This window comes from Bacillus bruguierae (assembly GCF_037104725.1).
GTDB lineage: Bacteria > Bacillota > Bacilli > Bacillales > Bacillaceae_G > Bacillus_A > Bacillus_A bruguierae.
Window position 1 is genome coordinate 55,074 of sequence record NZ_JBAWSX010000002.1, and the last position, 57,671, is coordinate 112,744.

Sequence of the window (57,671 nt, forward strand, 5' to 3'; positions counted from 1 at the left end):
TTTTTCAAAAACATTACAAATTAAGACAATATATTGTGAATTTATAGAATTTTTATTATTATCAAAACATTGGTACATATTTGAGTTTGGGGAGGAATAGGGATGAAGAAAAAACCTTTTAAAGTGCTGTCTACGCTTGCGGCGACAGCTGTGCTTAGCTGCACATTTGGGTTTGGAGGCCAATCTGTTTATGCGGCAACACCGTCTAATGTAGTACCTTCAAGTCCAGTCGACGATCATTTAATTCCTGAGGAGCGTTTAGCAGAAGCGTTGAAAAAGCGCGGTGTAATTAGTGATTCTGCGTCGAAAGAAGACACATTAAAAGCAGTTGAAAAATACGTAGAGAAGAAAAAAGGCGAAAATGCTGGAAAAGAACCAGCAGCGGGGGATAATGTTACGCAAGAAGCTTCTAACTTTTTGAAAAAAGTTAAAGATACAAAAGCGGATGCAAAAGAAAAGGCAAATCAGCCTGCTGGTGGTCCGGTAGCTGGACAAGAGCCGGTTAAAGGGGGATTAAACGGCAAAGTACCAACTAGTTCAGCGAAGCAAAAACAATATAATGGTGATGTTCGTAAAGATAAAGTACTTGTATTACTAGTAGAATATGCTGATTTTAAACATAACAATATTGATCAAGAACCTGGTTATATGTATACAAATGATTTTAATCAAGAACATTATCAGAAAATGTTGTTTGGTGATGAGCCGTTTACATTATTTGATGGATCAAAAATTGAGACATTTAAGAAGTATTATGAAGAGCAATCCGGTGGTAGTTATACGGTAGATGGAACAGTAACAAAGTGGTTAACAGTTCCAGGTAAAGCTGCGGATTACGGGGATGATGCTGGCAGTGGTCATGACAATAAGAGCCCGTTAGGACCAAGAGACCTTGTAAAAGATGCGTTAAAAGCAGCAGTGGATAGCGGTTTAAACTTAGCTGATTTTGATGTGTTTGATCAATATGATATGGATGGTGATGGCAATAAAAATGAGCCAGATGGACTTGTTGACCATCTAATGGTACTTCACGCTGGTGTTGGACAAGAAGCTGGTGGAGGTAAATTAGGAGATGACGCAATTTGGTCACATCGCTGGACAATTGGACCAAAACCATATCCAGTTGAAGGTACAGAAGCAAAAGTTCCATATTGGGGCGGCAAAATGGCGGCGTTCGATTACACAATTGAGCCAGAAGATGGAGCAGTTGGTGTATTCGCGCATGAGTTTGGTCATGATTTAGGTCTTCCTGATGAGTATGATACACAGTATACTGGTGCAGGTGAACCAGTTCAATCTTGGTCCATTATGAGCGGCGGCAGCTGGGCAGGTAACATTGCAGGTACAACGCCAACAAGTTTCTCTCCGCAAAACAAAGAGTTCTTTCAAAAGAACATTGGTGGAAACTGGGCAAACATTGTAGACGTTGACTACGATAAATTAAATCGCGGTATCGGTTTTGCGACATACTTAGATCAAAGTGTTTCAAAAACAAAACGTCCTGGTCTGATTCGTGTAAACTTACCAGACAAAGATGTAAAAGGCATTCCAGCAGCATTTGGTAAACAGTACTACTATAGTACAAAAGGTGACGATCTTCATACGACATTAGAAACACCGCTATTTGATTTAGCGAATGCAACAAATGCAAAGTTTGATTACAAAACGCTATACGAAATTGAAGCAGATTATGATTTCCTTGAAGTATATGCGGTTGCGGAAGATGGAACAAAAACGTTAGTTGATAAAATCGGTGACGAAAGTGTGAAAGGCAACATGGATACAACTGACGGTAAATGGATAGACAAGTCATATGACTTAAGCCAATTTAAAGGTCAAAAAGTAAAATTAGTATTTGAATATATTACAGATGGTGGTTTAGCGCCGAACGGTTTTACTCTTGATAATGCTACATTAACTGTAGATGGAAATGTTGTGTTCTCTGATGATGCAGAGGGCGATGCAAAATTAAAATTAAATGGCTTCGTTGTATCAAACGGTTTTGATAAGAAGAAGCATAACTACTATTTAGAGTGGAGAAACTATGCTGGTGCTGATGAAGCGTTACAATATGGCCGCGGTCCAGTGTATAATACAGGTCTTGTTGTATGGTATGCAGACTCTAGTTACACAGATAACTGGGTTGGGGTTCATCCTGGAGAGGGATTCTTAGGTGTTGTTGATTCTCATCCAGATGCAATTGTGGGAACATTAAATGGTAAACCAACTGTTGCAAATAGCACACGATATCAAATTGCAGATGCTGCGTTCTCATTTGATCAAACGCCAGCGTGGAAAGTTGTATCTCCAACACGCGGAACATTTGATTACAAAGGGCTACCAGGTGTAACGAAGTTCGATGATTCTAAATCGTATATGAACAACTTAATCCCAGATGCAGGACGTAAAGTGCCGAAGCTTGGATTAAAATTTGAAGTAGTTGGACAAGCAGATGATAATTCTGCAGGTGCAGTTCGTTTATATCGTTAATAATGGAGAAGCTGTTGAAGGGGATTCCTTTCAACAGCTTTTTTTATAGGAACATAGTAACTACTCAGTCACTCTATGAAAAAACGATAGAAAAGCATTTTTTTAAGTGGTCGAGAGGGACTGGCTATGTATAGTAGCGGTCAGGGCCTTTTCCTGCCACGCGCAAAGTTTGAAAACAAAGAAAGGCAGCGAGGTGTAGGTTCATTTTTATCTTCATGGCAGCAATTATAGGTAAGCGTATTTTCGCTGGAATTATACTCCTTACCAAACTTCTAAATGAAATGTATGGCTGAGTAGTTACGGAACATAAATAATAAATTTTTACATATCAGTTCATTTTTTAATAAGAAGAAACAAGAAATGTATTATAATATATGGTGAAGTAAAGGGGGGGAAGCTTTATGACAATTGCTTCTATTGTGGAAAGACAAAAATCCTACTTTTATAGTGGGAAAACAAGAGGAATAGATGAAAGAAAGCAACAGTTACGAGCATTATATGAAAGCATTCAGCGCTATGAGTCTGAAATTTTTCAAGCGCTAAAGCTGGATTTAAATAAATCAGAGCATGAATCATATACAACAGAGATTGGATATACATTAAAAGAAATTTCTTTTATGATAAAGAATCTTTCTAAATGGAGTAAACCAAAGCGTGTGAAAACGGCAATGACTCATATTGGATCAAAAGGGAAAATTATTCCGGAGCCGTATGGCGTAACGTTAATAATTGCCCCGTGGAATTATCCATTTCAACTGGCGATTGCTCCGTTAGTTGGAGCTATTGCAGCTGGAAATACGGTTGTTTTAAAACCTTCAGAGTTAACACCAAATGTTTCTAGAGTTCTTGTGAAAATATTAACGGAGTTATTCCCATCTGAGTTTGTCGCTGTGATGGAAGGCGGCGCCGAGGTGAGCACAGCTTTGCTGAAGGAACCGTTTGATTATATTTTCTTTACTGGTAGTGTCGGAGTTGGAAAAATTGTTATGGAGGCAGCTGCAAAACAATTAACACCTCTTACACTTGAGCTTGGCGGCAAAAGTCCGTGTATTGTACATAAAGATGCAAAGCTTGATGTTACAGCGCGGCGAATTGTATGGGGGAAATTTTTAAATGCGGGGCAAACGTGCGTTGCACCTGATTATGTATACGTTCACTCTTCTATTAAAGATCAATTTATAGAAGAAATGAGAAAAGCTGTGCATGAACAATATGGAGAGAAGCCATTGCAAAATGAAAAGTATGTTCGCATTGTGAGCAGGCGTCATTTTGAAAGATTGTGTTCATTTTTAGAGGACGGCCAGGCTGTAATAGGTGGGAATTATGATCAAGATAAACTATTAATTGAACCTACAGTACTGACAGATGTGACATGGAATGATGCTGTTATGGAAGATGAGATTTTTGGTCCCATTTTACCATTATTAGAGTATGATCATATAGAAGATGTCATAACAACTGTTCAGCGTCATCCGAAACCACTTGCACTATATGTTTTTTCTGAAGAACGAGATTTGCAAAAGCAAGTGACACAATCTATTTCCTATGGAGGCGGTTGTATTAATGATGTTGTATATCATCTAGCAACGCCGTATTTACCATTTGGTGGTGTTGGTCAAAGTGGATTGGGCAGCTATCACGGAGAGCAGAGTTTTCAAGCATTTTCACATTATAAAAGCATTTTGTCTCAATCGACAACGTTTGATATGAAAATTCGCTATTCTTCTACAAAAAGTGCTTTAAAATTCATTCGAAAATTGTTAAAATGATGATGGTGTTTATCAATTGGTTCGTCCGTATGATAAAAACCCCTTCAACACGAAGGGGTTTTTCTATTCAAGGTGTGTATCGTGTAAAATTGAAGCAGACATATTACATAAAGTGAAGCTTCTATCAGTGGCGTGCATTCACCACTAATCACGCTTGTATTACGTGATTAAACGTTTAGATTGAAGCAAAGTTATTGCATATAGAATACTTGGGTTATTTATGAATATCAAAAATATGAGGTAGATAGGAAGAGAAGATGAAAAATATTATTAAGGTCGAAGCAGTAGAAAAACATTTTGGAAATCAAGTTATTATTCCGCCTCTTTCTTTAGACATTAAAGAGGGCGAGTTTTTAACAATTCTTGGTCCGAGTGGTTGTGGGAAAACGACATTACTTCGTATGATTGCTGGTTTTGAGAAACCGACAAAAGGGGTAATTTCCCTTGATGAAGAAACGATTAATGATTTACCGCCTTATAAACGTCATATGAATTTAGTATTTCAACATTATGCACTGTTTCCGCATATGACTGTTGAGAAAAATATTCGCTTTGGATTAAAGATGCAAAAGGTTTCTGAAGCGGAGCAGCAAGAACGTGCTGAGGAAGCGATACGTTTAACACAATTAACAGAATTCCGTAATCGGAAACCAGCTAAACTTTCTGGCGGACAACAGCAGCGCGTGGCAATTGCACGTGCAATTGTGAATAATCCTCGTGTGTTGCTATTAGATGAGCCGTTAGGAGCACTAGATTTTAAGCTTCGAAAAGATTTACAGCGTGAATTGAAAAACTTACAACGAAATCTTGGGATTACGTTCATTTATGTGACGCATGATCAAGAAGAAGCGATGAGTATGAGTGATCGCATTGTAGTTATGAACAAAGGTCACATTGAACAAATTGGAACACCAAAAGAAATCTATCACAAGCCAGAAACGTTGTTTGTTGCGACGTTTATTGGAGAAAATAATATTATTCAAACAGGAGAAAACTATGTAGCAGTACGCCCAGAAAACGTGAAAGTACGTTCCGTGGAAGAATCATCTACTGAAGGGTATCAATTTGGCCATATTGAAGATATCGAATTTGTTGGAAATATGGAGAAGTTATATATTCGGGATGAGAAAACAGGCGAGTTGTTGATGGCGTATCAAAGCGCAGAAGAAGCGAAGCAGTGGAACATTGGTGACAATGTGTATGTAGGTTGGGAAAAAGAGGATGAGGTGACCTTAAATTGAAAAAAGGGAAATTACTTGCATTACCTACAGTTGCCTGGTTGCTGATCTTCTTCTTAGTACCTCTCTTGTTTGTGTTAGCTTTTGCATTTTTACAGCGCGGGACGTACGGAACAGTTGAGATGAGCTTTACGTTAGAGAATATTAAACGTGTATTTGATTCGCTCTATATGGAGACGTTATGGGAAACAGTAAAAATTGCTGTTATTACAACAGTACTTTGTTTATTGATTGGGTATCCGTTCGCCTATACGGTGACGATTGTTGATCGTAAATGGCGTTCTCTTTTACTGCTTCTTGCTACAATCCCGTTTTGGATTAACTTTTTAGTTCGCTCGTATGCTTGGATTGTTATTTTACGTTCACAAGGGCTTGTCAATACGCTATTGCTGAAATTAGGTATTATTAGCGAACCTTTAAACTTACTATACAATACACCATCTGTTATTTTAGGGATGGTATATTCACTCTTACCATTTATGATTTTGCCTGTATATGCAGCGATTGAACAACTTGATAAGAGAAAATTAGAAGCGGCATATGATTTAGGGGCAACACCGCTTAAAGCATTTTTGCATGTAACAGTTCCAATGACGATGTCAGGAATCGCGACAGGATCGATTTTAGTATTTGTGTCATCTATTGGGATGTTCGTTGTATCAGACGTTATGGGTGGTTCGAAAGTTGCATTAATCGGAAATGTAATTCAAAATCAGTTTTTAGGTGCACGTGATTGGCCGTTTGGGTCAGCGTTATCGATGATTGTTGTGTTATTCTCCGTTCTGTTAATTTACTTATATTATCGGGCTACGAAAGTATATAACTATGGAAACGGAGGGGAATAAACGAAGATGAAAAAGTTTTTAGTCACTTATTCTTGGCTAATTTTATTGTTTCTTTATTTACCAATGATGGTACTTATGCTATTTTCGTTTAATGACTCACGTATTAATGCGGAGTGGAAAGGCTTTACACTTCATTGGTATACAGATTTATTTCAAAAACAGGATGTAATTGATGCACTTATAAACAGTTTGACGATTGCAGTTGTCACGACAATTGTCTCTACACTGTTAGGTGTGTTAATCGCAATTGCTTTACATCGTTATAAATATCATTTTGAAGGTGCAATTAACGGACTTGTTTATTTACCAATTCTCATTCCAGATATTTTAATGGGATTATCGCTTTTAATTTTGTTTAGTCAACTTGGGATTGAACTTGGACAAATGACAATTATTATTGCCCACATTACATTTAGTATTTCATTTGTCGTTGTCGTTTTATCAGCAAGACTTTCGGGTATGGGGCGCGACTTAGAAGAAGCAGCAAATGATTTAGGAGCAACACCGTGGCAAACGTTTCGTTATGTAACGCTACCAGGACTTGCACCGGGGATTATTTCAGCGGCATTATTGACATTCACGTTATCGATTGATGATTTTGTGATTAGTTTCTTCGTATCAGGTCCGGGCTCAACAACATTGCCACTGTATATTTACAGTATGGTAAAACGTGGTATATCACCTGAAATTAATGCATTGTCGACAATTTTAATTGTTGTAATTGTCGGATTAATGCTTGCTTCTGAAATGTTCCGTAGCAAAGGTACAGATGGAGAGGGAAATTCAGGCGGCCATCTTCCATTGTAATAAAGTGAAACTTTAATCAGTGGGAGTATTACTGTCCACGAATAGCGGGATAAATGACCGAGTAAAAGATGAAGGATTAAGTTCAAACTAGGAGGGAATGCAAATGAAATGGATGAAAGTAGTCGCAAGTACTGCACTTACTTTCGGAATTGCTGCTGGTGTGTTAGCTGGATGTGGCGAAAAGAAAGAAGAATTAAATATTTATAGCTGGGCTGATAACTTTGATGAGCAAGTTATTAAAGACTTTGAAAAGAAATATGACGTGAAAGTAAATTATGATAAATATGCAAGTAATGAAGAAATGCTTGCGAAATTACAAGCAGGCGGTGCAAAGTATGATTTAGTTCAACCGTCTGACTATATGGTAAAAACAATGACAAAAATGGATTTGTTAGAACCATTAGATAAAAAGAACATTCCGAATGTAGAGAATCTCGTTTCAAACTTTAAGACACCTCCATTTGATCCGGAAAATAAGTATTCAATTGTGTATACATGGGGTGTAACGGGCATTGCTTATAATAAAAAACATGTGAAAGAAGCGCCAACAAGTTGGGCTGATTTATGGAATGAAAAGTATAAAGGACACGTGGCATTATTAAATGATTCTCGTGAAGTACTTGGCATGGGGCTTAAGAAACATGGTTTTTCAAATAACTCAACAAATGATGCGGAGTTAAAAACAGCTTTTACAGATCTTCAAAAATTATTACCAAATTTATTAGCGTTTGATACAGATAATATTAAACAACAATTTATTACTGAAGAAGCATGGATCGGTACAGTATGGTCCGGAGATGCGGCGTTCATTGCAAAAGAGAATAAAGATGTTGAATACGTAGTTCCAAAAGAAGGCGGTACGATTTGGGCAGATACATTAGCAATTCCAAAAGGTGCAAAACATAAAGAGCTTGCAGAAAAATTCATTAACTATTTAATGGATCCTAAAGTTAGCGTGAAAAACTATGAATCCATTGGATATAGTAATCCAAATGAAAAGGCTCGTTCTCGTCACAGCAAAGAGTATCAAGACAATCATATGATTTTCTTGACGAAAGAAGAGCTAGATCGTACAGAATGGCTTGTCGATGTGAACGGAAAATTAAAAGAGTATGATCGTTACTGGACAGAACTGAAAACAGGAAAAGAAAAGTAAAAAAAAGCGCGATTTCTTAGCGGAAATCACGCTTTTTTTTATGGTAGGAGGAACTTGATTTTGAAAAAGAAATTACATATGTATGAGATTGTATGCACCGTACTTTTGCTTTGTGCATTTAGTATCATTACGTGGAAAATACGTTCAGGCGGAGTAACGACAGTTGATGAGTATGTGAAAGGAATGGTAACAGGGCTTCAAACAGAATCATCACTTACGTTTTTTCGTTATGTTACAAAGCTTGGTTCTGGAATTGGGATTGTAATTGTGTTAGCGGTAAGTCTGTTCTTTTTTTTGAAGAAACGTTATTATGTAGCGATGGTCATATATCCTCTTTCTATTCTTAGTACACATCTTATGAATAAAGGAATTAAAGCGATTGTGAAAAGAGATCGGCCGACTATTAACGAGGCGTTAGATGCCCTCGGATATAGTTTTCCAAGTGGACATGCGATGTTATCGATTGTTACGTATGGATTTCTTGCCTATATTATCGCAGCAAACGTAAAAAGTGTAGCAGCAAAATGTTTTGTAACGATAGTAGCCATTGTATTTATTGTCTTAATTGGACTAAGCAGGATTATTTTATCCGTGCATTATCCAACTGATGTTTTAGCAGGTTATTGTATGAGCGGTATATTACTTATTATCGCTATTTATTTACACCGTTTCTATTCAGCGCGTTTTCAAGCGAATGAAGAGCGTTAAGAAAAGCGATCCTTTTTTCATAAACGAGAGAGTGGATATGATACACTAAGAGAAAGAATATGAGAAGAGGAGTAGGTGAGACTCTGTGAAAACAACTGTACATAAAGTAGATATGTGGGGAAAAATTGGCGCTTTGGTATATCGATTTCGATATACAACAATTGCGCTATTAATATTGCTAGCTGCGCTACTTGGGATATTTGCACCGAAGCTTCCTGGTGTATTAGGCGGAGATGGATTTCAAACACAAGGTGACTATCAAACGACAAAAAAGATACTCGATAAAGATTTTAAACAGTCACAAGATGCATTGTTACTCGTCTTTCAAAAAGAGAAAGGTGTATCACAGCAAAAATTTATCGAGAGAATTGATGAGGTTGTAAAAAAAATTCAAAGAGAAGAAACGTATGAGTCTTTTCATCAGCCGATCGAAAATAAAACAATGCTGAAGGAAGATATTGCTTATGCCACAATTTTATTTTCCGGGAAAACAAGTAAAGAGCGGATGGAAAAAACGTTAGCATTTGCAAAGGATATTCAAAAAGAAAGTAACGGGGAGGTAAAAGTATCTCCAACTGGATATCCGGTTATTAATGATGAAATCAATACGAGAACACAAAATGATTTGAAAGTAGCAGAAATGATTGGGCTGCCAATTGCGTTTTTGGTGTTATTACTTTCTTTTGGCAGCTTCTTTGCATCAGTTTTGCCTATTTTAAACGGGGCACTAAGTGTTATTAGTACGATGGGAATTTTATATTTTGTCGGAGAACAAAAGGAACTTTCTATTTTTGTACTGAACGTGGCGCCGATGATTGGGCTTGCTTTATCCATTGATTTTGCTCTTTTATTCGTGAATCGTTTCCGAGAAGAGCTGGCATATCGTTCTGTTAAAGAAGCGATTATGGTTACTTATCAAACGGCGGGACGCGCTATTATTTTTTCAGGTTTATGTGTATTTGTTGGTTTGTCCGGTTTGTTCTTTTTCCAAATTGATTATATTCAAGCTGTCGCCATTAGCGGGATGATCGTCGTAATCATGAGTATTTTATTTTCATTAACGATGCTTCCGGCGTTGTTAGCTTTAATGGGGAAACGGTTATTAGGAAAGAACCAAAATGTTCAGCGCACAGCACTAATGTGGCGTAAATTTGCACAGTTTGTAATGAAATATCCAATTGTAATGACGATTGCAGTATTTACATTTATTATTATTTGTTTATTGCCGCTTCGCGGTGCAGATTTACAGTTCCCTGGTGTAGAGGCATTACCTGAGAAAAGTGAGGCACGCACTGCCTATGAACATTATGAAGATGCATTTAATAAAACGGTAAAAACCCATGCAGATGTGACACTTGTTATTGAAACGAAAGGAAATATCACAGAAAAAGAAAATTTACAAAAATTTCAAAAGGTTGTGCAGAAACTAAAGAATGATAAAGATGTATATGAAGTGAAAAGTTTATATGAACAACTTGGAAATATGACTGCAGAACAGTTAACAGCAACGTTACAATCACCAAATCGTACACAAATAGAACCGGCATTAGAGGCGTATGTGAAAGGGAATAAGACAACGATTGGAATTGTTTTAGATACAAAACCAAGAACAGAAAAAGCAAAGCAATGGGTCCGAGAGTTTAAAACAAACTATAAAACGGAAAATATAACATATTATCTAGGCGGAATGACAACTTTCCAGCAAGAATTAGAAGATGAAATTAAAGACAAAGTTGTTGTGGGTATGTCTGTTATTTTTGCGTCAACGTTTCTGATTTTATTACTAGCGTTTCGTTCGCTCCTTATTTCAATTAAAGCAATTGTGATGAATGTGCTTAGTTTAAGTGCAACGATTGGAATTGTCATTTGGCTTTTTGAAGGAGGTCATTTTGGATTAGAACAAAGTTCGGTATTATTTGTGTTGCCAATTTTTATTTTTGGGTTAGTATTTGGATTAAGTATGGACTATGAAGTATTTCTTATTTCACGTATTCATGAATTATACGGAGAGACGAGAGATAACGATTATGCAACGTTAGAAGGATTAGTGTCAACAAGCAGGATTATTACGTCAGCTGCGTTAATTATGATCGTTGTTACAGGTGCATTTGCTTTTACCGATATTTTGCCTGTGAAACAGATGGGACTTGGTGTTGCGCTAGCTATATTCCTTGATGCAACCATTATTCGATTAATCCTTGTGCCAAGTTTAATGAAAATGTTTGGCGAGTGGAACTGGTGGCTTCCATTTACCAAAAGGAAACAGAAAAAAATGCATGAATAAGTATCTCTCATCTTATAGGTGAGAGATACTTGTATGAATAGCTTTACCCCATTTTAGCGAATAGTATGAGATAAGGAGATTACATATAAGAGTGGGGGAAGGCAATGTTTCGTTATTTTAAATTTAAATTGAATGATAATGTACAATTTGCAGAAAATGATGGGCATATGTATCGCATTGTCGGCTATCGGTTAGAAAAAGGTTTTTATTCAAAAGAGACACATATTATTTATGAATTGCTGCGCGAGTTTGATGGATATACACTCGATGCAGAAGAAAGTGAACTTGTGAAAGTCATTCAAGTAGACGAGGAATATTATAAAATTCGTGATATGGGAGAATACCGTTATCCTGTTAAACTAAAAACATCGCTGAAAAAAAATAATCATAAAACGATAGACCAATTATTAGATGCTTACAATGACTACAAGCGGTTAGCTGAATTTTTTCAAGATTTATCATATGAAAGAAAAGCTGAAGAAATGTTGCAGGAAATGAAAAGGCTTCGTGCATAAAGCGATAATTGGAGACAGTTCGATTGCGAACTGTCTCTAATTATGCATGAGAAGCGATTTTCCGTTACAATAAGAAAATGAATAGAAATAAGGTGATGATATGAAAGTAAAGAAAATGGGAGAATGGTGTGAAATTACGGTTCCTTCAGAATGGGATGGACGAACAATAGATTCTATTTTGAAAGAAGAATGGCAAGTTCCGAAAAAATTATTACATAAATATCGTATGGAAAAAAGTATTCTTGTTAATGGAGAAGGAAAACGGTGGAGTGAACAACTGCAAAAAGAAGATAAATTGCAAGTTCATATGTTTATACAAGAAGAGTACGATGTAGAACCGGAGTTTTATGATATAGAAGTTATCTATGAAGACGATCATGTATTAATTGCTAATAAACCAATTCAAGTAGACACACATCCTGCAAATAAAGGCGGGACAGGCACATTAGCAAACTATGTAGCATTTCATTTGCAAATGCAAGGAATTGAAACAAAGGTGCGTCATATTCATCGATTAGATAAGGACACAACAGGAGGAGTCGTCTTTGCAAAGCACGCTTTAGCCGGTGTGATTATGGATCGATTATTAACGGAACGCAAAATTAAGAGGACATATATGGCACTTGTTGAAGGGAAAGTACAAAAGAAGCGAGGTACAATAGATGCTCCAATTGGACGAGATCGCCATCATGCATCAAGGCGTCGAGTTTCTCCAAAAGGTGACCGTGCCATAACACATTACGAGGTCATGCAATATTCGAAAGAGAGTAACATAACACTTGTGAAAGTTCAATTAGAAACGGGAAGAACGCATCAAATACGCGTTCATATGAGTTATCTCGGTCATCCGCTGATTGGCGATGTATTATATGGCGGTAAGACAAGGCTGCTTTCTCGTCAAGCATTGCATGCTGCTCATATTACAATGTTACATCCAATAACAAAACAGCAAATTGAAGCAGATATCCCTCTTCCTCATGATTTTTCTCGTATTTTACATTCTTGTATGAATAAAAAATAAATAGAGCCCCCTAAGAAGGCTCTATTTATTTTGTTATTTGCGGACTCTTTCAACTCCAAATGCAATAGAAAGTAAAGAAATTAGTTTAGGAGAGTCCGATTGGTTTAACTATATAAATCGCTGCGATGCCAAGCAAAACATGACCTGCATTCGCTTTTTCCCTTTGTTTTAAAACCCTGCATGTGGCTAAAAAAGATCCTGACCGCTTCTATGCAAGGCCAGATTCTCTTGCCCATCTAAAAAAAGGGTTTTATGCCAGTTTTTCGATATGTATTTATAAAATAATCAATGGGGAGAACCCCATTGATTAAAGTCTTACTTTGAAATAAATTCTTGTGTCCAGTAGTTTCCGCTTTCTACGTAACCAACACCAATATGTGTGTATCCGTTATTTAAAATATTTGCACGGTGACCTGCACTATTCATCCAAGCTTGTACAACTTCTTCAGGAGTACGTTGTCCTTGTGCAATATTTTCACCAGCAGATTTATATGAAATGCCAAACTGTTTCATCATATCAAACGGAGAACCGTATGTTGGGCTAGTGTGATCGAAGTAATGATTTTTTTGCATATCTTCTGATTTAACACGTGCCACTTTGCTTAACTGGGCGTCTACTTTTAATGCTGGTAAACCTTGTTTTGTACGTTCAGCATTTGTTAAATCAACAACTTTTTGTTCAAATGCGCTTAATGAACCCTTTGATTCTTCGGCAGGCTTATCAGCTGGCTTAGTTGGTTGGTTGTTATCAACAGGCTTATCAGCTGGCTTAGTCGCTTGGTTGTTATCAGCAGGTTTATCAGCTGGCTTAGTTGGTTGGTTGTTATCAACAGGCTTATCAGCTGGCTTAGTTGGTTGGTTGTTATCAACAGGCTTATCAGCTGGCTTAGTTGGTTGATTGTTATTATCAACCGGTTTCTCTTCGGGCTTAGCTGCTGAGTTGTTATCAGCCGGTTTTTCTTCTGGTTTCGTTGTTTCATTGTTATTAACTGGGTTTGTAATTACAATATTCCCCCAAGGAGTTGTAATTGTTGTGTAAGTCGGTTGCCCAGGAGTTACACAGTTGCCTGGTTGGAAAGCACCCGCATTCCATTTTGCATATGAATTTAAAAGAGATGTTAAGAAAGATTGAAAGTCTTGTTGATTCATATATTGCATAAATAATGGAGAATGTGAAATATTTTGAACTTTAGGTGTTGATGGTTGGATTGTTTCTGCTTTCGCACCATTTGTTCCTAGGCCAAATGTAAGAGCAGTTGCTGCCGCTACAGATAGTAAAACACGTTTTTTCATTGTTAAATTGTCCCCCTACTTATGTATAAAGTTATGAAACTGTTATTACATAGAATTTATTTTTGTCGGCCTGATTGACTGACACGTTCATCGTAGCATAGATTTTTGTCGAAAAAAAGTTGGAAAAAAATTCATAGGCTACGAGATTTCCTTTTTTATCCTAACTGCTCAAAGGGAACAAAATAACGAAATATTAGATGTCATAAGGGGTAGTTAATATTTAAATAGAGAAAGAGTAACAATAATAATTGGCTATATTTTCTATCTTGAAAGAAGGGGAATGGGATAACACTAACGTTTATAGAAGAAAATAGAGGAATATTATGGATTGTTTTTAACACAATTGTAATCTTTTTGTCGTTCTTTTTTATTATACAGTAACATATTTTTAATGTTGTAGACTATAAAAAAGACGGGCGTATCTTTAATAGAGAAAGGTACGCCTGTTTTTCATATTAAGAGGAACTTCATTAAGGAAGGAACTATTCTTTTTTGTTGTGCCGTTTCATGTGATACATGTATAATCTGCCCCCGTAAAATAACTTCACGTTCAATACAAAGTTTCATATACAGAAATCCCCTGCTTTTAACATTTACTATATAAATACATTTTGATTTTTCCACATAGAAATCATTGCTATGCCAAACAAAACCTGACCTGCTCTCGCATTCTATCTTTGTTTTAATCCATGCACGTGGCAGAAAAAGGAGCTGACCGCTACTATGTATAGCAAGATGCTCTCGCCCACCTAAAAAAAGGGGTGTTTAATTTCCGTTTTTCAATTTACATTTATATATTATATAGTAAGAACTATGATTTCACACTTTCCTCACAATTATTTGCTATTTTACAAGTATAACGAAACTGTCCATAATGGAGGTAATCTTTTGAAAAGGTGGCTTATTTTACTTTGTATCGTACTATTACTTACAGGATGCAAGGGAGGGGCGTATCAATCGATTGATACGAAAGCATCTCTTCTTATAACGACAAATATAAAAGAAGGAAGTATTAGTTTTATTGATACTGATACGAAAAAAACAATTACAACGTGGCATTTAAATGAGGCTATTACGGGAACAACGTTGTTACCAGATAGAAATCGCTTACTTGTATATGGAAAACAGCTTGAGTATATATATGTATATTCTTTGAAAGATGGAAAGCAGCTTGAAAAATGGAATACAGGAAAAGGCATAGCAAATATCTTATTATCTGAAAATGGGAAAGAGCTGTTCGTTGCGGATCAAAACCAGCAAAAAATTCGTGTGTTTACAACCAATGGAAAAGAAACAGAGAGCATTTCGGTTGGAAAGGGTCCGCTGACGATGATCCAATATAATGATATGTTATATGTTCTTAATTTTTATGATACGAAATTGTCTAGTATTGATGTGAAACAAAAGAAGGTTGTGAATTCTTTTATGATTCCACCAGCCTCAACAGGTGCTTTTCTTAGCCGAGATGGAAAGGACATATTTATTGGCGGGCATGGTGACGGTAAACAAGTAAATGAAAAAGTGCTCATGTATTCTGTACAAGATGGACAAATGCTACAATCGTTACATGCACCATTTATGCCGGTCAATCTGTCTACAGATCAACAATTTATTTATGTACTTAGTCATGGGTCTAACACATTGAGAAAATTTGATGGAAAAACGTATAAAGAAGTAGGAGTGCTTGAAGTAGGATCGAATCCATTTGCATTTTGGCAAGTTGGTAATGAAGGATATGTTGCGAGCTATGATAGTGATGAAGTGTATGTTTTAGATTTAAGTGAAATGAAAATAAAGCAGACGATTTCAGTTGGTAAAGGGCCATTTCAATTTACGCAAAGAGTAGGGGAGAAGAAATGAGTAAGTATAAAGTATTACTTGTTGATGATGAAAGTGATATGAGGCAACTTGTCGGTATGTATTTGGACAACTTTGGGTATGAGTGGGAAGAAGCTGAAAATGGAAAAGAGGCGCTCCATATACTTGAAATAGAAAACTTTGATTTTGTTATTTTGGATATCATGATGCCAGAAATGGATGGGATTACGGTTTGTAAAGAAATTCGAAAAACATCCGATATTCCGATTATCTTTTTGACAGCAAAAGGAGAGGAATGGAATCGCGTAAATGGATTGCGTACAGGGGCAGATGATTATATTGTTAAACCATTTAGTCCAGGAGAATTGATTGCACGTATGGAAGCAGTATTAAGGAGATACACGAAATATGAAGAACAAGAGGAGATAGCATTTGGACCAGTTGTTATTAATGAGAAAAGTCGCCGCGTTGAAATAGATGGTGAAGGTATTTCATTAACTGTGAAAGAATTTGATTTACTTTATTTTCTTTGTCAACATAACGGTCAAGTATTTAGCCGGGAGCAGTTGCTTGAAAAAGTTTGGGGATATGATTACGCCGGTAGCACTCGAACAGTTGATACGCATGTGAAAACAATGCGCTTAAAGTTTGGAGAACATGGGAATTGTATTCAAACTGTTTGGGGTGTAGGCTATAAATTTGAGGTGTAAGATGTTTACGATGGTACAAAAGTTATGGCTTACAATTGCGTGCGCAGTTTGTATAACAGTTTCATTTTTATATTTTGTTTCATTATATTCGTATGAAAAATTATATGTCCAAAATATTGAAGAGACATTAAAGGCAGAGGGAAATCGTCTTGTTGCGCAATATAGAGCAGACGAACCTATAGATGTATTTGAGGAAAGGGTAAAATCATTCGATAAAATTGCTAGTGCCGATGTATTGTTTGTAAATAATCCACGTGATTTAAGTGCATGTCTTCCATTTGATGTTCATTACAATTCAATTATTAGTGAGGATGACCGGCAAGCACTGTTAGAAGGAAAGACGATTACAAAGATGGGATATGAAGAACATTTTCAGCGTAACATTATGGGAGTCGTTATTCCTGTATTAGACAATAAAAAATTGATCGGTATTGTATATTCTTATATTCCTTTAAAGAGCATTAAAGATTTAATTTATGAAATGGGACTCATTTTAGCTCCTCTTGCTCTTGTAATGATTGTGTTAACTGTATGGATTGGACGAAAGATTGTTATTGCAATTACAAAGCCACTTTCACAAATGGAGCGAGTTGCGAATCATATGGCAAAAGGAGATTTTTCGCAGCGAATTACAATTTCATCAGAAGATGAAATTGGTCGGCTTGGTAAAGCATTTAATAAGATGGCAAGTGCACTTGAAGAAGAGGATGTGCAGCGAAAAGAATTTTTAGCAAATGTGTCACATGAACTGCGAACCCCTCTTAGTTATATTAAAGGATATAGTGAAGCAATTATTGACGGTGTAGCAAAAGGCGAACAGCAGTTAAAGTTTACCGGGCTTGTTCATAAAGAAGCAGGACGTATGCAACGTCTTGTTCATGATTTATTAGATTTAGCGCAGCTTGAAGGAGAACGTTTTCCTCTTAAGAAGCAACCTATTGTATTTGCACAGTTAATTGAAGATGTACTAGAGACATACGAATTACAATTGACAGAAAAACAAATTAAATTGCATACAATTCTTGATCCAGATGTAATTGTCAATATTGATGAAGATAGAATGCAACAAGTACTTCATAACATAATAGATAATGCGATTCGCTATACAGGTGAGAATGGGATTATACATGTCCAATTAGAGCAGCAAGCAGAGCAATGTAAATTGCAAATTAAAGATACTGGGATTGGTATTGGCACCGAACATCTCGAAAAGTTAGGCGAACGCTTTTACCGAGTGGATAAAGCGAGAAGCCGTCACAATGGTGGGACGGGACTAGGACTTGCGATCGTAAAACAAATTGTGCACATTCACGATGGAACATGGCAAATTAAAAGTGAAGAAGGAAAAGGAACGACAATTTTGATTCATTTACCAGTTATCTCTTCATAATGAATAAATAGGGAAAAATATCGGGATAACTTTTTTTGTCTATTTTATGAACAAAATGTTTGTACTTCTGTACGTTTAGTTCTAAAATAGATATGGATGCTATTTTCTGTATAAAGTGAAACTTGTAGTAGTTATCTCTTGACTATCTTTTTTCACTTCTCAGAATTTTGAGGTGAGAGTTTTACTACCCGTTAGTGCGGGATAAATTGTTGTCATAGTTGTTTGGATGATACTGGGGTGATACAACTGGAATACAAATCTATTAAGCCAAAAAAAATTTACGAAGAAGTATCGGAAGCCATTTTAGCAATGATTAAAAATGGTACATTAAAGCCTGGTGACAAACTTCTTCCTGTTCATCAATTGGCAGAGCAGTTTCAAGTTGGCAGATCTGCTGTGCGCGAAGCGTTAAGCGCATTGCGAGCAATGGGCTTAATTGAGATGAAACAAGGTGAAGGTACGTATGTGAAGAACTTTACTGCCTCTTCATTAACATCGTCATTAAATACCACTTTGCTAATGAAACAAGAAGATATTGTGAATTTATTGGAAGTGCGAAAAGTGCTTGAAGTAGGAGCAATTGGTGCAGCAGCATTAAAACGCACTGAAGAAAACTTACACAATATGCAGCATTGGTTAGATGAGATGCAAAAGGGGATGGGAGATGAACAAGCTGGTGAAAAAGCAGATTTTCATTTCCATATGGCAATTGCAGAAGCTTCGCATAACAATATTTTGTTAGAATTAATGAACCACGTCTCTGAAATGATTGCTGAAACAATCGGTGAAACAAGACGAATTATTTTATATGGTGAACAAACAACAGCAGAACGACTTCTAGAAGAGCATCGGAAAATTTATGAAGCAGTGCTAGAGAATGATGTTGAAGCAGCGCAACAAGCGATGCAAAATCACCTAACGAATGTAGAGTGTATGGTCACAGGCATTGAAGAAACAAATTCGTAAGTTTATGCTTTTAAAATTTTATTTTTTGATAAAGTAGAGAAAGTATAAGTAAGCGTTTTCTAAAGAAAGAAAGAATGAATATGAGCAGTTGGTGTCTCACTTCTTTCTTTTTTAATAAGTCATCTGATGACCATATGAATATTGGCTGAGTTGAAATGAGGGGGAGCTATAATATGAAAGTTACATTGTTTGTTACATGCTTAGTCGATATGTTTGAAACAAATGTCGGCAAAGCGACGGTTGAAATTTTAGAGCGATTAGGTTGTGAAATTGAATTTCCGGAAGCGCAAGTTTGTTGTGGGCAGCCGGCTTACAATAGTGGCCATGTAGAAGCGGCAAAAGAAGCAATGAAGCATATGATTAGCACATTTGAAAATGCTGAGTATATCGTTACACCTTCCGGTTCTTGTGCGACAATGTTTCACGAGTATCCACATGTATTTAAAGATGATCCAGAATGGAGACTGCGTGCACAAAAAGTAGCTGAAAAAACATATGAATTGACACAATTTATTGTTGATGTGCTAAAAGTTACTGACGTTGGTGCTCGTTTGGATGGCGTAGCAACGGTCCATAAATCTTGTCACATGACACGTTTACTAGGAGTAAAAGAAGCTCCAGGTATTTTATTATCAAATGTGAAGGGCTTAGAAGTAAGAGAGCTGCCAAATGTACAAAATTGTTGCGGTTTTGGAGGAACGTTCTCGGTAAAAATGACGCCAATTTCTGAACAGATGGTAGATGAAAAAGTTGATAGTGTCATAGAAACAGGTGCTGATTATTTAATTGGAGCAGATTGTGGGTGTTTGTTAAACATTGGCGGGCGTATCGAGCGTTTAGGGAAAAATGTGAAAGTAATGCATATTGCTGAAGTGTTGAATAGCCGCTGATGAAGGGGGAAGTAAGCTATGTCTATGAAAACAAGTGATAAAAAATTTAATGATCGTGTTGGTGAAAATCTTCAAGATTCGTTTATGCGCGGGGCAGTATCATCTGCGCAAACGCGTCTGTACACAAAACGTTTAGAAGCAGCTGAGGAGCTAGGTAACTGGGAGGAGTGGCGTGATCTTGGTGAACAAATTCGTCAGCATACGCTAGAAAATTTAGATTATTATTTAATGCAACTGAGCGAAAATGTATCAAAACGAGGCGGGCATGTTTTCTTTGCGAAAACGAAGGAAGAGGCAGCTGAGTATATTAAGCAAGTAGCTGAAAAGAAACAAGCGAAAAAAGTTGTGAAATCAAAATCGATGGTAACAGAAGAGATTGGTATGAACCATGTACTTCAAGAAATCGGTTGTGAAGTCGTTGAGAGTGACTTAGGGGAGTATATTTTGCAAATAGACAATGATCCGCCATCTCATATTGTTGCGCCAGCACTTCATAAAAATAGAACGCAAATTCAAGGTGTATTTAAAGAAAAGTTAGGATATGAAAACTCCGATGATCCATATGAGATGACGAAGTTTGTTCGTAAAATTCTTCGTGAAAAATTTATGGATGCAGAAATTGGAGTAACAGGATGTAACTTTGCAGTTGCTAACACAGGTTCTCTTTGTTTAGTAACAAATGAAGGGAATGCAGACCTTGTTATGTCTATTCCGAAAACACAAATTGCGGTAATGGGTATGGAACGTATGGTTCCAACGATGGAAGAACTTGATGTTCTTGTCGGTTTACTTTGTCGTAGTGCTGTTGGTCAAAAACTAACAAGTTATGTAACCGTAGCAGGACCAATTCAAGAAGATGAAATAGATGGACCAGAAGAATTCCATTTAGTTGTTGTAGATAATGGCCGTTCTGAAATTTTAGGTTCTGAGTTCCGTCAAGTATTGCAATGTATTCGTTGTGCGGCATGTATCAATGTATGTCCAGTGTATCGTCATGTTGGCGGTCACTCTTACGGATCCATTTATCCTGGACCAATTGGTGCGGTATTAACGCCACTTTTAGGTGGCTATGATGATTATAAAGAACTTCCATATGCATCTAGTTTATGCGGAGCATGTACAGAAGCTTGTCCAGTAAAAATTCCATTGCATGACTTGTTATTAAAACATCGTCAAGTAATTGTGGAAAAAGAAGGACGTGTACCGCTTGCAGAAAAACTTGCGATGAAGATGTTTAGTATGGGCGCTTCTTCTGCGGCTTTATACAAAATGGGATCGAAAATGGCGCCGGCTGCAATGAGCCCATTCACATCTGGTAATCGTGTTTCTAAAGGTGTGGGACCGCTGAAAAATTGGACGGAAATTCGTGAATTCCCAGCGCCAAGCAAAGAAAGATTCCGCGATTGGTATAAAGAGCATAAGAAAGGCGGGAATAACTAATGGCAGGAACGATTCAAAACCGCGATGCATTTTTAGAAAATATCGCAAAACAGCTTGGACGTGAACGCAAAACAGAAGGGGTACAGCGTCCGTTATGGAAAAACAATGTGAATGTAGAAACGTTACATGATTACTCGCAAGAAGAATTATTAGAAGTATTTATGAAACAATGTAACAACATTCATACAACTGTTATTGAAACAAATCGAGATGGATTAAGTGCTGCAATTAAGAAAGTTGTCACTGAAAACGGCGGCGGACCAATTATGTTATCTCAAGATGACCGTTTTGAAGAGTATGGACTAGGGCAATTGTTTGAAGCGGAACTTCCAGGTGAAAACGTAGAAGTAAATACTTGGGATCCAGTAAAGAAAGAAGAAAACATGAAGCTGGCGGAACAAGCAAATATCGGAATTTCGTTTAGTGATTATACATTAGCGGAATCAGGTACAATTGTCGTGCAAAGCCATAAAGGAAGAGGCCGTTCATTACACTTTTTACCGACTATTTATGTAGCCATTATTCCACGTGAAACAATCGTACCGCGTATTACACAAGCAGTACGTGATTTGAATACACGTGTAGAAAATGGAGAAGCCGTGGCTTCTTGTATTAATTTTATTACAGGGCCAAGTAACTCTGCTGACATTGAAATGAACCTTGTCGTTGGTGTACATGGACCATTAAAAGCATTTTATTTTGTTGTATAGATGGAAAAACAGGCCTAATAAGGGCCTGTTTTTTTATGGAGAAAGATAAATTTTTGCAAATACAATATGTTATCTTTTCTTGTTATACTAGGCGCGAAAGGAGAGGGTGAAATGCTCTTTTATGTATATGCTTTTTTCACTGGTTTGATATTAGGCTCTTTCTATCACGTTGTTGCTTATCGTATTCCGCTTGGTTATTCCATTATAAAACCGCGTTCCCATTGTTCTCATTGTTCCCATGTATTACAACTAAAAGAGTTGATTCCTATTTTATCATTTTGTATTCAAAAAGGCCGGTGCAAGCACTGTAATATAAAAATCTCATATTTTCATCCTTTATTTGAAGGCATTGCAGGGCTAATGTTTCTTCTTGCAGCAGTTTTTGTTGGTTTCAATGAGCAACTTATTATCGTGTGGACATTGTTATCACTTCTTTTGATTGTTTCCATTACAGATCTTCTTTATATGATAATTCCAAATCAAATTTTATTCTTTTTTGCAGGACTATTTCTAATAGAACGTTTTTTTATACAGCCATCGCTATGGTGGGACGGATTGTTAGGGGCAATGGTTATGTTTATGCTCTTATATGTCATTCAAGTTATTTATCCAAAAGGAATCGGAGGAGGAGATGTAAAATTATTGACTTTACTTGGTTTTGTAGTTGGAACAAAATCGATACTGTTGTCACTTTGTTTCTCATCCTTATTTGGTCTTTGTTTTCTTATTATTTTTATTGTTCTTAGACGTATGACATATAAAGAACCACTTCCCTTTGCGCCTTTTATTGCACTTGGTACAATATGTACATATTGTATGTAGAGGAGGGATGGGATGAATGTATATATGGATGATCAAAGACCGTGCCCAGCTGGCTTTACACTAGCGACGACAGTCGAACAAGCGCTGGAGCTTATTCGAAATAATAAGATACATACGTTATCACTCGATTATAATATGGGATTCCGTCAGAGAAATGGGCTGTATTTCGTAGATGTATTTTGTAAGGAACAATTATATGTGGAAGAAATTCATTTTCATACGAATGATACGATCGGACAACATTATATGTTAAAGCGGATACAAAAAGGAAAAGAGTCTGGAGAAATTTCTTCATCTATTATTATTAAATGTGTTGGAAGTTACTAAAAAAGCATGCATTCCAATAAATTTGGAATGCATGCTTTCGACGTGCAGGGGATGAATCCTTCATGCTTATTAAAATTCGCTTTATCCCGCTATTAACGGGCAGTAAAACCCCGATTGGTTCAACTAACCTCTTGTGAGGAAAAGCATCTCACAAGAGGAAGTTTCACTTTATTTTACATGTGCTGGCAATGGAATAATTTCTTCAGTTTGTTCAGAATCGATTTCTGATTTTGTAGATTTTGTTTCACCTTTTGTTTTAGTCAAATAATGATAAACCATACCAACAAATACAGATCCGCCAACTATGTTACCGATTGTAGCGGGAATTAAGTTATGAATCGCACCCGTAAAAGAAACTGTATCAGGATGTGGAACAAGTAAAGCAATTGAAAATATAGATAGATTTGCGATGCTATGTTCATATCCTGACATGAAGAAAGTAAATACAGTTAAAAATATCATAAGGATTTTAGCTGTATCTCCCTTTACTTGAGATGGGAGGAAACATGCAAGACAAACGAGCCAGTTACATAAAATAGCTTTGAAAAATATGTGCATTGTTGATGCGCCCATCTTTGTTGTGGCAACTTCATTTAATAAGTGATTGTGACTTATTGTTTCAAAAATACCAGTTGCATAAAAGAGGAATGCAAAAAATACTGCTCCTACTAAGTTTCCTACATAACAAGCACCCCAGTTGCGAAGTGTATCGATAACAGTTGTTTCTTTACGTAAAGTTGCAACGGTGAAATACATTGTATTTCCTGTAAATAATTCAGCTCCACCAAATATAATTAAAATAAGTGCAATTCCAAAAAAGATAGAGAATGCAAAATATGTTGCGGGTGAATGTGCATCATGAAAGAAATTTCCTAATTTAGAACATAGTACAATAACAAAACCCATATAGATACCAGCTAGCGCTGCCCGAAGGAAATATTGCATTGGATTGTTATCTAATATTTTTTTCTTTTTCTTTGCGAGCTGTACTAGGTAATCTACTCCTTGTTCTAGCATAAAACATTACGCTCCTTCAATAAATCGATTATAAATACTCTTTATATGAATAAGGTACACGTATTTGTTGTTACTTTCAATAAGTTTGTTCAATATTTCACAAAAAGGACACCATTTTTAATGAAAGCGCTAACAATATGTTGTATAATATAATACATTTTCAATAATTGAGAAACCCCACCTATTTTTGAAGAAAAAAGAAAAAGCGCTGAAATTACAGCGCTCTTTCGTTATATTGTTTCGAATCTTGTTGTGCGTTTGGCTTTGTTTCTTTTGATAAGAACCAACCACCTGCACCAATTGACAGCAATACAACCCAGAATATCAATTTCCAAGTAGCTGATTCTGGGAATTCATGTGGAATTACGCCTAATGCAGGGTGAGCTAACGTATAAACCGCTAATTTCACACCAACCCAGCCGACAATCATGAATGCAGCAGTTTCTAATCCAGGTTTACGTTGCAGTAAGTTTACGAAAGCGGATGCGGCAAAGCGCATAATAATTAATCCAATCATACCGCCTGCGAAAATAACAGCAAACTGTCCGATATCAAGTTCGCCAATTGTACCAAGGTTTGTCTTCGGTAATGTCATTGCTAATGCAACAGCTGCTAAAATAGAGTCAACAGCAAACGCAATATCAGCAAATTCTACTTTCAATACAGTCCACCAAAAGTTTTCTTGTTTTTTCTTTGTTTCTTTTTTTTCTGTTTCTTGTTGAGTTGTATTCTTTTTTACATACGTTTTTACAAGGTGGTTACCAGCGATAAACAGTAAATAAACGGCACCGAGCGCTTGTACTTGCCATACATCGACAAGATATGAAATCAGAAACAATGATCCAAAGCGGAATACAAATGCTCCTGCAAGTCCGTAAAATAAAGCTTTTTTACGTTTTTCTTCCGGTAAGTGTTTTACCATAATCGCAAGGACAAGTGCATTATCTGCTGCTAAAATTCCTTCCAAAGCAACTAAAATTAGTAATACCCAACCATACTCCAATAATAAAGATAGTTCCATTTACATTCTCCTCTCGTTTGTATAAGCGCTAAACAAAAAGAAGAAAATTCCCCATTGTTTAGCTTCCCCAAAAATAAGCTCTATCAACGGCGGAGGAATTTAGAAATGAATGCAAAAAAGACCTCTGCCGTTAATAGGCAAAGGTCTTGCTAGACATATGTAATAAAAATATGCCAACAAAGCCGGAGGAACATAGTTCCACGTAATGACGACTTTGTTTCAGAGAATATTTTCTCTGACGCTACTCCCCTTTGGAAATATGCTATTACGTAAAGTATATAAGTAATACTAAAGTTTGTCAATCTGTTAAAAGGTTTCTGCGTGAATATTTTGTTTTTTTACACTTTCTATGAGGAGAGAGAAATGTTCATGAGTAGTATGCTTGTTCTGCTTAAAATTAGAATAGTAAAGAGGCAGAGAATATCTGCCTCAAATCCATTGTTTATTTTATTTATTATCCACGTAATTGTTGCTGTGCAAGGGAAACGAGACGTTTTGTTACTTCACCGCCGACAGATCCGTTTGAACGAGCAGCTGTATTAGATCCTAAATTCACGCCAAATTCTTGTGCAATTTCATACTTAAACTGCTCTAATGCTTGTTCAGCACCAGGAACAAGTAGTTTATTTGTTTTTGCCATAGTATAATACCCCTTTTTTCATTTTCAGCTTATAACAGCTGATGATATTATTGTATGTGTTTGATTTTCACTCATACGCGGAAGTAATCGGGCAGACTAACAGTTCTTGGATGAAATGAAAAAGAGTAGCAGCGCTACTCTTTTTTCATAACAGTTGCTGTACCTTCTACAACAACTTTATTGTATTGATTATATATGTTTGTTTGTAATGTAATAATTCTTTTATCATCACGTTTTTCAATGACTTCAGCGACAACACGCAGTGTATCTCCGATTTTTACAGGGGCACGGAATGCGATATTTTGTGATAAATAAATGGTGTTTTTTCCAGGAAGCTTTGTTCCAAGTATTGTTGAAATAAAGCTAGAGACGAGCATACCATGAGCAATACGTTCTTTAAACATCGTTGTTTTGGCAAAAGAATCAAGTAGATGAATTGGATTTACATCGCCCGTAAGTTTTGCAAACGTAACAATATCTTCGTTTGAAATCGTTTTTGTTAAAGAAGCTTGATCCCCTATGTGAATGTCATCATAATAAAGCTCATGAACCGATTCTGCTTCTCGAAAAGGATTCATTTCTTCCTCCTTCTTTTCCATGTTGAAAAATGTGAGCCATATTGATGCAAATGGAGAAAGAAAGGAAAGAGTATCTTTTGCAGTCAGTTGCCACATCTTTCTTACTTCATGGAAGTAAATAGATTTTTTGAGTTTTCCTCGAACTTTTTTACGAGGTCTAGTTGCATGGATTTGAATTCTTCTAAAAAACTTTCCATTTGTTTTTGAACCTCTTCACGTTGTTGTTGTTGCTGGCTAATTAGTTGTTTCACTGCTTCTTCGAATTGTTCGCTTGTTTGTGAAAGTAAAGATAGAGATGTTTTTGTTGGAGATACAGTGATTTGCTGCATATGATTGGAAAGTTCATTCCATTTTTCTTGCCATCCATCCATTTGTTCATTAAAGCAATTTCCAGTAAATTGCTTTACGTATTCAGTATATTGTTCATTTGCTTGTGCTGAAAATTGCTGGATTTCTTTTTCGATTTCTTTCGTACTTTCTGTTAATTTATGCAAAGCTTCCTGTTGATGTTTCAATGTTTCTAATGTAAGTTGTTCCATTTGTTTTCCAGCTGAAGAGAAAAAGGATAGAGAGTGTGACCAATTTTTCCAGAATACATCAACAAGTTCGTGTGGTTTCGTTTCCATGACTTGACCTCCAAATAAAATTTTTACATATTGTGAACGCAGATTAATCTGCTGTATCACCAGAAGATGATGAAGATTTTTCATCCTTTACTGAAACCGTGGAAAATGGGAAGAATGCATTTGTGTATAGGTTAAAAAATGTACGAAGCATCTTTTGATATTGCTCAAATGAAGTAGCGCAAGAAGATAAATATTCCTCTCCATATTCCGTTAAAGAATAAATTCGTTTTGCTGGACCTCCTTCACTTGTATCCCAAGTGGAAGATATGAGGTTTTCTTTTTCTAACTTTCGCAAAGTCCTATATACATTACCTTGATCAATAGAAGAAAAGCCAATATCCATTAGCATTTGAATGAGTTTGTAACCGTGAAGACTCCAGTCTTTAAGACAGAGAAGTAGAAATGGAACTAAGAAGTTTTTTGGCATGGAGTTTGGTTGTTTCGTTTGGGGCGTTTCCAAACTTTCTTTTTTTTCTGGTTCATTTTGTAGCATGATTGTGCATCACCTCATGAATCAGTTAGTTGGGAATTTTTTCTTATATGTGCAATTTACACCTATCTGTATTTTTTGTCAATGAATTTTTCGAAAATAGAAAAAATAAATACACCCTTGAACTTTTAGTCAGAATATTAGAAAATAATGAATAGATTGAATTATTTCAATTGTTTTTCTAGTTTTAATAACTAAATGAAGGAGTGTAGGAGAAGTGATTGAACAAAAACTCGATCCACTACAAGCTTGGAAGGAAGTTTACGAACAGACAGAAAAGTTTTGGGGAAAAACGCTTGGTGAAACAATCAAGACAGAAGAGTATTCTGCATGGATGGGAAGCGTTTTAGATTTGAACTTGTTTTATCAAAAGATGATGAACGATGCAACGAAGGGATATTTAGAGAAAGTGAATATCCCAACGCAAGAAGATATTGCACGAGTTGCCACTCTTGTTATTAATTTAGAAAACAAAGTTGACAATATTGAAGAGTTTTTGGAGGGAAATACAGAATCCCTTGGACAATCACTTACAATAAAACGTGATGTAACAAAAGTGAAGCAAGATATTCGGACGTTAGAAAATAAATTAGATAAAATTTTAGAGCTATTAGAAGGGAAAAATGGAATATTAGAAAAACTACAAGTGCCAACAGTACAAGCGAAACCAGATAATAAAAAATAATTTCGTTAAATATATATTCGTTCCGAAAGCGAAAGGGAGAACCTCTTTCTAGGGCGATATATTATTTATAAATGTATACATGCATTGTGCGGTGTACATCTAGGCGAAATCCATCCATCATGTAGCCGCGAATTATAATAAAGGGGGAGCAAAAATGGCTCAATTACATGGAAAAGTAGCAATTGTAACTGGTGGAGCAAAGGGGATTGGAAAAGCAATTACAGTGGCACTAGCGGCAGAAGGTGCAAAAGTAGTGATTAACTACAATAGCAGTAAAGATGCTGCTGAAAACCTTGTGAATGAGCTCGCAAAAGAAGGACATGATGTGTATGCTTGTCAAGCAGATGTTTCTAAGTTAGAAGATGCAAAGCGCCTTGTAGAAGAAACAGTACAGCATTTTGGGAAAATAGACATTTTAGTTAATAATGCTGGAATCACAAGAGATCGTACATTTAAAAAGCTAAATCGTGAAGATTGGGATCGTGTTATCGATGTGAATTTAAGTAGCGTATTTAATACAACAAGTGCTGCACTTCCATACATAACGGAAGCGGAAGAAGGGCGAATTATTAGTATCTCTTCTATTATTGGACAAGCTGGTGGATTTGGACAGACGAATTATTCAGCTGCAAAAGCTGGTATGATTGGATTTACAAAATCTTTAGCATTGGAACTTGCAAGAACAAATGTAACAGTAAATGCGATTTGCCCAGGGTTTATTGATACAGAGATGGTAGCAGAAGTTCCGGAAAACGTTCGTGAACAAATTGTAGCTAAAATTCCGAAGAAACGTTTTGGACAAGCTGATGAAATTGCAAAAGGTGTTATATACCTTTGCCAAGATGGTGCGTACATTACAGGTCAGCAATTAAATATTAATGGCGGTTTATATATGTAATCTAACAACAAAGAAGTGCATGTCTACGATAGGTATGCACTTCTTTCTTTCTAAAAAAATAAAAATAAAGGAGTTGCGAACATGACAATGCTCAGAGCAGAATGGGAAAAACAATTAGAGTTGTATCCAGAGGAATATCGAAAAGCATATCACCGCTTTAGACGAGCAAGTGAAGTGTTACTTCGTGAACCAGAGCCGCAAGTGGGCTTAACGCCAAAAGAGGTTATTTGGACGAAAAATAAGACGAAATTATATCGTTACATTCCAAAGAAAGAAAAGACACATTCTGTTCCTATTTTGTTAATTTATGCTCTTATTAATAAGCCTTATATTATGGATTTAACACCAGGGAATAGTTTAGTGGAATATTTAGTGAACCGTGGTTTTGATGTGTATATGCTAGATTGGGGAACGTTTGGTTTAGAAGATAGTCATTTGAAATTTGATGATTTTGTTCTCGATTACATTGCAAAAGCTGTGAAAAAGGTATTGCGTACAGCAAATGCGGAAGAAATTTCTTTGCTTGGTTATTGCATGGGAGGAACATTAACTTCTATTTACGCTGCACTGCACCCGCATATGCCAATTCGTAATTTAATTTTTATGACGAGTCCATTTGATTTCTCTGATACAGGGTTATATGGACCGCTATTAGATGAAAAATATTTTAACTTAGATAAAGCAGTGGATACATTTGGAAATATACCTCCAGAAATGATTGACTTTGGAAATAAAATGTTAAAGCCGATTTCGAATTTTGTCGGTCCGTATGTAGCGCTTCTTGATCGTTCAGAAAATGAACAGTTTGTAGAAAGTTGGAGATTAGTTCAAAAATGGGTTGCAGATGGGATCCCTTTTCCAGGAGAAGCATACCGTCAATGGATTCGGGAATTTTATCAAAAAAATAAACTAGTTAAAGGTGAACTTATGATTCGCGGCAGGCAGGTGAAGTTGGAAAATATTAAGGCAAATGTATTAAATATTTCTGCGAAACGTGATCATATTGCTCTTCCATGCCAAGTGGAAGCTTTATTAGATCATATTTCTAGCGTTGATAAGCAGTATGTGTGTATTCCAACGGGGCATATGTCAATTGTGTATGGAGGAACAGCGGTAAAACAAACATATCCGACAGTCGGCAATTGGCTTGAAGAACGTTCGAACTAGGGATTGATAGTGAGAGAAAAGGAAGTTATCCAGTTAGTGAAAACTAGCTGGATTTTTTTATCCCGCTATTTTGGGGCAGTGATACTCCCACCTCAAAATTCAGCGAAAGCATTGTCCGGCTCCAGTGGCTAGAATGTTCGGTGGCTTCGTTTCTTCCTACGAGATAAAAAACCCCTCTACGTCAGAAGCTCCATCCCCCTCACATTCTGAACGAGCCACTTCCGCTTTTCTTAAGAAGTTAGGTGGGAGATAAACTGCTGGCATGCGCCCGATTGGGAGGGCTAATAATCAGTAGGAGCTTGCAAGTGTTACAGAGTATGTTGGGCATGTCAGCGTAGTCACTCCTTAAACGTTAAAGTCTATACCTTGTTATGAAATGTTGGGAAATGATATGATATATGATGTGCTCGTTATTGGTAGTAGTTCGGATTTTAAAGTATTTTAAGCAAAAAAAGTTAAAGAAGTGATGGAATGAAAGCTATTAGGAAATGGTTACAACGTTTAAGGCCAGTACAGCTTATTGCTGTATTTTATGGCATTGCTGTGATTGTATCTGTTCTATTATTAAGCATGCCATTTGTTATTAAACCAGGAGTGAAGTGGACGTTTATTGATGCTTTATTTATATCTGTTAGTGCAGTAAGTGTAACCGGTTTATCTACTGTGTCGATTCCAGATACATTTAATACAGCAGGTATCGTTATATTAGCACTTGTTTTACAATTAGGCGGACTTGGCATTATGGCACTTGGCACGTTTGTTTGGATGATTACAGGGAAGAAAATAGGTTTGCAGCAGCGGCGATTAATTATGGCAGATCAAAATCAAGGGAATTTAGCAGGACTTGTTCATTTAATGCGCTCTATTTTAATATTGATTGTTTCGATTGAATTGCTTGGTGCACTTTTATTAGGGACAAGATTTTTACATTATTTTCCTAGTTGGAAGGAAGCGTATTTTCATGGTTTTTTTGCAGCAGTTAGTGCGACAACGAATGGTGGATTTGATTTGACGGGCCAATCGCTTATACCGTATCAAAAAGATTATATTGTACAAATTATACATATGTTTCTCATTATTTTAGGTGCAATTGGTTTTCCTGTATTAATTGAGATTAAGCAATATATGAGTAGAAAGAGAGAGAAATTATTTCGATTTTCATTATTTACAAAACTTACAACAACAACGTTCTTTTCTTTAGTTATTGTTGGAACAGTCGTTATTTTTTTGTTAGAATGGGATCATTTTTTACATGGGAAATCATGGGATGAAATGCTGTTTTATACATTGTTTCAATCTGTTACGACAAGAAGTGGCGGTTTAGCAACGATGGATATTCAGGAATTTTCGCCTCCGACACTTTTCTTTATGAGTATATTAATGTTTATTGGCGCTTCGCCAAGTTCTGTTGGCGGTGGTATTCGTACAACAACATTTGCTGTTAGTATCCTCGTATTGTATAACTTTGCAAAAGGTAGTAGAAGTGTACGTGTATTCGGGAGACAATTACATGAAGAAGATATTGTAAAATCGTTTGTTGTTGCATTGATGGGCGCGTTGTTATGTGCGGTAGCAATATTTATTTTATGTATAACGGAATCATTTCCATTAATGAATCTCGTCGTAGAAGTGTGTTCAGCGTTTGGAACGACTGGATTATCGACAGGGATTACATCAGAACTCACAACGATTGGAAAGTTAGTATTAATTGTGCTTATGTTTATCGGGCGGATTGGTATTTTAACGTTCATATTGGTGATTGGGGGAAGAGAGAGACCTCCTCGATATAAATATCCGAAAGAGCGGATTATTATTGGATAAGAAAAGCGATTCTATTTTGTAAAATAGAATCGCTTTTCTATATTAATCATTAATACCAAACTGTGGATGCATAAAAATATCTTCTGCATCACTATTATTTTTGGATAGTAACTCTTGGTTTTCTTCAGCAATCCAACCGATATCATTAGTTGGATGTACCCATTGGTTTCCAGACATAATAGCAGGATCGATATCATCGTTCCAATGATTTAGAGGGCTATTTTCTGAGTTATATTGGCTATCGCCAATAATCACGTCATATTCATTGATGAATGGCTGTTGCATTGTGATGCCAGTTCCTTTAAACGAAGGAAAATTCATTTGATGCGGAATTGTTTCATCAAGAATCGGAGAGTCGATAGGTTGCTTTTTCTTCACATTCATCGCTCCTTGTGTATTAAAGTATCTAAACCCATTTTAATTTTTCGACATATAAGGCAGCTATGCAGAATATAGCCTCATTTGTACTCGCTTTGGCCTTTTGTTTTAAACATAGCACGTGGAAAAAACAGGCCCTGACCGCTTCTATCACGGCCAGATGATCTCGCCCATCTAAAAAAAAGGTGTTTTATGTCAGGTTTTCAACTTGTATTTATATAGAAAGGTGTATAGGCCTTCCTGTTTTATAGCATTTCCTCACATTGCGTATTCACAACTTGTTAACAGTTACCATTTATAGAGTGGGGTCTTGATGTCCATATTAGTATTACAAGCATTATATAAAATCCTCTTTCTCTTTAGGTAGGGCCGGCTATGTATAGAAGTAGTCAGGGACTTTTTCTGTCACATGCAAGGTTTAAAACAAAAAGAGAAAGCGAAGGAAATAAGTGAAACCTCCACTACTGGAAAGTTCACTTTATATAAAGAAGTAAGGAGTGTTTCGTATGGTAAAACGAAAGGTGAGTCGTAACGCAGCTGCAAAGAACAATCAAACTCCAAAAGAAAGCTTGCCAGATGCGGAATTTGCAGTAGAGTACGAAAATGAAGATGTTGCAAAATATGCAAATCGTAATTCAAAAAAAGGTAAGAAAAAATGAGGCGTTTTTACAAACGTCTCATTTTTTTATACTTAGATTGATTTTGAGAATGTGCCTTTACCGGCTGCGTATAATTCACATTGTGTCGTTTTCGGATTGTAGTAGGCAACAAGGAAAGAAGGGTTTGAAATCAGTTCACCATGCTTCATGTAATGGTGGTAATCAAATGGTATATGCTCTACAATCGTGTGTTTATACAAGTCTTTTTCCGTCAATTGAAGAACAGCAAATTTATCTCCTAGAATACTTGGTTGTTCTAAAATTCTTTTATAGTAGGCATTTACTTCTTCTTTCTTTCTTTGTTCTGTTGTCCATGATTTACGTGGGCGATATTTATGATTTTGTAAATAATCAATTGTCATTAACCCTTTAATTATATGGAGTTTTGCAGTTTTTCTTGATTGTAAAAACTGATACAGGCGTTGGAATAAATCTTCTAGTTGGTGTCCAATTCGTATCCATCCTTGTGTATCCCAATAAGAGCCAAATTCTTGAAAGAAGTCAAAAGGTGTATCAAATACATGGGATACAACATATGACACAGTGTTATCCATACGATGGGCATTCCAATATTTTTCTAATACATCTTCAACTTGTTTAATTCGAATAATATCATCAAATGATAGTATATTATTTCCAAGCATTTCATACGGTGCATTCTCCATGTATATATATTGATGATCATTTGCTCGAAGTCGAAGTCCTGTACCACGCAGCAATTTTAAAAAGCCAAGTTGTAATTCTTCTGGTCTTAAAGCAAAGACATCATTAAATGTTTTTCTGAAGGATTGATAGTCTTCTTCAGGGAGTCCTGCAATTAAGTCTAAATGTTGTGCGATTTTTTGTCCATCGCGAACCATTGTAACTGTTCTTGTCAATTTTTCGAAGTTTTGACGTCGTTTTACAAGGTCGTTTGTTTGATCATTTGTAGATTGTACACCAATCTCAAAACGGAACAAACCTGGGGGAGCGTGTGTATTTAAAAATTCAATGACCTCGGGCCTCATAATATCAGCTGTGATTTCAAATTGAAATACGGTTCCATCTACGTGTTCGTCAATTAAAAATTGAAACATTTCCATTGCGTAGCTACGGCTAATGTTAAAAGTACGATCGACGAATTTAATAATACGTGCACCATTTTGCATTAAATAGCGAATATCTTCTTTAATACGTTCACGATCGAAGTAACGGACGCCGACCTCAATAGAAGATAAACAAAATTGACAGCTAAACGGACAACCACGGCTCGTCTCGATATAGGTAATGCGTTTACTTAAATGTGGAATATCTTCTGGGAAACGATATGGAGATGGTAATTCTTTTAAATTTAGTTTTTCACGTTGTGGTTTGATTACGTAGGTACCATCATCTTTTCTAAATCCAATACCGTCAAGATTTTCAAATTGCTGTGTGCTTTGTATTTCAAATAGAAGATTTTTTACAGCCATTTCTCCTTCACCAATAATAATAAAATCAATTTCAGGAACACGTTTTAGCCAATGTGGCACATCGTATGTAACTTCTGGACCACCAACAAAAATAATAAGATTTGGATTAATCTTTTTGAGCATTTGAATGACTTCAATTGTTTCTTCGATGTTCCAAATATAACAGCTAAATCCTATTACATCCGGCTTGCGCCTATGTAAATCCGTAACGATATTCATGGCAGGATCGTTAATCGTATATTCAGCCATCTCTAAATCAAATTCAGGCTGGGCATAGGCTTTAAGATAACGAATTGCTAGATTTGTATGAATGTACTTTGCGTTTAACGTACTAATAATAATGTTCATATTTTAACCCTCAACTTTAATTTAAAATTACATTGTTTAGTATAGGCATATATATGGAAAAAAACAACATTCACAAGAAGTTGAATTTACAAAAAAAGGACACTTTTTCTCTTACTGCTCATATAATTTACCAATAGAAAAAAAGTTGGTTAAAGGAAAGAAGGGAGTAGAGGTGAAGAAAAGAGTGCATGAGAAGATCATTTTATATGCATATATACTGCGGAAATTACGCATTATTAATGAACAAGAGAAGAATGCTATGCTGCAAATTATGATAAATAAAAGAGCTCTATAATAGGGCTCTTTTTATTTGGATAAAGTTTAGGGAACACGGCAAAAGCATATTGACAAAAAGGTGTTCTCATGTGATAATTCAATTAAATTTTTCGAATTATCTAAAAATACTGCCTTTTACATAAAAATAGAAGATAACAATACGGGGGTGACAATGTGTTATTGTTTTTAAAGAAATGGAAAGAATTACGGGATATTAAGATGGAATTGGCTCTTCGCGATTGGTTTTATGGGACAAAAATTAGTTTATCGATACGTACGTCTAAAGATCCGCTTACGTTTTTAGTTAATATAGAGGGAAAAGATAAAGGTCTCTTTGTGGAAGATGATTTTATTGTAGTTAACAGTACATGTGAACCAGTATTTGCGATTGATGAGAAACCGGCTTCTGAATCATTTATGCACGCAGATATTTATAAAAAAAGTCAGGCGGAATGTATTTTACAAGTACAAACAGTTGATAGTCACTTAATGTCGGAGTTATATGGAAAAGAAGGGGAAGTAACATTTGAACAGAGGAATGTAGAACGTGTTTTTGGGAAAGAAGGCATTACAGGTATTACAATTCCAATTGTAGAAAATGAAAGTAAATTTGCAAATTTGTTAGAAGAGAGTGTGCCTTGCTTTACTAAAGGTGGTGGAGCAGTACTTGTTCACAATTATGGATTAATTGTATGGGGAACAACGCCAGAAGAAACGAAAAAATGGTTAGAGGGATTAGAGTACTTAATGAACTACCATGTAAAACTGTTAATGATTAAAGGGACAAAAAGTTCGGTGATGTAATCCTAATTCTCTTTAGGTAGAAGTACCTAAAGAGAATTAGGATTAGGTAGGAAGTAATATTAAAAAATGAAAGCGTTTTATCCCTGAAGTTTTACTCATAAAATATGGCTCTCCTTATTATATATAGATTACATGTCGTCATGTGGGGAGGAACGTATTTTGCGAGTTAAATATCATTTTCTTTCAAAGCAACAAGTTGTAACTTGCTTCGAAAATGAAGATGCGGAGCAAGCTTTAGAGATAATGGAACGAAGTGGATACAGAGCGATTCCTGTTTTAGCGGAGGACGGTAAAGCATTTAAAGGTATTATTTATAAAGTGGATGTGTTGGAGAATAAATGTAAGGAGCAAGAAGAAAGAAAAGAAAGTGTTTTTGAGCTAATGAAAAATGAGCAGGCATTTATTTTTGAACGTGATTCTTTCTTTAGAGCTTTTTATACAATTCGCAGACTACCATTTTTATCTGTACTAAATGATTATCATGAATTTATAGGTATTTTAACACATTCTAATATTTTTGATGTGATTGAAGACTCATTTGGAATGAATACCGGTGGGTATATATTAACATTAGCGAAGCATGAGTCGAAAGGAATAATTAAAGAGCTTGGCACATTATTAAAGTTGTATAATATTGGTGGATTATTTACATTAGATAATGGTGATCAATATATTAGACGTCTTATTGTTAATATTGCAGATGATTTGAATCAAAAAGAGTTAGAAAGGTTAGTGGCGAAACTAGAGAAAAAAGGTTTTCGAGTTAGTCATGTAGACCGTATTTAAAAGTAGAGAGAGGCAGAAGCCTCTCTCTATTTTTGTGAAGAAACAGGCGGAGGTGGGGATACAAGATCAGATAAAAAGATAAAATCAGCTTTTTCTTGAATTTTAGGAATATAAGATCTAATGACAGAAGATGTAATTTCACCTGGAGGACCAACGTGACCAATAGCTATCATAATAGGTTCAGTTTTTACCTTTTGCAAGAGAATATTTGCTTGTTTTGTTACGTGAGTTGAAGTATATATATCATCAAAAAATAGTTTGTTTTCTACAATAGGTACACCAATCTCTTCGCCAACTTTTTTTACAACGCTGTTCGGGCTTGTTTTACTATCTAAATAAAAGAGACCATGTTCTTTACAAACTGATAGTATAATGCGCATCACTCTTTCATCAGCAGTTACTTTTGAACCCATATGATTATTCATTCCAATTGCAAACGGAACTTCTTTAATTGCTTGTTTGATACGACTTCTAATTTCATCATCACTTAAATCAGTTGTAATAGCTTTTGGTCCAAGCCACTCTTTTTTTCCTTTTACGGGTTCCATTGGCATATGAATAATAATTTCGTGTCCTTTTTGATGAGCTGACGTTGCGTCTTGTTTTGTAGATGGAAGAAATGGCATAACTGCAACAGTTAATGGGATAGGCAGTGATAACATTTTTTCCGTTCCTTTCATATTATTTCCAAAGTCATCAATGACAATCGCTACTTTATTTGTGTGAGCATAGGCTGGTACAGAAAAAGTTACGATTGGCAGTAGTGCGGTAAGGAAAAAGATAATCATATATTTTCGCATGTAAAATTCTCCCTTCATATAATACAAAGCATCCATAAATAGTTGGGGTTTTCATCCACTGACGATTAATTGAACCAATCGGGTTCGTTAGTACGGGATAAATGATAATCTACTGTTATCGTTTACGTTTTGAATGAATTTAAACGCACAAAATGTCGAAAGTAAAATTGTGAAAAAGCGGGAATTCTCTGTTTGATTGGACTTTTTGTTAAAATAAAACAAAAAAAATGTCTATTATTGCGAATGTATTTACAAAGATAGAATAATTTGTAATAATTCTCAAGGTGAGGATAAAGATTTGTAAATTATAGGGAGAAAATGTTTAATTTTCTGAACGTTCGTATTTAATAGGAATAAAATACAGATTATGAAAGGATATCGAGGGGGATACGCATGTTTGTAGCAAAAAGGAAATCTACAATGGACAAGCTTTTGTATGATATTCATGTGAAGCGCGAAGAAATGATCCATTTAGGGCTTACAAGTGGATTTAATAGCTTGGAGACAATTCAAGTAAGTCAAGAATTGGATAAGCTTATTGTGAAATATCAAAGTTACAAAGAGAACAGGGTGTCGAAATGGTTTTTCATGATAAAAACATCATTCTTTAAAGTGACACACAATGAGAAAGCGAATGCGTTTTGGACAACATTTATGAAGTAATCATCCCGTATGAAAATGGGATGATTACTGTGAATGGAGCGGGAGTATAATGTATACTGTTGTTCCTATATTTTCTGTACTTTCAATTGTAATTTGACCATTATACATTTCAATAATTCTTTTGCATACGACAAGTCCTAGTCCCGTTCCTGTATCTTTGTTTGTGAAAAATGGATGAAAAATACGTTTTTGGATATGTTTCGGAATTCCTTTTCCTGTGTCTATAATCTGTAATTGTGCCATACTTTCATTTGCTTCGACTGTAATAGTCAATGTATCATCTGATGACATTGCTTCAAAAGCATTTTTTGTAATATTTAAAATAACTTGTTTAATATGATCGCTTGAACAGCGAATAGGAAGTGGATTTTCAGACATATCTATGTAAAGTTGTACGTTATGTAAATTTGCCTCGGATTGAATAATTAATGAAACTGCTTTTACAATGTCTCTTAAATCGTATGTTTTTTCAATAATAGCAGTTGGTTTTCCAAGGATAAGGAATTCACTGACAATTTCGTTAATCCTTTCGATTTCTTGTTCAATAACGGAAAAATAAAATTGATCTTTTTCATTTGTGTGTGTTTCTTTTAAAAGAGTAACAAGTCCTTTAATGCCTGTAAGAGGATTACGGATTTCATGAGCTGTACTTGCAGCGAAGGAACCAACTAATTCTAGTTTTTGTACTTCATTTTGTTTTCTTTCCAATTTTGTTTGCCTTTTTAGAAGAATGTATTTTATAACTAAAAATAAAATATTCATAAGAAATAATATTATTAAACAGCCCATAAAGACGTTACGATATAAAACGTTTTGTTGAATAGGTAATGGATAAATAGAAACGCTCCACGGTAATCTTGTTAATGGAATAGTAATTTGTTGTGTGTTTTTGGGGGCGAATTTAGGATTATTATCGTGTAAAAATGTAATTCCATACTTATCCAATACTTCAAAGTGATATTTTGGTTTAATTGCATTTAAAGACGTTGCAATGTAGTCAGACCGTAGGGTTGCTAATAGCAGTCCGGAAACATCTTTGTTTTTATTGAAAACAGGAGTGGCAATCACAATCACTTTATGTCCAGAAGCACGGTCTGTAATTGCAGATGAAACTGTCGTCTGTTTATTTTTTAAAGTTTCTTTTGCATAAGAACGATCAGTAATATCGATAGAATCTTTTAATCCCAATGATGATAATGTAACTTTAAGATCTGTATTTGCATAATACAGGCCGGAAAAACGTTCGTCGCTTTCATCTGTACTATGGAGAACTTGTTGTATTTCATTATCATTTTGCGATTTTGCGCTAATAACCATCGCAAGCATTTCTAATGCAGATGTTGCTTCTCCTAGATAACGATCTAAGTAGTCTCTATATAAAAATACGACTGTATGAGCTGCTTGTTTATTTTCTTTTTCCATTTTATATTTTTGGTGTAAAAACAAGATAGAGCTAATACAAAGGGTTGGCAATATAACAAGTAAAATATATAAAAATGTGTTACGTAGTTTTACGTTCAAAATTGCTGCTCCTTTTGTTTTTATTTTCATTATATATAAACATTCTCAAATGTGTAGTGTTTTTATTGTTTTTTGTTGTAATATGTTGAAGCATGACAGTATTTTTTATGATTTTTATTTGAAAAGAAATTTAGTAAAGGATGGAAGTGTTATGACATCTCAGTATGAAGGAGAAGATGTTTCTAAATCGTTAAAAGTATTTATTGCTTTATCACGCGTACAACGCTCTGTTATGGATATTGCCAATAAGTCTATTCAAAGCAATGGACTAAATCCAACTGAGTTTGCTGTACTAGAACTGTTATACCATAAGGGAACTCAACCATTGCAGCAAATTGGGGAAAGAATTTTAATTGCAAGCGGTAGTATTACATATGTTGTTGATAAATTAGAGAAAAAGGGACTTGTTGAGCGAAAACCTTGCCATAATGACCGTCGTGTAATTTATGCTCATTTAACAGAACTAGGAATACAATTAATTTCGAGTATTTTTCCAAACCATGAGCAAGTCATTCATGAATCATTTCACATGCTAACAAAGGATGAAAAGGATCAACTATTAATGTTGTTAAAAAAGATAGGGAAATATGAGAAATAATAAAAAACTTTGAATGTATTTCAAAGTTTTTTATTTATCCCGCTATTCGTGGGCAGTAAGACCTCTATATAGGTACAAATTGAAAAACTGACATAAAATCGCCTCTCTAGTTGGGAGGAAGTATTTGGTCATGCATAGCAGCAACTTATATGTAGAAAAATCAAAAAGGATTTCTATATCTTAAGATTTAGAGAGAATAAAGGGAATTTACGAAATATATGGAATTATAGTAAGTGGATGTTTTTTAGAAAAGAAAGGGGTTATTTCTATGTCGTTTGAAAATTATGAATACAAGCGTCCAAATATGGATGAAGTGAAGAACAGGTTTACAGAGACTTTACAGCAGTTTAAGAAGGCTAAAGCATTGGAAGAACAAAAAGAAATAATTGCACAGATTAATGCAATTCGTAATGATTTTAGCACTATGTATAACATATGTTATATTCGTCATAGTGTAGATACAATGGATGAATTCTATAAAGAAGAGCAAGATTTCTTTGATGAATATTCACCAATTGTGAAAGGCTATGTGACAAAATATTACGAGGCATTAACACAATCTCCATTTCGAAAACAGTTAGAAGAATATTATGGTATACAGTTATTTGCACTTGCAGAGGCTGAAATGAAAACATACTCTGATGAAGTATTAGCAGATTTGCAGTTAGAAAACAAATTGTCTTCTGGATACACACAGTTATTAGCAGCAGCTAAAATTCCGTTTGAAGGAGAAGAACGAACGCTTTCACAACTTGCTCCGTTTATGGAGAACAGAGATCGTAATATGCGTAAACAAGCAAGTGAAGCATATTATGGATTTTTAGCAGAGCATGAAGAAGAATTAGACCGTATTTATGATGAACTTGTAAAAGTAAGAACGACAATTGCGAAGAAACTTGGTTTTAATAATTTTGTTGAGCTTGGATATGCAAGAATGTATCGTACAGACTACAATTCAGAGATGGTTGCGAATTTCCGCAAACAAGTACTCGATTATATTGTTCCCGTTGCAAGTGAACTTAGACAAAAGCAACAGGCTCGTATTGGAGTAGAGAAGCTTGCTTATTATGATGAGAACTTTGAATATCCATCTGGTAATGCAGTGCCAAAAGGTGATGCAGATTGGATTGTGAATCATGGCAAAACGATGTATAGAGAACTGTCAGAAGAAACAAATACATTTTTTAATTTTATGTTAGAAAATAATTTACTAGATCTTGTTGCTAAAAAAGGAAAAGCTGGCGGAGGCTATTGTACATATATTGAAAACTATAAAGCACCGTTTATTTTCTCAAATTTTAATGGAACGTCTGGTGACATTGATGTGTTAACACATGAAGCAGGACATGCTTTCCAAGTATATGAAAGCCGCCACTATGAAATTCCAGAATATAACTGGCCGACATATGAGGCGTGTGAAATTCATTCTATGAGTATGGAATTTTTCACATGGCCATGGATGAAATTATTCTTTGAAGAAGATGTAGAGAAATATTATTTCTCACATTTAAGTTCAGCATTGCTATTTTTACCGTATGGTGTATCTGTTGATGAATTCCAGCATTTTGTATATGAACATCCAGAAGCATCACCAGCTGAGCGAAAAGCAGCGTGGCGTAACATTGAAAGAAAGTATTTACCACATCGTGATTATGAAGAAAATGATTATTTAGAGCGCGGTGGCTTTTGGCAACGCCAAGCACATATTTATAACTCACCATTTTATTACATTGACTATACGTTAGCACAAATTTGTGCATTCCAATTTTGGAAACGTTCTAGAGAGAATCGTCAAGAGGCATGGGAAGATTATGTTCATCTTTGCCGTCAAGGCGGTAGTAAATCATTTTTACAATTAGTTGAAGTAGCAAATTTGACATCACCATTTGCTGATGGGTGTGTGAAAGGTGTAATCGATGAGATTCATGCTTGGTTGAACGGAGTAGATGACACAAAATTGTAAAAAATATTCATTATTTTTTATGGATTTACAATCGACAATTATTGGGAAAAATGAGATAATAAAAGAAAATTTAGAATAATTAAACGAAGAGGTGTTTCTTGAAAAGAAGCGCCTCTTTTTAACCAAATAAGGGGGGAGAAATATGATGCAATCTTATGCAAATATGAATATGGAAACGTTGCTACATGGAATGGCATCTACGAGACAGATGCTTTTATCAGAAATTGAAATGTTAACAGATACAGAAATTAATACGAAGCCGCGCCGTGATAAATGGAGCATTATGCAAGTGTTACATCATCTTCATCTTGTTGAACAATCTGTTACATCTGCTATAGTATATGCGCTTCATAAAACTGAAAGAAAAGTTGTTCCACCAAAAGACCTTCAAGCTACACTCGATCGAACAAGAAAGAGAGAAGCCCCTCAACAAATGCAACCAACAGAGACATTAATGAAAAAAGCACAAATGCTGCAATTGCTGCAAAGTTCAAGAGAAAAGCTTTTACATGTTCTGCATAGTATTGTAAATGAAAAAGAACTATTTGAAAAATCGCTCAAACATCCTATATTTGATGAGCTTAATTTATATCAGTGGGTACAATTCTTAGACTTACATGAACAGCGTCATCTGACACAGTTAAAAGAAGCAAAACATGCAATTTTGCAAAGATAAAGTGAAACTTCCATCAGTGGTGTTCTGATGGTTAGTAGAACCAATCGGGCATTTACGGGCAGTTATCCTCACCTATCTTCTTTGTTTCTCTCTGAATATTGGTGAGGGTCATACTGCCCACGAATAGCGGGATAAAGTAAAATGTCCATCAGTTGATTTACTAGCTGATGGATTTTTTATAGTTTTTTACACCACTTAGTATATGTATATTCTTACTTCATATGTTGGAACATATATAAGGACATCTTACAAGGAGTTGAAATAATGGGAAATAAAAAACGGGAGCAAGAACGACAATGGAAGGCACGAAAAGAACATCAGCAGCCGCATGGGAAAGTGAAGACTTTTGCAGAACTTGTGGATGAAACGAAAAAAACGTAATGCAGTTGCATTACGTTTTTTTCGCTAAGGGAAATGTAAGAAGAAAAGTTGTTCCGATGTTCCTTTTGCTAGAAATGTCAATTTTTCCATTCATTGCTTTTATAACACTAAAGACAACCATCATTCCAAGGCCTGTTCCCTTCTCTTTTGTGGAGTAAAAAGGGGAACCAAGGCGTTTTATTTGTTCATTGCTCATACCGATTCCGGTATCTTGAATATGTAATTGGATGTGTTTATTAGCAGGTGTTAAGGTAAATGTAAGATCCCCGCCGTTTGGCATTGCTTCAATACAGTTTTTTAGAATGTTTAAAAGACATTGGTTGAGCTTTTGTTTTTCTCCTATTATATAAAATGTTTTACTTTGTTTCGTATAATGAATACGAACGTTAGAAAGGTTTGCTAATGGTGTCATGAGCGTAAGTGCATGGAGCAACTCTTCCTCTAACTGTAATATTTGTACTTTTTCAATACTTGGTTTTGCGAATGTTAAGTAGTCTGTTAATACATGATTTGCTTGATCAATACCACGCATAGCAATATCTAAATATAACAGTTGTTCTTGTTCTGAATAGTTTTTTGATTGTAGCAATTGAAGAAATCCCCTTGTTGATGTAAGAGGGTTTCGAATTTCATGTGAAATAGAAGCAGCCATCTCACCGATAAGTTGAAATTTTTCGGCGTTCACAAGTTCTTTTGCAAGACGGACTTGTGATTGTAATACGTCCAGTAAGTATAAAATTAAAATTGTTCCCATAATTGTGCATAACTCATATGTAACCATATAAGATGTATAGTCCTTTGGATTTGGAACGATAGATAAAAAATAGGGAATCCAACCAATGCCGTATATTAGGCTGTAAAAAAAAGCTAAATACATTTTTGTTTTGATTTTCCCTTTTATATATATTTTGTATGTTGTAATGAGAAAAATGTACAAAGTGAGAGATGCAATAAAAGAAGGTATGAGGCCGCCTCCGCCAATAAAAAAACGATAAAGGTTCATAACACCTAAAATTGCACCACCTGCTACTGGTCCTCCAGATAATGTTCCGACAATGAGCACAATATGTCGTAAGTCAAATTGAAAACCGTAATCAACTTTTGCAGCAAACGACATACAGACAATAGCGGTAATGCTGCAAGAGAGAATAAATACAAACGAATTAAGCTTTGGAGAACGATTTCCTTTTTCGCTCCAAAATAAATGATAAATCAACATTGTAACTAGAATAAATAATATATTTAAGAAGAGGTACATAATAAAAAGCTTCAGCTTTAAAACCTCCTTGTAGCGAAAAATAAAGGTCTGGTATATAAAATTATCATACTATTAATATGGAAGAAAATGAAATATTATTTTTAGAAAAAACAGAAAAAATAGACGTTTTTCACTCATATACTTGGTATGTTACAATGTAAGATGAAAGTTAAAGAAGACAATCCATGCATAGCATGGGAGAGGTTCGCGAACTCCCTCTATAAAAAACTAAGAAGAGAACAATGTCCTTTTTGATATTGTTTTGTTTTTTTTAGTATGACAGTTCAAGAACGCTCTTTCTTCTTCGAATCGAAAAAAGAGGAGAATGAGTGAAATGAAAAAGGAAAAAGCAGTTGTTGTTTTTAGTGGTGGTCAAGATAGTACAACATGTTTATTTTGGGCACTTGAACAGTTTGAAGAAGTAGAAACAGTGACGTTTAATTATAATCAACGTCATAAGTTCGAAATTGACTGTGCGGCAGAAATTACAAAAGAATTAGGTGTGAAGCATACTGTACTTGATATGAGCTTGTTAAATCAGCTGGCTCCTAATGCGTTAACGCGTACAGATATGGAAATTACACATGAAGATGGTGAGTTGCCGTCGACATTTGTCGATGGACGTAATTTATTGTTTTTATCGTTTGCAGCTGTGTTAGCTAAACAAGTAGGGGCACGTCATATTGTAACCGGTGTGTGTGAAACAGACTTTAGCGGCTATCCAGATTGTCGTGATGTATTTGTGAAATCGTTAAACGTTACACTAAATTTATCGATGGATTATCCATTCGTTATTCATACACCACTTATGTGGATTGATAAAGCGGAAACGTGGAAATTAGCAGACGAACTTGGGGCATTCGAATTTGTCCGTGAAAAGACGTTAACTTGTTATAACGGAATTATTGGTGATGGTTGCGGTGAATGTCCAGCGTGTCAGCTTCGTAAAGCAGGACTTGATAAATATGTACAAGAGCGTGAAGGAGCGAAAGCATAATGACACAAGACTTTTTTGGATTTCGCATTGTTGAAAATTTGCAAAAAATAGATCAAGACATTGAGCGTAAGCAACTAAAGTATCATAATAAGCGTGTGATGGTTAGTAAAGAATTTACGTTTGATGCTGCACATCACCTGCACTGTTATGAAGGGAAATGTAAAAACCTTCATGGCCATACGTATAAAGTAATTTTTGGAATTAGTGGTTATGTGAATGAAATTGGCCTAGCGATTGATTTTGGTGATATAAAAGAAATTTGGAAAAATGAAATTGAAATATATTTAGATCATCGTTACTTAAATGAAACACTTCCAGCTATGAATACAACTGCTGAAAATATGGTTGTATGGATTTTTGAGAAAATGGAAGAGGCACTAACAAAAGGTGATCGACAAAATGAATATAAAGGGGCACGTGTGGAATTTGTGCGCTTATTTGAAACACCAACAAGCTATGCAGAAGTAAGACGGGAGTGGATGATGGGTGAGTAACATTCCTGTGTTAGAAATTTTTGGACCGACAATTCAAGGAGAAGGAATGGTAGTTGGCCAAAAAACAATGTTTGTTCGCACAGCAGGTTGTGATTATAGTTGTGCATGGTGTGATTCTGCATTTACATGGGACGGTTCTGCGAAAGAGCAAATTCGTCAAATGTCGCCGAAAGAAATTTTTTCTGAGCTTGTCCAAATTGGCGGTGAAAATTTCTCACATGTAACGATTTCAGGTGGGAACCCTGCGCTGTTGAAGCATTTAGGAGAATTGATTTCTTTATTAAAAAAGAACGGAATTCGTACAGCAATTGAAACGCAAGGAAGTAAATGGCAAGATTGGTTGCTTCATATAGATGAGGTGACAATCTCGCCGAAGCCGCCGAGTTCAAAGATGACAACGAATTTTGTTATGTTAGATTCAATCATTGATAAGTTAGACGGAAAAGAGTTTAGCTTAAAAGTGGTTGTATTTGATGATCAAGATTTTGTATATGCAAAAGAAGTGCATGAACGTTATCCACACATTCCGTTTTTCTTACAAGTTGGAAATGATGATACGAAGACGACGGATGATGCTTCATTAATTCAGCGCCTTCTTATGAAATATGAGTGGCTTATTGATAAAGCTGTGCAATGTAAGGAAATGAATGATGCAAAAGTATTACCGCAGCTCCACGCTTTAGTGTGGGGAAATAAACGCGGTGTATAAGTGAAGGGAGATTTTTAGATGACTGGAAGAAAAGATGAAGATTTAAAAGATGTAACATTACTAGGAAATCAAAATACAAAATATTTATTTGAATATAGCCCAGAAATTTTAGAGACATTTGATAATAATCATCCGAATCGTGATTATTTTGTAAAATTTAATTGTCCAGAGTTTACAAGTTTATGCCCGAAAACAGGCCAACCAGATTTTGCGACAATTTATATTAGTTATATTCCAGAACAAAAAATGGTAGAGAGTAAATCTTTAAAGTTATATTTATTTAGTTTCCGCAACCATGGAGATTTCCATGAAGACTGTATGAATGTAATTATGAATGACTTAATTAAGCTAATGGATCCACGTTATATTGAAGTATGGGGCAAGTTTACACCACGCGGTGGTATTTCTATTGACCCATATTGTAACTATGGGCGTCCAGGTACAAAATATGAAAAAATGGCTGAATATCGTTTAATGAATCATGATTTATATCCAGAAACAGTAGATAATCGTTAAGAAAAGAGGGGGCTTGCCCCCTCTTTTCTAGTATTCTATGTATGTTGCGTAATAATTGTATAGTTTTTATGATTGACAACAGTAAGAGGTTCCATATCTAGCTCTCTAAAATTATCCATAATTGTTATATCAACGATAACGGAGTTTTTATTTACTTTTTGAACGCGCCCTTGTAAACCGTTTTTAAATTCAATGATATCTCCAGCTTCTGCGATTTTCATAAGCAACTCTCCTTGTTACATTTTTACGAAAAAGAGAACAAGATTCGTTCTTTTTGTATTTCCCTTTATTTTGAACGATATTTTCTCATTTGTAAATGTTTCCATGATATTTTTTTGAAAAAAATACTAATTTTTCACAATTGATTTATAGTAAGAATCGCATATTTATTGTAAGGTGAATATAAGAGCATCCTGAAACGGAGACGATAATATGGTATTTGAGATTGTAGGAAGCTTTATAGCTATTGTGTTGTTTTTATTTGCATATACGAAATTAAAAATGATTCGTGAACATGAAACATACATATACTATGAGGGCGTTGATAGCGTTCCTTCTTTTTCTAGTCATGAAGATGGAAGTGCTGAATGATATAAGTGTGTTTCTATATAAATCCAAATTGAAAAATCGACATAGAAACCCTCTTTCTTTTTAGGCGGGCGAGAGCATCTGGCTATACATAGAGGCGGTCAGGGCCTAGGAGGCAAGACAAAGATGGCCAAAAATTAAAATGGATTTATATAAGGAAAATGTTGAACGGAGAGTGAGAAAGATGCAAATTTCTTTCATACGTCATGGAAGCTCTAGTGTTCAAAAGAAAGCGATTACAGTACAAGAATTTCAAGAATGGCTACAAAGATACGAGCATGAAGATATTATGAGAGAAGTAGAAATTCCAATTGAAGCAATTGAAGTGGTTGAATCTTCTAAATTTATTGTATCGAGTGATCAGAAAAAAGCTGTTCAATCAGCAACGATGTTGACTAACAATGTTATTTTTATGCAGAACTCCCTTTTTCGCGAAGCTGCCGTTCCTTCTATTTTACCTGTTCCGAAATGGATAAAGTGTAAGCCGGAAGTATGGATGTTTTTGAGCCGAGCATTTTGGATGATTGGTTATTCGAGGGATGTTGAATCTTACTTAGAAGTACAGAGAAGAGCGAAGCAAGCGGCCGATGTGTTAGTTGGATATGCAAATGTATATCAGCGAGTTACGCTTATTGGGCACAGTTATTTTAATGCGATGATTGGTAAAGAGTTAAGTACGCGGGGATGGCGTGGACCACTGCTATTTCATAATAAACCGTGGGGGTGTACAATTTATACGTTTCATGAAGTGACAGAAGGAAATGTGTTTGTAACGTATACATAAAGTGTAATAGGTGTAATACATATAATACAAAGGCACAATTATCAAATAATAATTGTGCCTTTGTATTATATATGTTTAACTAAATGAGCATATGGTTCGCCTACAAGCATAAGTGTGTTATCTTGTGTATAGCCGAGTTTTTTATAAAGAGAAAATGCAGGTTTGTTTTCTAAGTTTACTAGTAAAGAAATTTTGTCATGCCCTTCTTCTTGAGCGTGTGTTTCAGCAGCAAGAATTAAATTTGAACCGATACCTTGTCCGCCATATGTAGATGAAACAGATAGAGTATCAATATAATATTCATCTTCTTCTGCTTCTTTTTCTAATATAATAGAAGAATCTTGTTTAATGTCTCGTAACCGTTTCACAATTGGGGCATCTAGTTTAGTTGCGACACTTCCGTGGTAGGCTACAATAATACCAACAGCCTTTCCATTTCGTTCTTCAACAAAACAATTTTCATAACTGAGTCGGTTTTGCTTTTTCGTAAACCAATATTCTAAACCTTCTAGAACTTCTGTTTCATTTGTGCTACCTGTTAATTTTTCAGCAATTTCATGCAGTGCGTTGTACAATAAAGGAGATATTGCGTTAGCATCTGTTTGTTTTGCTTTCCGAATCATGTTATCCCTCCTAGTGTCCATTTTATTGTATCATAAGAGTTAGCATGATACGAAATGATTTGCTGTATTAGGAGTGAATTGGATATATTTAAAAGTGGTCGTAAAGTAAAAATACGACAGAAAGGTGATTAGCGTGGATAAACAACAAGTAAATATGATTTTAGATCAGCTTAAAAATAAAGAAATAGAAGAATATGTTGTGTCAAAAGAAGTGTTTTATACATTTCGCCAAGTTTTAGTAGAACGAGAAGATTTTAAACATTTTCGAGGTAACGCACAGCACGGTGGGAAAATCATTTATACATATATGGAAACGCCGCGCTCATAAGGAAAAGAATTGCTTATTAAAAAGCTTGCTAAGAGTCGGATAACGAGAAAGGAGAGGAGTTTATTTGGGAGAGTTTAAGCAAGGAATACTTCCACACTGGGACTGTTTTTGGAAAGATGAGAAAGGAAGGAAATTTGTTGGAATGGTTATGTTTCCCGAAAAGCGAAAGCGAATGAAGGAAATCATAGGGCAATTAAAAATAGCATATGAACAAGAACAAATTGTGCTTGTAGTCGCAAAACTTCAAAACTCTATTCAAAAAGTTAAAGGTACGATTGCGTATTTCGATGAAGAATCACCTGTTTTTACGATGCAATGTAAAGATGAGAGTTTCTATCATATTTTTTTGAGCGATATCGTGCGCGTACAAACGTTTAATTAAAACAGCAGCATGTTTAAACGTGCACTAAAAAAGGGGAATTGAAAGTTTTAACTTATATATAGAAAAAATGTGTAACCGGTTTCGAACAGTTTCTAATAGGGAAACTGTTCGTTTTTTTATGACAAATGAGCAATAGTTTTCGCATGCATGTTTCTTTTTTTGACAATTTGATACGATGAACTTTTTTGGAAATGTGGGTAAATCCGTTGACAACTTTTTTGAAATACACTTTATTGACATGTGTTTTAGAATGTTGTTTCATATTCTTTGTATTGAAAAAAGATCGGCCTTTTTTGTCGAAAAAACAAATTTTTAAAAAGAAAGAAATTATACATATATCTTGTGTCCTTTTTTAAAAAGTAATACAATATATAGAGAATTCATCAAGAACGAACATGATGTAAAAAGATGTAAAAGGAGGGTCGGAGATGTTAATTGCATATGATTCTATGACAGGAAACGTGAAGCGTTTCATTCACAAATTAAATATGCCGGCCGTTCAAATTAATGAAAATCTCGTATTAGATGAAGAATATGTCCTTATTACGTATACAACAGGTTTTGGAAATGTACCGGAACGTGTTTTGGAATTTTTAGAACGTAATCATGAACGCTTAAAAGGAGTAGCTGCAAGCGGAAATCGCAATTGGGGAGATATGTTTGGGGCAAGTGCAGACAAGATTGCAACGAGATATGAGGTGCCGATTGTATCAAAATTTGAGTTATCTGGAACAAATAAAGATGTAGAATTTTTTAAAGAGAGGGTGCTGGAGATTGCGACACATTGAATTGAATAATGAGATCACGCAAATGCAGGACGGGTTCTATCAGCTTCACAAAGATAAAGAGGCACTAGCAGTCTTTATGGAAGAGGCGAAAGAGAATACCGTTCATTTTGATAGCGTGGCTGAACGCATCGAGTATATGTTAGAGCATGATTACTACTATGATGTGTTAAGTGAATATAAGATAGACGAGGTGGAAGCTGTATATGATATCACATACGGCGAAAAGTTCGAGTTTCAATCTTATATGGCAGCATCTAAGTTTTATAAAGATTACGCGTTAAAAACGAATGATCAAAAACAATACTTAGAAAGTTATCCTGATCGCGTGGCAATTGTATCGTTATATTTAGGACGAGGAAACGTCCAGAAGGCGAAGCAATTCGCGAGTATGATCGTAAAACAAAACTATCAACCAGCGACACCAACCTTTTTAAATGCAGGAAGAAGCAGAAGAGGAGAAATGGTGTCTTGTTTCTTGTTAGAGATGGATGACAGCTTAAACTCGATTGGGTTTAATATTAATACTGCGATGCAGTTATCAAAAATCGGTGGCGGCGTAGCGCTCAACTTGAGCAAACTACGAGCACGCGGTGAACAAATTAAAGGTATCGAGAACGCAGCAAGTGGTGTTGTACCAGTTATGAAATTACTTGAAGATTCGTTTTCGTATGCGAATCAGTTGGGGCAACGAAAAGGTGCAGGAGCTGTATATTTAAATATTTTCCATTGGGATATTATTGAGTTTTTGGATTAATTGGTAGTCCCTCTATACAGTAATGTATATGAGAAAACCTTGTGAACCTAGCCATTAGGGTGTCGCATTAGCGGCTAACGGTATCAGTTGAATAAGGAGTAGAGAAAAAGCTCACGAAGAAGCTGACTAAGAGAGCCTACGGTCCATTATAAGTGGATAGCAGGTAATACCGTGCCAAGCTTGTTAGAAGTGCTTATCTAGCAAGAAGGTGTAGAGACTATCGAACGCACGTCAGTAGACGAAAGCAAGTAGAGTAGGCTGGAGATAGGCACCAGTCGAAGTGCAAGGCAGCCAGTTACAGGTTGATGATATAGTCCAACCTTCATAGAAATATGAAGACGCGTTGACCAAAAAAATAAATGCCGACGAGAAGAGCCGTATTCAGTCTCTTTCCATCGGAATTATCGTTCCAAGCAAATTCTTTGAGCTTGCTGAGAAAAACGAACCATTCCATGTTTTCGCACCTTATACAGTGTATAAAGAGTACGGAAAACATTTAGATGATATCGACATTGATGAAATGTATGACGAACTGATGAGTAATCCAAATATCAAGAAGAAACAGCTTGATATTAGCACGCGCGATATGCTCATTAAAATTGCAATGATTCAGCTTGAGTCTGGTTATCCATACTTAATGTTTAAATCAAATGCGAATAAGCAGCATCCGTTAAAGGGTATTGGAACTGTGAAGATGTCGAACTTGTGTTAACTATGTAGCACCTTCTAGTAGAAATACTAGTCGAAAACTCCGTTAAACGGGGAAAGCCTCAAAAATGAGGTAACCTACCGTGCTAAATCTTATCTTAGAGTAAGTTATTGTATTCAGAGGGTATCTTATCGTTTTGTATAGGTACAATTAAAAAATAGACAGCATGAAATGATAAGAGACTTTCTGAAAAAATAAGATAAGTAAAAGCCTAACGACTATCCCATATGGGAGTAGAGCGCAAGCAATTGGCGTTCGAAAAGCGGAGCACCTAATCAGGTTATGCTGTAGGTGATGATATAGTCTGTCCTGTATGGTGACATACAGCAGTTGTGTAAGCAACGGGCTGAGAGTAGCGACCTCAGTTGAACATTCGAGACTGAAATCTTCCAGTTACAAGAAACATCTGAAATTAATGATTATGGTACAGATGATATTATTCGTCGTGATATTAACTGTAACTTAGGGTCATTAAATATCGTGAACGTAATGGAGAATAAAGAAATACGTGAAGCGGTTCATGCGGGAATGGAAGCTTTAACAGCTGTTTCTGATATGACAATTATTCCGAACGCACCGACTGTGAAAAAAGCAAATGAGGAGCTTCATTCTGTCGGTCTTGGAGCAATGAACTTACACGGTTATTTGGCGAAAAATAAAATTGCTTATGAAAGTGCAGAAGCGAAAGAGTTTGCTCGTACATTCTTTATGATGCTAAATTACTACTCCATTGAAAAAAGTATGGAAATTGCAAAAGAGAAAGGTGAAACCTTTAAAGACTTTGAAAAGTCAGATTATGCAAATGGCACATACTTTGAGAAGTATGAAACAACGGATTATAGTCCGGTAACTGAGAAAGTACAGCAATTATTTGAAGGAATTCATGTTCCAACAAAAGAAGATTGGACAAACTTAAAAGAACAAGTACAGAAGCATGGTTTATATAATTCATATAGATTAGCAATTGCTCCGACACAATCGATTAGTTACGTGCAGAATGCGACATCATCAGTAATGCCAATCGTAAGCCAAATTGAATCAAGAACGTACGCAAATGCAACGACATATTATCCAATGCCGTATTTATCAAAAGATACGTTCTGGTACTATAAATCTTCTTATGATATGAATCAGTTTAAGCTCATTGATTTAATTGCAGAAATTCAAGAGCATATTGACCAAGGGATTAGTACAATCCTGTATGTAAATAGTGATATTTCTACTCGTGAATTAGCACGTTACTATATTTATGCTCATAAAAAAGGATTAAAGAGCTTGTACTACACAAGAACACGTAAATTAAGTGTGGAAGAGTGTGTAGCCTGCACAGTATAATGTATTCTTTTAGTAGAAGAGCATACAATTGATATTTATCATATAAAACAGCATGAGCAGGGTTAGAAAAATCCTGCTCATGCTTAGTTATGAAATTTACGTTCTAACGTGCGGTTAGATTTTCATTATGAAATGGAAGTTTTACCGCACGTTAGAACGATGCAACAATATAATAAAGGGGCGATTCAATGCGCGCGGTAAACTGGAACAAGAAAGAAGACGATTTTAGTTTAATGTTTTGGAAGCAAAACATCGCTCAGTTTTGGACAGAAGAGGAGATCGCTGTTTCTTCTGACAAAAATACGTGGGTGCAGTTATCTAAGGAAGAACAAATTGCTTATAAGCGTGTACTTGGAGGATTAACACTTCTAGATACAAAGCAAGGCGGCGAGGGAATGCCGCTAATTCTTGTGCATCTTGAAAACTTACAAGCAAAAAGTGTTCTTGCGTTCATGGGTGCTATGGAAGAAGTGCATGCGAAAAGTTACAGTCATATTTTTACAACACTCGCAAGTGAAGAAGAAATTGATGAAATTTTTGAATGGGTAGATACTCATCCATTACTTGAGAAAAAATCAAGTATCATTACAAATTACTACCGTCGTTTATTACAGCCTCAAGTAACGAAAAAAGAGCTATACATGGCAATGGTAGCAAGTGTATTTTTAGAAAGCTACTTGTTCTATAGTGGATTCTTCTATCCGCTGTATTTAGCAGGGCAAGGAAAATTAACGGCGAGCGGTGAAATCATTAATCTCATTATCCGTAAAACATTTGCGGCTCTATCTAGCAATAGATAGTAGAAAATCCCTCTAATTGCTGGGATACCCTGTAGTTAATTGGTGGTTATTGGTTCTTTAAAAGGAATCAGTAAATGAAGCAAGTTAGCTAGGGCAATCAGCAGCGAAGCCTTTAGATAATCTAAAGGAACGTTCAACGACTAGGTGAAAACCGTAGGGCACAAGCGATAGGTGCTCGAAATGGGGGACATCCTATATGGATGGTGATATAGTCTGTACTTACTGGTAACAGTAAGCTGCTTGTAAAAGCGGTACAAGAGTAGCGACCTTGTATGAACATGTTAGGATGAGAGTATCCACGGCGTATTCGTCGGTATTTTAGCACAGCAAGTTTTTGCAGAGCTTTCTGCCGAAGAACAACAAGAAGTACAAAAAGAAACACAAGAGTTATTGATAGAACTGTATGAAATTGAAACTGCATATACAGACGAAATTTATACATCTATCGGCCTTGTGGAAGAGGTAAATCGTTTTGTTCGTTACAATGCGAATAAAGGATTAATGAATTTAGGGTTAGAACCGCACTTTGAAGAAGAAGAAATTAATCCAATTGTGTTAAATGGCTTACGTACGGATACGAAAAACCATGACTTTTTCTCTGTAAAAGGGAATGGTTATGTAAAAGCAACAAATGTTGAAAAACTATCAGATGATGATTTTGTATTTAACTTTTAATAAGATGAGTGCTCTATATGTATAGGGCGCTCTTTTTTTTATGGAAAATAAGTTTACATAACATTGTTATTTCGTCTGATGTTGCTGATGATATTTTATGAAGAGCAATTATATATAAATCCAACTTGACTTTCCAACACACAAGTTGCCGCCACGCTGAACAAAAAATAACCTGCTACTTTCTTTCTCTCTTTGTTTGAAACTTTGCACGTGGCAGAAAAAGGCCCTGACCGCTTCTACGCATGGCCAGACGCTCTCGACTATCTAAAAAGAAAAGGGGTTTATGTCAGGTTTTTAATTTGTATTTATATATTAGGGGATATAAATGTTAATTTTTAAGATAATGTCAAATATATTCCAAATAAACATTTACATTTTTTGTGTCATAGTGTACTATTTGATTAGTACACTATGACATTAGGAGGAAGAAATGAAAATTGAATTTTCTCCAAACATCCCTATTTACATTCAGGTGATGGAATACATAAAAAAGGAAATTGCAACAGGTCATTTAGCGCCTGGTAGTAAAATTCCCTCTGTACGTGAATTAGCGGGAGAGCTACAAGTGAATCCGAATACAATTCAACGTACATTTCAAGAGCTAGAACGCGAGGGTATCGTTGTGACGCGTAGAGGAATGGGAAGATATGTAGCAACTGAAGGAGAGAAAATTATGGAGCTGCGAAAGGATATGGCAAAAGAGTTGCTTCATGCCTTTATAAATGGAATGAACAACTTAGGGTTTTCAGAAGAGGAAATGTTGTCCATTCTTTATTCTTCATTAGAAGAAAAAAAGGGAGAGAACAGATGCGAGAATTAGTAAAAATAGAAAATCTATGGAAACGTTACGATTTAAAAGCTGTTATTAGAGACGTAAACATAACGATAACAGAAGGAAAAATTATTGGTCTTGTTGGAGATAATGGCAGCGGGAAAACGACGTTGCTGAAAATGATTGTCGGTTTACAGCATCCTTCTCAAGGAGATATTTTCATTGCTGGTAAGAAGGTAAATCGAGAAACGAAAAATATTGTTTCATTCATGTCTGACCGTCCGATATTTGAAGACTGGATGACTGTAAAAGATGCTTTATTTTTTTATCGTGATTTTTATGAAGATTTTGATATTCAAAAAGCGGTGGATACAATTGCGAAATTGAAAATTCCATTAGAAGAAAAAATTAATGCTTTATCAAAAGGAATGGTAGAAAAACTACAGCTTATTTTAACCTTTTCAAGGAATGCAAAACTATATGTACTAGATGAGCCGCTGGGCGGAATTGATCTCGTCTCACGGGAGCATGTACTAGAGTTAATTCTTCAATTTTATCGCGAGGATTGTACAATTTTAATTTCTACTCATTTAATTAGTGAAATTGAAAACTTGTTTGATGAAGTGATTTTCTTAAAAGATGGGGAGATTGTTTTATATGAAAATGTAGAAGATCTTCGTTTTCAAAGAGGAAAAGCAATACACGAGTTGTTCAAGGAGGTTTTTGGACAATGAATCCACTTCTTCATTATTTATATAACTGTAATAAAAAGAAAATATGGGCTATTTACGTAGGATTTATTACGATTTCACTTATTCTTTTATTTAATTTTATGGGTTCTGCTAAGCATATGACCCCAACAAAACAAGATATAATATTAGTTTTGTTTATATTATTATTTAGCATAACAGTATTTTCTATTAGTTTAATAGTAATCTTATCTTTTCGAAGAATGTTAAAAAATTCTATGATTCGTTATACAGCTATTCCTACTAAAAAATATATATGTGCCAACCTATTGTTTTTTACGATAATGTTTATTTTGCTGTCTGTAATAGCTTTAGGATTTGTTCATTTTTTTTCTTTAGATATTTACGGGAAAAATACAAATGGAGAGTTTCAACGAGCGATACAATACTTTTATAAATTTGGGTTGCTGCATCATTTCTTTTCTATCTTTTTATTGATTATAGATTTAACGAATTTTTTGGCTTCTGTATATTTCATAATTGTAATTATAAAACTCTTTAAAGTGAACTCCGTATTAAATAAGGTATTATTTTTCTTTTTTTTCGTAATTCTTGGGTGGGCTCAATTCTCTATAACTGAATTTTTACAAAAAATAGATAAGCATGCATTTTACACAAAAAGTATTAGATTGATGGATAAAAATGGTTTTTTCGAAACGTCATTTTATTTTAATGAAGGGTCAAGTATTTCGTATGTATGCTTTACTTTGTTATCGACCGTTCTCTTCATATTTATAACATCCTACATTATCGACAAAAAATTAGAAGTTTAAAGGAGGAATAGGCATTGGGAAATGTAGTAGTGAAATTAGAAAATGTTCATAAAAAAATAGGCAGTGCTGAAATTATTCGTGGTCTTTCGTTTGAAGTACAGGAAGGGGAAGTGTACGGTTTCCTTGGACCAAACGGGAGCGGGAAGACGACGACAATTCGGATGATGACAGGGCTGATTTCAGTAACAGAA

The 57,671-nt window shown here is 35.5% G+C and carries 60 protein-coding genes, 4 pseudogenes and 1 riboswitch (1 of these 65 only partly in view); of the genes and pseudogenes, 50 read left to right on the top strand and 14 right to left on the bottom strand.

Annotated elements, in window-relative coordinates:
* Positions 1–102: 102 nt before the first annotated feature.
* The 10 genes from WAZ07_RS04395 to WAZ07_RS04440 all read left to right on the top strand — a co-directional run bounded on the left by WAZ07_RS04395 (position 103) and on the right by WAZ07_RS04440 (position 12,833).
* On the top strand, positions 103–2,490 hold the full coding sequence (locus WAZ07_RS04395; RefSeq protein WP_336471483.1) for an immune inhibitor A domain-containing protein: 2,388 nt from the start codon (positions 103–105) through the stop codon (positions 2,488–2,490).
* A gap of 401 nt (positions 2,491–2,891) precedes the next feature.
* Positions 2,892–4,259: an aldehyde dehydrogenase gene (locus tag WAZ07_RS04400; protein WP_336471484.1), complete on the top strand. Its 1,368-nt coding sequence runs from the start codon at positions 2,892–2,894 to the stop codon at positions 4,257–4,259.
* Between the two features lie 257 nt (positions 4,260–4,516).
* Positions 4,517–5,500: an ABC transporter ATP-binding protein gene (locus WAZ07_RS04405; protein WP_090915218.1), complete on the top strand. Its 984-nt coding sequence runs from the start codon at positions 4,517–4,519 to the stop codon at positions 5,498–5,500.
* Entirely contained in the window at positions 5,497–6,342 is an 846-nt protein-coding gene (locus tag WAZ07_RS04410; RefSeq protein ID WP_336471485.1) for an ABC transporter permease, read from the top strand. Before WAZ07_RS04405 ends, WAZ07_RS04410 begins: the two co-directional genes overlap by 4 nt.
* 6 nt (positions 6,343–6,348) lie before the next feature.
* Positions 6,349–7,149, top strand: a complete 801-nt coding sequence (locus tag WAZ07_RS04415; RefSeq protein ID WP_336471486.1) for an ABC transporter permease — start codon at positions 6,349–6,351, stop codon at positions 7,147–7,149.
* Positions 7,150–7,252: 103 nt separating this feature from the next.
* Entirely contained in the window at positions 7,253–8,305 is a 1,053-nt protein-coding gene (locus WAZ07_RS04420) for a polyamine ABC transporter substrate-binding protein (protein ID WP_336471487.1), read from the top strand.
* 60 nt (positions 8,306–8,365) lie between these two features.
* Positions 8,366–9,013 carry a phosphatase PAP2 family protein gene (locus WAZ07_RS04425; protein WP_336471488.1) on the top strand — a complete coding sequence of 216 codons (648 nt, stop codon included), beginning with the start codon at positions 8,366–8,368 and terminating at the stop codon, positions 9,011–9,013.
* Positions 9,014–9,098: 85 nt separating this feature from the next.
* Positions 9,099–11,297, top strand: coding sequence for an MMPL family transporter (locus WAZ07_RS04430; protein WP_336471489.1), 2,199 nt, complete (start codon positions 9,099–9,101; stop codon positions 11,295–11,297).
* A gap of 104 nt (positions 11,298–11,401) precedes the next feature.
* A complete protein-coding gene (locus tag WAZ07_RS04435) occupies positions 11,402–11,812 on the top strand; it encodes a histidinol dehydrogenase (RefSeq protein ID WP_090915229.1) in 411 nt (136 codons plus the stop codon).
* A 100-nt stretch (positions 11,813–11,912) separates the two neighbouring features.
* The gene (locus tag WAZ07_RS04440; RefSeq protein WP_336471490.1) at positions 11,913–12,833 is read left to right on the top strand and encodes an RluA family pseudouridine synthase; all 921 of its coding nucleotides are present in this window, start codon (positions 11,913–11,915) and stop codon (positions 12,831–12,833) included.
* 315 nt (positions 12,834–13,148) lie between these two features.
* Here the strand turns inward: WAZ07_RS04440 and WAZ07_RS04445 are convergent, their stop codons facing one another.
* A complete protein-coding gene (locus WAZ07_RS04445) occupies positions 13,149–13,991 on the bottom strand; it encodes a CAP domain-containing protein (RefSeq protein WP_413788869.1) in 843 nt (280 codons plus the stop codon).
* Positions 13,992–15,014: 1,023 nt separating this feature from the next.
* On the opposite strand from WAZ07_RS04445, the gene WAZ07_RS04450 reads away from it, so the two are divergent.
* From WAZ07_RS04450 to WAZ07_RS04490, 9 genes are all read left to right on the top strand, one after another.
* Complete coding sequence (locus WAZ07_RS04450) at positions 15,015–15,986, top strand: YncE family protein (RefSeq protein ID WP_336471492.1); 972 nt, start codon at positions 15,015–15,017, stop codon at positions 15,984–15,986.
* Positions 15,983–16,654 carry a response regulator transcription factor gene (locus tag WAZ07_RS04455; RefSeq protein ID WP_336471493.1) on the top strand — a complete coding sequence of 224 codons (672 nt, stop codon included), beginning with the start codon at positions 15,983–15,985 and terminating at the stop codon, positions 16,652–16,654. Before WAZ07_RS04450 ends, WAZ07_RS04455 begins: the two co-directional genes overlap by 4 nt.
* 1 nt (position 16,655) lies before the next feature.
* Positions 16,656–18,044 carry a sensor histidine kinase gene (locus tag WAZ07_RS04460; protein WP_336471494.1) on the top strand — a complete coding sequence of 463 codons (1,389 nt, stop codon included), beginning with the start codon at positions 16,656–16,658 and terminating at the stop codon, positions 18,042–18,044.
* Between the two features lie 276 nt (positions 18,045–18,320).
* Positions 18,321–19,010, top strand: coding sequence for a FadR/GntR family transcriptional regulator (locus WAZ07_RS04465; RefSeq protein ID WP_336471800.1), 690 nt, complete (start codon positions 18,321–18,323; stop codon positions 19,008–19,010).
* Between the two features lie 173 nt (positions 19,011–19,183).
* Positions 19,184–19,900, top strand: coding sequence for a (Fe-S)-binding protein (locus WAZ07_RS04470; RefSeq protein WP_336471495.1), 717 nt, complete (start codon positions 19,184–19,186; stop codon positions 19,898–19,900).
* Between the two features lie 18 nt (positions 19,901–19,918).
* Positions 19,919–21,340 carry a LutB/LldF family L-lactate oxidation iron-sulfur protein gene (locus WAZ07_RS04475; protein WP_336471496.1) on the top strand — a complete coding sequence of 474 codons (1,422 nt, stop codon included), beginning with the start codon at positions 19,919–19,921 and terminating at the stop codon, positions 21,338–21,340.
* Positions 21,340–22,050, top strand: coding sequence for a LutC/YkgG family protein (locus WAZ07_RS04480; protein ID WP_336471497.1), 711 nt, complete (start codon positions 21,340–21,342; stop codon positions 22,048–22,050). The genes WAZ07_RS04475 and WAZ07_RS04480 overlap by 1 nt, the downstream gene beginning before the upstream one ends.
* Before the next feature lie 111 nt (positions 22,051–22,161).
* The gene (locus WAZ07_RS04485; protein WP_336471498.1) at positions 22,162–22,872 is read left to right on the top strand and encodes a prepilin peptidase; all 711 of its coding nucleotides are present in this window, start codon (positions 22,162–22,164) and stop codon (positions 22,870–22,872) included.
* Between the two features lie 12 nt (positions 22,873–22,884).
* Positions 22,885–23,199, top strand: a complete 315-nt coding sequence (locus WAZ07_RS04490; protein WP_336471499.1) for a cyclic-phosphate processing receiver domain-containing protein — start codon at positions 22,885–22,887, stop codon at positions 23,197–23,199.
* A 168-nt stretch (positions 23,200–23,367) separates the two neighbouring features.
* Here the strand turns inward: WAZ07_RS04490 and WAZ07_RS04495 are convergent, their stop codons facing one another.
* From WAZ07_RS04495 to phaQ, 6 genes are all read right to left on the bottom strand, one after another.
* The gene (locus WAZ07_RS04495; protein ID WP_336471500.1) at positions 23,368–24,216 is read right to left on the bottom strand and encodes a formate/nitrite transporter family protein; all 849 of its coding nucleotides are present in this window, start codon (positions 24,214–24,216) and stop codon (positions 23,368–23,370) included.
* A gap of 214 nt (positions 24,217–24,430) precedes the next feature.
* The gene (locus tag WAZ07_RS04500; RefSeq protein ID WP_336471501.1) at positions 24,431–25,237 is read right to left on the bottom strand and encodes a TerC family protein; all 807 of its coding nucleotides are present in this window, start codon (positions 25,235–25,237) and stop codon (positions 24,431–24,433) included.
* 454 nt (positions 25,238–25,691) lie between these two features.
* Positions 25,692–25,877, bottom strand: a complete 186-nt coding sequence (locus WAZ07_RS04505; protein WP_090915256.1) for an alpha/beta-type small acid-soluble spore protein — start codon at positions 25,875–25,877, stop codon at positions 25,692–25,694.
* A gap of 134 nt (positions 25,878–26,011) precedes the next feature.
* Positions 26,012–26,455, bottom strand: coding sequence for a MaoC family dehydratase (locus WAZ07_RS04510; RefSeq protein ID WP_090915258.1), 444 nt, complete (start codon positions 26,453–26,455; stop codon positions 26,012–26,014).
* 101 nt (positions 26,456–26,556) lie between these two features.
* Positions 26,557–27,081, bottom strand: coding sequence for a polyhydroxyalkanoic acid inclusion protein PhaP (gene phaP, locus WAZ07_RS04515; protein ID WP_336471502.1), 525 nt, complete (start codon positions 27,079–27,081; stop codon positions 26,557–26,559).
* Positions 27,082–27,124: 43 nt separating this feature from the next.
* A complete protein-coding gene (gene phaQ, locus WAZ07_RS04520; RefSeq protein ID WP_090915262.1) occupies positions 27,125–27,574 on the bottom strand; it encodes a poly-beta-hydroxybutyrate-responsive repressor in 450 nt (149 codons plus the stop codon).
* A 214-nt stretch (positions 27,575–27,788) separates the two neighbouring features.
* On the opposite strand from phaQ, the gene phaR reads away from it, so the two are divergent.
* From phaR to WAZ07_RS04540, 4 genes are all read left to right on the top strand, one after another.
* Entirely contained in the window at positions 27,789–28,256 is a 468-nt protein-coding gene (phaR, locus tag WAZ07_RS04525) for a polyhydroxyalkanoic acid synthase subunit PhaR (RefSeq protein ID WP_336471503.1), read from the top strand.
* Positions 28,257–28,410: 154 nt separating this feature from the next.
* Positions 28,411–29,154 carry an acetoacetyl-CoA reductase gene (gene phbB / locus WAZ07_RS04530; RefSeq protein WP_336471504.1) on the top strand — a complete coding sequence of 248 codons (744 nt, stop codon included), beginning with the start codon at positions 28,411–28,413 and terminating at the stop codon, positions 29,152–29,154.
* An 81-nt stretch (positions 29,155–29,235) separates the two neighbouring features.
* Entirely contained in the window at positions 29,236–30,321 is a 1,086-nt protein-coding gene (gene phaC, locus WAZ07_RS04535) for a class III poly(R)-hydroxyalkanoic acid synthase subunit PhaC (protein ID WP_336471505.1), read from the top strand.
* A gap of 471 nt (positions 30,322–30,792) precedes the next feature.
* Positions 30,793–32,142, top strand: a complete 1,350-nt coding sequence (locus tag WAZ07_RS04540) for a TrkH family potassium uptake protein (RefSeq protein ID WP_336471506.1) — start codon at positions 30,793–30,795, stop codon at positions 32,140–32,142.
* A 42-nt stretch (positions 32,143–32,184) separates the two neighbouring features.
* On the opposite strand, the gene WAZ07_RS04545 is transcribed toward WAZ07_RS04540, so the two are convergent.
* Positions 32,185–32,520, bottom strand: coding sequence for a DUF3905 domain-containing protein (locus WAZ07_RS04545; protein WP_090915272.1), 336 nt, complete (start codon positions 32,518–32,520; stop codon positions 32,185–32,187).
* Between the two features lie 506 nt (positions 32,521–33,026).
* Here WAZ07_RS04545 and WAZ07_RS04550 point away from each other — a divergent pair.
* Positions 33,027–33,179 carry a hypothetical protein gene (locus WAZ07_RS04550; protein ID WP_336471507.1) on the top strand — a complete coding sequence of 51 codons (153 nt, stop codon included), beginning with the start codon at positions 33,027–33,029 and terminating at the stop codon, positions 33,177–33,179.
* A gap of 32 nt (positions 33,180–33,211) precedes the next feature.
* Here the strand turns inward: WAZ07_RS04550 and WAZ07_RS04555 are convergent, their stop codons facing one another.
* Complete coding sequence (locus WAZ07_RS04555; protein ID WP_336471508.1) at positions 33,212–34,978, bottom strand: B12-binding domain-containing radical SAM protein; 1,767 nt, start codon at positions 34,976–34,978, stop codon at positions 33,212–33,214.
* 172 nt (positions 34,979–35,150) lie between these two features.
* Between WAZ07_RS04555 and WAZ07_RS04560 the strand changes: the two genes are divergently transcribed.
* From WAZ07_RS04560 to cbpA, 3 genes are all read left to right on the top strand, one after another.
* Positions 35,151–35,273: a hypothetical protein gene (locus tag WAZ07_RS04560; RefSeq protein WP_268865079.1), complete on the top strand. Its 123-nt coding sequence runs from the start codon at positions 35,151–35,153 to the stop codon at positions 35,271–35,273.
* Between the two features lie 155 nt (positions 35,274–35,428).
* Positions 35,429–36,058 carry a class II aldolase/adducin family protein gene (locus WAZ07_RS04565; RefSeq protein WP_090915280.1) on the top strand — a complete coding sequence of 210 codons (630 nt, stop codon included), beginning with the start codon at positions 35,429–35,431 and terminating at the stop codon, positions 36,056–36,058.
* 159 nt (positions 36,059–36,217) lie between these two features.
* The gene (gene cbpA, locus WAZ07_RS04570) at positions 36,218–36,844 is read left to right on the top strand and encodes a cyclic di-AMP binding protein CbpA (RefSeq protein WP_336471509.1); all 627 of its coding nucleotides are present in this window, start codon (positions 36,218–36,220) and stop codon (positions 36,842–36,844) included.
* A 26-nt stretch (positions 36,845–36,870) separates the two neighbouring features.
* Here the strand turns inward: cbpA and WAZ07_RS04575 are convergent, their stop codons facing one another.
* On the bottom strand, positions 36,871–37,644 hold the full coding sequence (locus WAZ07_RS04575) for a divergent polysaccharide deacetylase family protein (RefSeq protein WP_336471510.1): 774 nt from the start codon (positions 37,642–37,644) through the stop codon (positions 36,871–36,873).
* A gap of 393 nt (positions 37,645–38,037) precedes the next feature.
* On the opposite strand from WAZ07_RS04575, the gene WAZ07_RS04580 reads away from it, so the two are divergent.
* Positions 38,038–38,307 carry an aspartyl-phosphate phosphatase Spo0E family protein gene (locus tag WAZ07_RS04580; protein WP_090915285.1) on the top strand — a complete coding sequence of 90 codons (270 nt, stop codon included), beginning with the start codon at positions 38,038–38,040 and terminating at the stop codon, positions 38,305–38,307.
* 24 nt (positions 38,308–38,331) lie between these two features.
* On the opposite strand, the gene WAZ07_RS04585 is transcribed toward WAZ07_RS04580, so the two are convergent.
* Positions 38,332–39,828: an ATP-binding protein gene (locus WAZ07_RS04585; RefSeq protein WP_336471511.1), complete on the bottom strand. Its 1,497-nt coding sequence runs from the start codon at positions 39,826–39,828 to the stop codon at positions 38,332–38,334.
* Between the two features lie 151 nt (positions 39,829–39,979).
* Here WAZ07_RS04585 and WAZ07_RS04590 point away from each other — a divergent pair, with 151 nt between their 5' ends.
* The 4 genes from WAZ07_RS04590 (at position 39,980) to WAZ07_RS04605 (ending at position 43,446) form a co-directional block, all read left to right on the top strand.
* Positions 39,980–40,426 (top strand): MarR family winged helix-turn-helix transcriptional regulator, encoded by a 447-nt coding sequence (locus tag WAZ07_RS04590; protein ID WP_090915287.1) that lies wholly within the window; start codon positions 39,980–39,982, stop codon positions 40,424–40,426.
* Between the two features lie 268 nt (positions 40,427–40,694).
* Positions 40,695–42,389, top strand: a complete 1,695-nt coding sequence (locus tag WAZ07_RS04595) for a M3 family oligoendopeptidase (RefSeq protein WP_336471512.1) — start codon at positions 40,695–40,697, stop codon at positions 42,387–42,389.
* 142 nt (positions 42,390–42,531) lie between these two features.
* On the top strand, positions 42,532–43,065 hold the full coding sequence (locus tag WAZ07_RS04600; RefSeq protein ID WP_090915291.1) for a DinB family protein: 534 nt from the start codon (positions 42,532–42,534) through the stop codon (positions 43,063–43,065).
* 264 nt (positions 43,066–43,329) lie between these two features.
* Entirely contained in the window at positions 43,330–43,446 is a 117-nt protein-coding gene (locus WAZ07_RS04605) for a DUF6254 family protein (protein ID WP_090915292.1), read from the top strand.
* A gap of 10 nt (positions 43,447–43,456) precedes the next feature.
* Here the strand turns inward: WAZ07_RS04605 and WAZ07_RS04610 are convergent, their stop codons facing one another.
* Positions 43,457–44,665 (bottom strand): ATP-binding protein, encoded by a 1,209-nt coding sequence (locus WAZ07_RS04610; protein WP_336471801.1) that lies wholly within the window; start codon positions 44,663–44,665, stop codon positions 43,457–43,459.
* A gap of 233 nt (positions 44,666–44,898) precedes the next feature.
* Positions 44,899–44,942, top strand: a riboswitch (PreQ1 riboswitch).
* 96 nt (positions 44,943–45,038) lie between these two features.
* Here WAZ07_RS04610 and queC point away from each other — a divergent pair.
* From queC to queF, 4 genes are read left to right on the top strand one after another with little or no spacing between them, the layout of a single operon-like run.
* On the top strand, positions 45,039–45,701 hold the full coding sequence (queC, locus tag WAZ07_RS04615; RefSeq protein ID WP_336471513.1) for a 7-cyano-7-deazaguanine synthase QueC: 663 nt from the start codon (positions 45,039–45,041) through the stop codon (positions 45,699–45,701).
* Positions 45,701–46,195 carry a 6-carboxytetrahydropterin synthase QueD gene (queD, locus tag WAZ07_RS04620; RefSeq protein WP_090915295.1) on the top strand — a complete coding sequence of 165 codons (495 nt, stop codon included), beginning with the start codon at positions 45,701–45,703 and terminating at the stop codon, positions 46,193–46,195. The genes queC and queD overlap by 1 nt, the downstream gene beginning before the upstream one ends.
* The gene (gene queE, locus WAZ07_RS04625) at positions 46,188–46,904 is read left to right on the top strand and encodes a 7-carboxy-7-deazaguanine synthase QueE (protein ID WP_336471514.1); all 717 of its coding nucleotides are present in this window, start codon (positions 46,188–46,190) and stop codon (positions 46,902–46,904) included. Before queD ends, queE begins: the two co-directional genes overlap by 8 nt.
* 18 nt (positions 46,905–46,922) lie before the next feature.
* On the top strand, positions 46,923–47,420 hold the full coding sequence (gene queF / locus WAZ07_RS04630; RefSeq protein WP_035435424.1) for a preQ(1) synthase: 498 nt from the start codon (positions 46,923–46,925) through the stop codon (positions 47,418–47,420).
* A gap of 35 nt (positions 47,421–47,455) precedes the next feature.
* On the opposite strand, the gene WAZ07_RS04635 is transcribed toward queF, so the two are convergent.
* Entirely contained in the window at positions 47,456–47,641 is a 186-nt protein-coding gene (locus tag WAZ07_RS04635; RefSeq protein WP_090915300.1) for a YkvS family protein, read from the bottom strand.
* A 211-nt stretch (positions 47,642–47,852) separates the two neighbouring features.
* Between WAZ07_RS04635 and WAZ07_RS04640 the strand changes: the two genes are divergently transcribed.
* Both WAZ07_RS04640 and WAZ07_RS04645 read left to right on the top strand, forming a co-directional pair.
* The gene (locus WAZ07_RS04640) at positions 47,853–48,011 is read left to right on the top strand and encodes a hypothetical protein (RefSeq protein ID WP_336471515.1); all 159 of its coding nucleotides are present in this window, start codon (positions 47,853–47,855) and stop codon (positions 48,009–48,011) included.
* A gap of 181 nt (positions 48,012–48,192) precedes the next feature.
* Positions 48,193–48,792, top strand: coding sequence for a histidine phosphatase family protein (locus tag WAZ07_RS04645; protein ID WP_336471516.1), 600 nt, complete (start codon positions 48,193–48,195; stop codon positions 48,790–48,792).
* 65 nt (positions 48,793–48,857) lie between these two features.
* Here WAZ07_RS04645 and WAZ07_RS04650 read toward each other — a convergent pair whose 3' ends face one another.
* Positions 48,858–49,415, bottom strand: coding sequence for a GNAT family N-acetyltransferase (locus tag WAZ07_RS04650; RefSeq protein WP_090915304.1), 558 nt, complete (start codon positions 49,413–49,415; stop codon positions 48,858–48,860).
* Between the two features lie 133 nt (positions 49,416–49,548).
* Here WAZ07_RS04650 and WAZ07_RS04655 point away from each other — a divergent pair, with 133 nt between their 5' ends.
* From WAZ07_RS04655 to WAZ07_RS04710, 12 genes and pseudogenes are all read left to right on the top strand, one after another.
* On the top strand, positions 49,549–49,743 hold the full coding sequence (locus WAZ07_RS04655; RefSeq protein WP_090915306.1) for an abortive phage infection protein: 195 nt from the start codon (positions 49,549–49,551) through the stop codon (positions 49,741–49,743).
* 64 nt (positions 49,744–49,807) lie between these two features.
* The gene (locus WAZ07_RS04660; RefSeq protein ID WP_336471517.1) at positions 49,808–50,125 is read left to right on the top strand and encodes a hypothetical protein; all 318 of its coding nucleotides are present in this window, start codon (positions 49,808–49,810) and stop codon (positions 50,123–50,125) included.
* Positions 50,126–50,553: 428 nt separating this feature from the next.
* Positions 50,554–50,913: a class Ib ribonucleoside-diphosphate reductase assembly flavoprotein NrdI gene (gene nrdI / locus WAZ07_RS04665; RefSeq protein ID WP_336471518.1), complete on the top strand. Its 360-nt coding sequence runs from the start codon at positions 50,554–50,556 to the stop codon at positions 50,911–50,913.
* Positions 50,900–51,664: pseudogene (locus tag WAZ07_RS04670) on the top strand (ribonucleotide reductase N-terminal alpha domain-containing protein); the annotation flags it as partial. The gene nrdI and the pseudogene WAZ07_RS04670, both read left to right, overlap by 14 nt.
* Before the next feature lie 349 nt (positions 51,665–52,013).
* Positions 52,014–52,376, top strand: a pseudogene (locus WAZ07_RS04675) (ribonucleotide-diphosphate reductase subunit alpha); the annotation flags it as partial.
* Positions 52,377–52,760: 384 nt separating this feature from the next.
* Complete coding sequence (locus WAZ07_RS04680; RefSeq protein ID WP_336471802.1) at positions 52,761–53,711, top strand: ribonucleotide reductase; 951 nt, start codon at positions 52,761–52,763, stop codon at positions 53,709–53,711.
* A 188-nt stretch (positions 53,712–53,899) separates the two neighbouring features.
* Positions 53,900–54,478: pseudogene (locus WAZ07_RS04685) on the top strand (ribonucleotide-diphosphate reductase subunit beta); the annotation flags it as partial.
* 318 nt (positions 54,479–54,796) lie between these two features.
* Positions 54,797–55,186, top strand: a pseudogene (locus WAZ07_RS04690) (ribonucleotide-diphosphate reductase subunit beta); the annotation flags it as partial.
* 430 nt (positions 55,187–55,616) lie between these two features.
* Complete coding sequence (locus WAZ07_RS04695) at positions 55,617–56,006, top strand: GntR family transcriptional regulator (protein WP_336471519.1); 390 nt, start codon at positions 55,617–55,619, stop codon at positions 56,004–56,006.
* Positions 55,994–56,692 (top strand): ABC transporter ATP-binding protein, encoded by a 699-nt coding sequence (locus WAZ07_RS04700; RefSeq protein ID WP_090915320.1) that lies wholly within the window; start codon positions 55,994–55,996, stop codon positions 56,690–56,692. Before WAZ07_RS04695 ends, WAZ07_RS04700 begins: the two co-directional genes overlap by 13 nt.
* Positions 56,689–57,480, top strand: a complete 792-nt coding sequence (locus WAZ07_RS04705; protein ID WP_336471520.1) for an ABC transporter permease — start codon at positions 56,689–56,691, stop codon at positions 57,478–57,480. Before WAZ07_RS04700 ends, WAZ07_RS04705 begins: the two co-directional genes overlap by 4 nt.
* 14 nt (positions 57,481–57,494) lie before the next feature.
* A protein-coding gene (locus WAZ07_RS04710) for an ABC transporter ATP-binding protein (protein WP_336471521.1) crosses the window boundary here: on the top strand, positions 57,495–57,671 show its beginning. The gene runs 726 nt beyond the window's last position; only the first 177 of its 903 coding nucleotides appear in the window; it begins with the start codon at positions 57,495–57,497; the stop codon falls past the right edge of the window.

Coding starts and splice junctions, on each gene's coding strand:
- WAZ07_RS04590 (WP_090915287.1), top strand. CDS start 39,980: ATGACATCTCAGTATGAAGGAGAAGATGTTTCTAAATCGTTAAAAGTA.
- phaC (WP_336471505.1), top strand. CDS start 29,236: ATGACAATGCTCAGAGCAGAATGGGAAAAACAATTAGAGTTGTATCCA.
- WAZ07_RS04600 (WP_090915291.1), top strand. CDS start 42,532: ATGATGCAATCTTATGCAAATATGAATATGGAAACGTTGCTACATGGA.
- WAZ07_RS04505 (WP_090915256.1), bottom strand. CDS start 25,877: ATGGCAAAAACAAATAAACTACTTGTTCCTGGTGCTGAACAAGCATTA.
- WAZ07_RS04435 (WP_090915229.1), top strand. CDS start 11,402: ATGTTTCGTTATTTTAAATTTAAATTGAATGATAATGTACAATTTGCA.
- queC (WP_336471513.1), top strand. CDS start 45,039: ATGAAAAAGGAAAAAGCAGTTGTTGTTTTTAGTGGTGGTCAAGATAGT.
- WAZ07_RS04495 (WP_336471500.1), bottom strand. CDS start 24,216: ATGCTAGAACAAGGAGTAGATTACCTAGTACAGCTCGCAAAGAAAAAG.
- WAZ07_RS04580 (WP_090915285.1), top strand. CDS start 38,038: ATGTTTGTAGCAAAAAGGAAATCTACAATGGACAAGCTTTTGTATGAT.
- queF (WP_035435424.1), top strand. CDS start 46,923: ATGACTGGAAGAAAAGATGAAGATTTAAAAGATGTAACATTACTAGGA.
- WAZ07_RS04500 (WP_336471501.1), bottom strand. CDS start 25,237: ATGGAACTATCTTTATTATTGGAGTATGGTTGGGTATTACTAATTTTA.
- WAZ07_RS04395 (WP_336471483.1), top strand. CDS start 103: ATGAAGAAAAAACCTTTTAAAGTGCTGTCTACGCTTGCGGCGACAGCT.
- WAZ07_RS04440 (WP_336471490.1), top strand. CDS start 11,913: ATGAAAGTAAAGAAAATGGGAGAATGGTGTGAAATTACGGTTCCTTCA.
- WAZ07_RS04640 (WP_336471515.1), top strand. CDS start 47,853: ATGGTATTTGAGATTGTAGGAAGCTTTATAGCTATTGTGTTGTTTTTA.
- WAZ07_RS04645 (WP_336471516.1), top strand. CDS start 48,193: ATGCAAATTTCTTTCATACGTCATGGAAGCTCTAGTGTTCAAAAGAAA.
- WAZ07_RS04595 (WP_336471512.1), top strand. CDS start 40,695: ATGTCGTTTGAAAATTATGAATACAAGCGTCCAAATATGGATGAAGTG.
- WAZ07_RS04510 (WP_090915258.1), bottom strand. CDS start 26,455: ATGAATCCTTTTCGAGAAGCAGAATCGGTTCATGAGCTTTATTATGAT.
- WAZ07_RS04635 (WP_090915300.1), bottom strand. CDS start 47,641: ATGAAAATCGCAGAAGCTGGAGATATCATTGAATTTAAAAACGGTTTA.
- WAZ07_RS04610 (WP_336471801.1), bottom strand. CDS start 44,665: ATGTTGATTTATCATTTATTTTGGAGCGAAAAAGGAAATCGTTCTCCA.
- WAZ07_RS04550 (WP_336471507.1), top strand. CDS start 33,027: ATGGTAAAACGAAAGGTGAGTCGTAACGCAGCTGCAAAGAACAATCAA.
- WAZ07_RS04705 (WP_336471520.1), top strand. CDS start 56,689: ATGAATCCACTTCTTCATTATTTATATAACTGTAATAAAAAGAAAATA.
- WAZ07_RS04420 (WP_336471487.1), top strand. CDS start 7,253: ATGAAATGGATGAAAGTAGTCGCAAGTACTGCACTTACTTTCGGAATT.
- WAZ07_RS04605 (WP_090915292.1), top strand. CDS start 43,330: ATGGGAAATAAAAAACGGGAGCAAGAACGACAATGGAAGGCACGAAAA.
- WAZ07_RS04445 (WP_413788869.1), bottom strand. CDS start 13,991: ATGCAATATATGAATCAACAAGACTTTCAATCTTTCTTAACATCTCTT.
- WAZ07_RS04470 (WP_336471495.1), top strand. CDS start 19,184: ATGAAAGTTACATTGTTTGTTACATGCTTAGTCGATATGTTTGAAACA.
- WAZ07_RS04575 (WP_336471510.1), bottom strand. CDS start 37,644: ATGCGAAAATATATGATTATCTTTTTCCTTACCGCACTACTGCCAATC.
- WAZ07_RS04400 (WP_336471484.1), top strand. CDS start 2,892: ATGACAATTGCTTCTATTGTGGAAAGACAAAAATCCTACTTTTATAGT.
- phaP (WP_336471502.1), bottom strand. CDS start 27,081: ATGGAAACGAAACCACACGAACTTGTTGATGTATTCTGGAAAAATTGG.
- WAZ07_RS04700 (WP_090915320.1), top strand. CDS start 55,994: ATGCGAGAATTAGTAAAAATAGAAAATCTATGGAAACGTTACGATTTA.
- queD (WP_090915295.1), top strand. CDS start 45,701: ATGACACAAGACTTTTTTGGATTTCGCATTGTTGAAAATTTGCAAAAA.
- WAZ07_RS04460 (WP_336471494.1), top strand. CDS start 16,656: ATGTTTACGATGGTACAAAAGTTATGGCTTACAATTGCGTGCGCAGTT.
- WAZ07_RS04405 (WP_090915218.1), top strand. CDS start 4,517: ATGAAAAATATTATTAAGGTCGAAGCAGTAGAAAAACATTTTGGAAAT.
- WAZ07_RS04480 (WP_336471497.1), top strand. CDS start 21,340: ATGGCAGGAACGATTCAAAACCGCGATGCATTTTTAGAAAATATCGCA.
- nrdI (WP_336471518.1), top strand. CDS start 50,554: ATGTTAATTGCATATGATTCTATGACAGGAAACGTGAAGCGTTTCATT.
- phaQ (WP_090915262.1), bottom strand. CDS start 27,574: ATGCTACAAAATGAACCAGAAAAAAAAGAAAGTTTGGAAACGCCCCAA.
- WAZ07_RS04485 (WP_336471498.1), top strand. CDS start 22,162: ATGCTCTTTTATGTATATGCTTTTTTCACTGGTTTGATATTAGGCTCT.
- WAZ07_RS04455 (WP_336471493.1), top strand. CDS start 15,983: ATGAGTAAGTATAAAGTATTACTTGTTGATGATGAAAGTGATATGAGG.
- WAZ07_RS04475 (WP_336471496.1), top strand. CDS start 19,919: ATGTCTATGAAAACAAGTGATAAAAAATTTAATGATCGTGTTGGTGAA.
- WAZ07_RS04415 (WP_336471486.1), top strand. CDS start 6,349: ATGAAAAAGTTTTTAGTCACTTATTCTTGGCTAATTTTATTGTTTCTT.
- phbB (WP_336471504.1), top strand. CDS start 28,411: ATGGCTCAATTACATGGAAAAGTAGCAATTGTAACTGGTGGAGCAAAG.
- WAZ07_RS04540 (WP_336471506.1), top strand. CDS start 30,793: ATGAAAGCTATTAGGAAATGGTTACAACGTTTAAGGCCAGTACAGCTT.
- WAZ07_RS04650 (WP_090915304.1), bottom strand. CDS start 49,415: ATGATTCGGAAAGCAAAACAAACAGATGCTAACGCAATATCTCCTTTA.
- WAZ07_RS04490 (WP_336471499.1), top strand. CDS start 22,885: ATGAATGTATATATGGATGATCAAAGACCGTGCCCAGCTGGCTTTACA.
- WAZ07_RS04695 (WP_336471519.1), top strand. CDS start 55,617: ATGAAAATTGAATTTTCTCCAAACATCCCTATTTACATTCAGGTGATG.
- WAZ07_RS04555 (WP_336471508.1), bottom strand. CDS start 34,978: ATGAACATTATTATTAGTACGTTAAACGCAAAGTACATTCATACAAAT.